The following is a 56,365-nucleotide window of genomic DNA, read 5'->3' as shown; positions in this document are numbered from 1 at the left end:
TCCTGGAGAGTACGGGCCATGGGCTTGGACTTACAAATCAAACCGGACGCGAGCTGCATCAGGCGCAGATAACGCCCCTTCAAGACACCTAGCTTTCCCGCCGCTGAAAGATCTGATCCACGGAAATGCACCACCAGTGGCACTCGGCCGCGGGGACAAGCCTCCATCACCCGCACCGCATGGAAACCGAATTCGGCCATCACCAAATCTGGCTGATGGCGCTGAATCAACCTCTGTGCAACTGTTGCGGCAGGCCATCCAGCTAAACGCAGGCAACCGAAACGGGTCAGCACCTTGCTGAGCAACACCGCTAAGCCATAGGCCAAGCGACGGGGCTCCATCAAAGGTCGTTCATCCCCGAAGTAGGCAATAACTTCACAGGGAAGTCCCTCCAGATTGGCGCGCACAAACGTTTCAGAGGCCGCCCGGCGCGTTGGTGCGAAAACCAATAATCGATTGATCATCCCGGCCCTTCCACCAAGGCGTCCCAGATCGGACCCACCACTGACCAGTCCATTTTCCTCAGGCGAGATCGAGCCGATTGACCAAGGCGAGCACGCAAATCAGCATCTCCTGCTAACCGATCCAAGGCAGTGGCCAACGCTGATGGATCCTCCTTTGTGACCACCAACCCGGTCACGTCATGCTCCACAACTTCCAAAGGCCCCGGCGAAGCATCGCTAACGACAACTGCCATCCCTGCTCCCATGGCCTCAAGTAAGGCATTAGGCATTCCCTCGAAGCGTGACGGCAAAACAAAAACCGATGACGCTTGCAGAAATGTCTCAGGGTCGGAGCGAAAACCCATGAAACTCACCCGACCAGCCAGCTCTAGTTGAGACACCTGGTGCTCTAACGCCCGACGCTCAGGCCCATCACCAACCAGGGTGAGGCTCCATGACGAGGCTGCCCCAGAAGCCAAAGCCAAGGCTTCAATCAACACATCAAGACCCTTTTGATGCACCAGCCGGGAAACAGTGACAAGCCCTGCACCCGATTGGTTCGATGGCGTTGCAACCTGCGCAGCCTCACGCACCTGTTTTGGCAGAGGCAGAGGATTGGGAAGAAGAGATAACTGCCTGTCACCAAACAGGGGCTTCAAACTTTCAAGCACGCCAACTGTGTTAGCAGTGATCACGTCTGCTCTGCGATACAACAGCCGTCGGAAACCTGGCCAAGGGAAGGGCAATCGTTGCAGGCGAAGGTCGTTGCGCTCCGAAACCACCAAACGACCACTCTGATTCCAAAGAGCGCTGCAACAGAGCATGTTGGTACGGCTCAGCATGGCCAACACCCTCCGCGGCGAATGGCGCTTCAAATACTTACCAATCACATGAGACGGAGGGCCACTGATGCCTTCAATGCACCACAGAAGCAGAGTGGATCTCCACGACGACACTCCAGGCTGCACCGGTTCCAACAACCAGGGGCTGACTGACATCACCAACTTTGCAAGTACCCGATGCAGCCGATGCTCGTAAGGCCTCTTCTTAGTCTCCGTCCATAAAGCCACCACCTCCGGACTTAAATCTGACCAGGGCAACCCCTCTGGAAGGCGATGCGCCAGGGAGGGTTCCGCCAACAAAGTGACCACGCGCACGCGCCAGCCTCTCGCCATGAAATGAGCCGCTGCCAGCAAAGCAACTTTCTGAGCCCCACCCGGCCCGAGATGGGGAAGCACAATCCACAGATCATCTTGGGAAGACACCACTTTCTCAGTGCCCCGACTTCAAAGACTGCTTCGGCGTGAGCGAAGCGAGGGCCCCCACCAGGATTCCTGCCAGGTTGCTGGAGTTGTAACGGTCGCGTACAAGCGTTGCTGCTTGCCCTAAACGGGCCCGCTCGGATGGATCCTTCAACACCCGGCTCAAGGTGTTGACCCAACCCTGATCATCGGTTGTTGATGGCATCAAGATTCCATTGACGCCAGACGCCACGAGATCAGCCGGTCCCTGTGGACAATCAGCCGCCACACAACAGCACCCTGCGGCCATCGCCTCCAACAACACATTTGGGAAACCCTCATAGCGAGACGAGAGCACAAAGACCTGACAGCGGGAATACCAATTGTGCAAATTGCCCACGCGACCAGGGAAGTGAAGGCGTGGTTGCAGATGAGACCAATTGTTGAGAAGGGAGCGCAACTCTGCCTGTTGATCACGCCCGTGATATATGCGCTCATCGAGTCCAACAATCACCAATTGCAAGCGCTGGTCTCGCTCGGCGAGAGGAATCCACCAACGCACCAGACGATCGAAACCCTTTTGATCAGATTTGGTGCCAACGGCAAGAAGGACAGGATCATTGACGGTGACCCCATTGTTCGCGAACCATAGCTCTGGCTCAACATGTGGATTGAATGCTGGCAGTGGCCATTTCACAGGATTGGGCAATAACAACTGGCGTTTAGCACCCAACTTTTGTGCAAGCCACTCGCCAACAGCCTTGGTTTGGACAAGGTGTAAATCAGCCCACGGATAACTCCAGCGGCGCAAAAGGCTCCAGATCCTGCCAATCCGTTTTAACGGGGGGTAATTCCGCTCAGATACTACGCAAGGCAAACCAAGCGATCGACACGCGAACAACAACTTGATTGCAGGCAAGGAAGTCACACCAATGGCGAGATCGATGCGCTCCTCAATTAACCAGTGGCGCAAGCGTCGAATTCGCAACGGAAAGGCCATGGGGCCGAGCCGGCGCATCCAACCTGGATCCTCTGGCTCAACCACGCGTATCACACCTTCAGGCAAGGGGTAAAAATCCCAAGATCTGGGCTGACGGGTAAGCACCAACGGCTTCCAACCTGCCTCAGACAGCCATTGGGCCCAAGACAACGTCACACGTTCTGCTCCCCCGAGCTTGAGGCTATCGATATACAGGACGACTCGCTTCGGTTCATGCCCCATGGGAAGGCTGCAACTGAGGCAGATACAGGTGGTAATGGGGAACAAGCTGGTCAACAAAACGCTGCCGGCGTTCAAGACTGCTGAGTTCCCTTTCACTTCGGGTCATCAAAACCAACAAACTTTCGAGAGACTGCTTTCCATCCTCTCGCGCTCGTTCATGCGTGAGACTGAGCTCCAGATCATTGCAGATTTTCAACATGGCATCGGCAAAACCACGATGGTTCTCCTGCGCTGACTGACCATCGAAATACTCCTGTCGGCAATGGAAGCGCAAGCTTTCCATCAGGGGAATCACTCGGCGAATCAATTCAAGATCCATACATCGCCAGCCTTCAATCACATTGATCACCAACACACGCAGACTGTTTCGTGTGAGCCGATAGGACGTATCGGGATCGAGGCAGTTGAGATTGAGAGACTCAAAGAAGACCAAGGCACGCCGTCCCAAAGCCGCGAACGCATCAAAATCCTGAAGACCAAGTTGAAGGCGTTGCAAGGTTGCATAACAGGAAATAAGCAATTTGGTTCGATTTCGCCGGTTCGCCCGTCGACAAAGCCGCGTCCCTGGATCATCTTCCAAGCGTGTGGCCATCAATTCAATCTGAGTAACACAGCGACGCATACGCAGCTGATCATTCAGGTCTGCGCAACGATGACCCAACACCACCAAGCAATAGTTGCGGGCATGCAGTGGAAGCACAGCACTATCAGCCAACTCTTCAAACAACAGCACTTGTTCGCCTCGATCTGAAGGGCGATTTCCTCGACGAAACAACAACTGTTTAAGTTCTCCCAAATGGCCGAAACGCAGCCATAGCTCTTCCATAACCTCTCGGGCTTCCCGATAAGAACCAAGACGCACAAGCGGTAAAACCTTACCGCCGAGCAACACCCGATCTGCAGCCCCAGCGGGTTCAACAGACCGCAAAAGCGCAAGACCCAAGCGCGGCTGGTCTTGCCACATCAACCAATGGCTGATGCAAACGAAAACCTGGGACTTCAAGCTGATGCATGCATGCCTGAAGCGCTCAAACCGTGTAGGACAACGGTGAAATGCGTCAGCTTGATTGCGCTGGGCCTCCGCCAGCAGACCCACGCGGTCGAGATAGGCCAGCATTGTTGCCGTGCGCACTTCATAGGTCTGCGTTGCAGCCCGCTCGAGGCGCTGCTGGAGACTCGGGCCTGCCCCTTCCAGGGCTGCCTGAATCGCACGCTCAAAGGCCTCCGTCTCCGGCGGACACAGCCACGCCACATCAGCGTGGGCCTCCAAGGCAGGAATGGCCGTGGCCACCACTGGCAATCCAGCCGAGAGGTACTCAAAGAACTTCATCGGGAACATGTGGCGGGTGTAGCCGTTCACCTGTAACGGCAGCAACGCCAGGTCGGCATGGGCGAGCCAGCCAGGCAAATCGCCATAGGCGACAGGTCCCATCAACTCCACATTCGCGCAGGCCATCAGCGCGGCAACGTCGGTGGAGGGATCACACTCACCCACTGGCCCGATCAGCACAAAGCTCCATGCGGAATTGCGCTTGGCCAACGAAAGCAACAAGCCCAGATCAAGCTTGTAAGCATCGATGGCCCCCATGAACAGCAACCTTGGCCGGGGCAGTGGCTCAAGTCGCTCAGGGCAACGCAAGGGACCCAAGTCATCCCCCAGGCGGGCACGACTGAAATGGCCGTGATCCGCCACGTTCCCGAACAACTGGGTGTGGTGGTTCCACTGGAGATGGCTGATCTGCAGTTTGGGCGAAGTGGCAAACACCACATCCACTGCCCGCGACAGCGCTTGCTCACTGGCTTCGATGCGATCCACGGGCATCCCCGGCTGATCCTGGATGCGGTCCACACAGTGATAGACACTGCCCGAGAAGCTCTCTGGGTCGAGATACAGAGTGGTGAGCGGGTTGTAGGTCCAGAGGATCGGATTGCTAAAACCCAGCCAACGACAGGCCAGCTCGAGCCCGCCCTGAAGAAGCCGGCGATTGAATTGAAGAGCCTTTCCGCTGTGGCCACCCGGCAACACAGGAGGTGACCACACCCACAGCCCTTCCCGCCGTTGACGAGGAAGCTGAAGCAACCGCCGAAAACGCCGAAGAATGCGCATGCGATCGGCTGCACCCACCCGCGGCGGACGGATTCCCAAAGACTCCACATAAAGCACCCTGTGCCCAGCCGCAGCGAGGGTCAAGGCCGTGTGCTGTTTGTTGGTCCAAAGCGGATGATCCCAGTCGGCGGTGGCGAGAACAATGAAATCGGCCATCGCACTCTCAGTCGCCCTCGATCAAGGCCATCTCACGGAACGAGGGCGAGCGTTCCTGCAACTGCTGAAAATCACCACTGGCGATAATTTCACCATTGGCCATCTCATAAATGAGGTCACACTTTTTCACCGTGGAAAGACGGTGGGCGATCACAATCGTGGTGCAGCGGCGACCAACAATGTCGAGGGCCTGCATCACATCATGCTCTGTTTTGTTATCAAGAGCACTGGTGGCTTCATCCAACACCAACACCTTGGCACCCCGGAAAAAAGCCCTCGCAAGCGACAAACGCTGCCGCTGGCCTCCAGACAGCTTAATACCATTCTCACCAATCATGGTGTAGAGGCCGTAAGTCATTCGAGCGACATAGTCATCAAATTGAGCGGCCTCAAGAGCCGCCCAAACCTGATCGTCGTCAATCGCTTCTGGATCACAACCAAAGGCAACATTGTCACGAATGCTGCCGTCGATCAAACGGATGGTCTGCGGCACGAACGCGCAGTTGGCCTGCCAAGCCGGCACTTCCTGATCACTCACTTCAATCCCATCGAGCATCAGCTCGCCTGAAGTTGGCTGGAACAGGCCAAGCAGCAAATGCGCCAGTGTTGTTTTACCGCTCCCCGTACGACCAACCAAGGCAATCCGAGAGCCAATGGGAATCGAAAGATTGACATTATTGATCACTCGTGGCCCTTCCTGCGTATAAGCAAAGCAGACATCTTTTAATTGAATGAAACGCCTGGGCATTACCCCATCCGCAGTCGGAACACCATCCGCACCGAGCAGATACCGCTCAGGCTTGAGGCTCAGCAGCTGCAGAGCATCGGCGATCTCGGGCAACCCGCCGCGCAAACGATTGATGCTGCGAAACATCGACTGCAGTGGACCAGAAATTCGCAACAAAGCAACCAATACTGCAGAAAGAGCTGGGATTGCATTTTTAACCTGGCCGGGCTCTCCGCTGAGCAAGGCAGGACCGATGCCAACGGCGAAAAGAATGGTGATGCCAGCTGGCTCAATCACCAGACGGGGCACATCTGGCAACAGCCGGCCAATGCGGTCATAGCGCTTGGCAATGACACCATCGCGAGCAAAGCGAGAAACAAAATATTGTTCAGCAGAATAAAGCTGCACTTCTCGCATAGAGCGCAACGATTCCATGAGCAATAAATTAATACGCCTGCCATATCGAATACGCTGCTTCGTCGACAGCCGAAGATACGGAGTAATAATTCGCGAAGCAAGCACATAAGCCAACAGCATCAACAAAAACACCAGAAGCGCTTTCACGCCCAACACAAGCACGACGCCTACAAGAAGCGACGCAACAGACACAACATTGCCCGCAATTAAGATGATTGGGCTAATGACTCCTGTCGAAACACTATTGAGGATACGATTAAACTTTTCAGACAAATTAGCGGTGCGCTGACGAATAAAAAAATCATATTTTTGGCGCATGAGATTGTCATACACCTTGTTCACAAGATCATTCCAAACTTCAGCACTCAGCAGGCTCTGCATCAGGGCTACCCCAAAGCGGATACCAGAGGCCAACCAGAAAGAAGCAATCAGCAGGGCCACTAACCATCCCGACTGATCGAGAAAGTCACCACCAAACACACGAATGCCTGGTAGGTAATCATCAACTTTGGCCCCAGCCAACAGCCCCACCAGGCGGGCCAACAAAGCCACCAAAAAAACGTCTAACAACCCCTGAAACAGGGATGCAATCAGCACCAAAATCAGAAGACGGACTCGCCTGCGGGGCAACTCACGAAGAAGCTGACTGAGGTTGCTCCAGGTCTGGCTTTGCAGGGGCATGAAGGCCTTCAGAGCTCAACCGTGGGATGCAAAACAAAGAGGACTAGGCATTTGTCACGCAACACAATGGCCTCCACTTCCATTCCACAGACCTTAGACCGACTGATCCCTCAGGGTTTTCCCCGAGTCGGCCAGCCAGGCAACCGATTGACCACCCGTTGAGCCGCGCGCAGCCAGCGACGACGGCGCAGTGCTCCAAGGGGAAGTGCTCGCAATGCACCGTCCGCCTGAAGTCGGGGGAGCAAATCATCCAGTTCGTTCAGCACGCGGTGCCAGCCCTCCATCAACGCCTTTTCGCTGTAGGGAGCCAGCAAGCGTTCGATCTCTTGTTCAGAAGGGCGCCAGTCCGCAGGTCGGGCAACGGCAGCAGCAATACGGGCTGCATCGTGCTGCAACGACCCACAACCGAGCTGATGCCCCATCACCCCGGGCGTGAGGATGTCGGCAAGAGCATGGTTCAAGCTGCTGAACACCACACATCCGCAGGCACTGGCCTCAAGCGGCGGCAGACCGAACCCCTCACTCACACCGGCACAACGCCAGTGATCAGCGGAGTCGTAGAGATACACGCTGGCGTGATTGAACAGATCCACGAGGTCATCGACCCAGCCGTCCTGCACCTCAACGTTCAGGCCCCTGGCCCGTAGAGCAGGCACGAGCTGCCGAAGCACGTAGTCACTGCTTTTACGCCGCTGCACCAGCACATCAATCGGCCGTGGCGCCTGTAGAGACGACGCTCGCGCCCCGCGTTCAAACCACTGGGGTTCCAAGGCATTGGGAAGCAGAAACAGGGGATTGCGTGGAGCATGATTCCCCCAGTACCCAAGGGTGTTTCGGCTGACGGCCGCCACGGGCACACCGGGAGGAAGGTCAAAGCCATAACCAGTGCTATGGGCCTGGTAGATCACAGAACGACCGCGCAACCGGCGCATCAGCATGGGCACATCAAACCCCCAGCTCACCAGCCAGAGCGCATCGGCTGGAGCCTTCTCCTGTCGCAACAGGTCGTCGAGAAACGGCTGGTCGGCCTGACGCTGGCGGTAAGTCACCACCTGCGTGGGCCGCAGCTGCGATAACAGCCGGGCGGTTTGCAGAGCAACGCTCAATCCACCACAACGAAAACGGGTCCCGGTGCCTGGCACCAGAACCCGTATGCATTGAGAGGTCGCTCCTGATGCGGTCAAGCCGCCACAGCCTCAGTACTGCCGGCGCGCTGACGGCGGGTGAGGAAGCCGAAAAGAACCTTGCCGATCGCTGCCACCAGGTTGCCCTCAAGCTCCTGGAACATCTTCATGTTGAGGTGGAAGGCATGGTTGGCCTCCTCCACCATCCGATCGGCCATGGGCTGGTCAATCGGCAACTGGTCCATCGCGGCACGGTAGGTGGTTTTGAAGGCTTTCTCGTCGGCAATCTCAGGGAACGAATAAAAGTGCAGCCCATCGTTTTCGCCAAGGTTCATCGCCTTTTGAGCAATATTCTTGAGAATCTGCCCACCGGAGAGATCACCCAGGTAGCGGGTGTAGTGATGGCCCACCAGCAGCTCGGGAGACTCCTTGGCGACCTGGCGGATTCGCTCCACATAAACCTCAGCCGCAGGGGTGGCCTTGATCTGCTGGAGCCAATCAGCTCCGTAATAGAACGCCAGATCCTGCTCGAGGGCCTCACGGCGGTTGAGTTCGCTGAATGCGATGGGTGCGATCACGGGGTGCTCGGCCAGACCTGCCATCTCTTCTTCCATGGCGGCATACACGAAGTAGAGATCAGCCACCAGCGTGCGGTAACTGCCCTTGTCCACAACTCCTTTCAGGAAGCAACTCACAAACCCGGTGTTTTCAGCCATGGTGTGCGACTTCTTCGTTCCTTCACGGAGCTGGGAAGCGAGAGCGACGGGCATGGGAAGAAGCACGTGATCAGTGGAAGTAACCTTAAAAGCGAATTCCGTGATCAAGGCCCAAAGGGTTGCGAAGGGTTACTTACGCCGCCGTGTCGGACGCCTGGGAAACCTCAAAAAGAGCAAAAAGATCACGACAGATCTCGCGCAACTGACGCACCTGCTCTCGCTGAGGCAAATGGGACCCTTCCGGCTGCCACTCACCCATCGTGGCCAAGCGCCAGCGTTCACCATCGAAGGTCATGCCGCGCATCAATATTCCGAGAAGCTCGGGCGGTGACTGGGAGTTGCCTTTGGCAACACCCTTCAGACGCAGCTGCAACAACAAACTGCGGCACTCCAGGCGTGGGCTCCAGCCAGGGAAATGAAAGGAGAGATCAAGGGTTTCCTCCTCGAGCCAATCGCGGGTCTGAGGGTCGTCCCTCCAGGGGCTGAGATTGGCGCGAGCGGCAGGGAAACGCTGCTTCACAAGCGTCACCGTCGAGGCGAGAGCCTGAACCAATGCCACGCTGTTCACGGCGTCCGCTGCGTTCACCCGCCTTCCATCACTGCTGACAGGGTGAATGTTGATGATGACTTGCGCCAGAAGCCGTTACGGTTGCGACCATGATCCTGAGGTCTTTCAGTACCCGTCTCAGCCTGTACGGACTGGTCGGTGTTGGAGCTGCAGCCGTACACGCAATAACACTCCTGGTTTTGGGATTGGGAATGCCGTTGTGGATCGCCAATCCCTTGGCTTTTCTTGCCGCGTCCTTCGCTAGCTATCTCGGCCACTCCCGCTTCACATTCCGCACCGAAACAGGCGGCCAGCATTTCGCCCGCCGTTGGTTGATTCTCCAGTACACGATCAACCTCGCCGTCTGCAGTGTGCTTCCGCTGGCATTACCCGCATGGCTCCCCACGAGCGCTGAGGTTGGTGTGCTGGTCTTCACGCCAACTGTGCTCAATGCCCTGATCTGGTCGCGAGCCGCTCGCTTCAGTCTGCGCCGGCGCCAACGCGGACGTGTTGCGCCGCTCCGACATGCCGATGATCTTGGCCTCAGCCACGCCGCGAACACTGCAATCGTGGCCCTGGCTGAGGCAGGACAGCTGGATGGCACCAGCCTATTGGTGAATGGTCCGGCCGCCTCGGAAGGCGCCGAAGCCTGGCTTTCACTGGCTGAGCACAGACCAACCCTGCAGCTCTGTCTCCATCTCTGCCTCACCGAAGGACCACCCAGCGCTGCCCCCGAGCTGATTCCCGATCTGGTGGATCGCCAAGGACATCTCCACTGTTCCTTCGGACAATGGCTGCTGCTGTCTCTGCTGCCGCGCCGACATCCCAGACGGGTGAGGGTTGTCTCCCAGCTGGAACTCGAGATCGATGCACAGATCCAACAGTTCCAGGCCTTGCGGGGGAACAGTTCCATCGCCCTGGATGGCCATCAACACATCCACCTTGTGCCTGTGGTGCTCGACGCTGTTCTCGACCGGGCAGGCACCGCTGGCATCACCTGGCTGCGCAGCACCGATGAGTCCTTGCCCACCGGACTTCCCTTGCGTTGCTGGTGGCAAGCCTGCCGTGATGCAGGGCTGCTCAAATGGCTGATTTTGCAGCTGCTCAGCTGGCGAGCTCAGAGAAAGATTCAGCGGTGCGGACTGACCACCAACGGGGGGTTTGCTGGCGTGCTCTTCACCGGGCACATGGCAGATGCAACGCTTCTGGCTGCCTGGAGGGAACTCAGCAGCCTGGAAGCCAAAGCCCAAAACACAGCACCACTATTGCTCGCCCATCCCAGTGCTCCTCTGAATCAAGATCTCGCCGATGCGGGCTTCACGGTTTCCCAAGCGTTTGCGCGATCCGCCTGGAGGCAGAAAGAGTGGCGTGCGCTTGAAGCACTCACGATCATCCCTGATCAATGGAGCGAATGAAGTAGTGGGGCCGGGCTTTCGACTCCACATAAATGCGGCCGATGTAGTCGCCGAGCACCCCAATGCCGATCAACTGAATTCCGCCGAGAAACAACACGGCGACCATCAGTGAGGCATAACCCGGCACGTCGCGGCCCACCAAAGCCGTGCGCAGGGACAGAATCAAGGCATAGAGAAGGCTGAAACCGGACACCAAAACACCAAGTCCGGTCCAGACCTTCAGGGGCAGCACTGAGAAAGAGAAGATGCCATCAAAGGCATAGCCAAACAATTTGAGCGGGCTCCAGGAGGTGGAACCTCCAACCCGGCTCACCCGTTGATAGGGCAACTCCACACTGCGATAGCCCGTCCAGGGCAATAACCCTTTGGAAAAGCGGCTTGATTCGCGCAATTGCGTGAAGGCCTCCACAACCGGGGCATCAAGCAAACGGAAATCACCAGCCCCTTCCTGCAGCTGGATGGAGTCAACAACCTTATTGAACACTCGATAAAACCAAGAGGCGCTCAGCACCTTCAAGCGCGACTCCTGGTCGCGGTCATCGCGCACCGCCGTCACCACCTCGGCCCCAGCACGCCATTCCGCCACCATGGCCTCGATCAACTCGGGCGGATGCTGAAGGTCGGAGTCAATCAACACGGCGGCGGAACAGCGCTCGCGCACGTGATCCAACCCCGCGAGCATGGCGGCTTCCTTGCCGAAATTGCGGGTGAGTTCCAGCAGGGTGACCGGGACCCCTACGCCCAGGTTGCGGCGCTGCGTTAAAAAACCGCGGATCTGATTCACGGTGGCATCCCTGGAGCCATCGTCGATCAACACCAGCTGGTCCACCCCAGGCACAGCCAGCACCCGCTCGATGAAGCGGACGATCACGGCCTCTTCGTTGAAACAGGCCGCCACCACCCACACACCATCACGGGTCGTCATTGGACGGACGGCAGAATCTGGTGAACTTTAGAGATCGCTCCTCGAGTCATAGGCTCGCCGCAACGTGATGCCGCGAGGCGGCGAATCAGCCATGGCCCAGTTTGAGAAGCTCACCGCCCCAGCCCAGGGCACACCGATTCGCTTCGAGAACGGGCAGCCGGTGGTCGCCAACGACCCGATCATTCCCTTCATCCGCGGAGATGGCACGGGTGTGGACATCTGGCCGGCCACCCAGAAGGTGCTGGATGCGGCGGTAGCCAAGGCTTACGGCGGAGCCAAAACCATCGAGTGGTTCAAGGTGTATGCGGGCGATGAAGCCTGCGACCTTTATGGCACCTATCAATACCTGCCCGAAGACACCCTCGAAGCGATCCGCACCTACGGCGTGGCCATCAAGGGTCCACTCACCACCCCAGTGGGCGGTGGCATCCGCTCGTTGAACGTGGCCCTGCGCCAGATCTTCGATCTGTACTCCTGCGTGCGTCCCTGCCGTTATTACGAGGGCACCCCCAGCCCCCACAAACGTCCCCAGGATCTGGACGTGATCGTGTACAGGGAGAACACCGAAGACATTTACATGGGGGTGGAATGGGAAGCCGACGACGCCGTCGGTCTGGAGCTGCGCAGGCACCTCAACGAAGTCGTAATCCCGGCCAACGGCAAGCTGGGCAAACGCCAGATCCCGGAAGGCTCCGGCATCGGCATCAAACCGGTGAGCAAGCACGGCAGCCAACGCCACATCCGCAAGGCGATCCAGCACGCCCTGCGCCTGGAGGGCAACAAGCGCCACGTGACCCTGGTGCACAAGGGCAACATCATGAAGTTCACCGAAGGCGCCTTCCGCGACTGGGGCTATGAACTGGCCACCACCGAATTCCGCGACGTGTGCATCACCGAGCGGGAGAGCTGGATTCTCGGCAACCTCGAAAAGGATTCAGGCCTGAGCGTGCAGGCCAATGCCCGCATGATCGAGCCGGGCTACGACAGCCTCACTCCCGAGAAGAAGGCGGACATCGACGCTGAGGTTCAGGCCGTGATCGACACGATCGGCAGCAGCCATGGCGGCGGCAAATGGAAAGAGATGGTGCTGGTGGATGACCGCATCGCCGACAGCATCTTCCAGCAGATCCAGACCCGACCTCAGGAGTATTCGATCCTGGCCACCCTCAACCTCAACGGCGACTACATCTCCGATGCCGCCGCGGCCATGGTGGGCGGCCTGGGCATGGCCCCCGGCGCCAACATCGGCGAAACCGCCGCCATCTTTGAAGCCACCCATGGCACGGCCCCGAAGCACGCCGGACTGGATCGCATCAACCCGGGTTCGGTGATCCTCAGCGGCGTGATGATGCTGGAGTTCATGGGCTGGCAAGAAGCTGCCGACTTGGTGACCAAGGGCCTGAGTGCCGCCATTGCCGACAAGCAGGTCACCTACGACCTGGCACGGCTCATGGAGCCTCAAGTGGATCCAGTGAGCTGCAGCGGCTTCGCTGAAGCGATCATCGAGAGGTTCTGAACCGCACGGCACGAAAGCCGCCAGACTGCCGGCATGAGCTCCCGGTCCAGCTCCGAATCCCCCACACCCTCACGACTCCCCGGATTGCCTGAGGGTGCCACCGACCCCTGCGTGCACTGCGGCTTCTGCCTGCCCACCTGCGCCAGTTACCGGGTGTTGGGCACAGAGATGGATTCCCCCCGTGGGCGCATCCATACCCTCAAAGCGATCGAAGCCGGTGAGCTCGTGCTCGATGCCACCGTGGCCTCCCATTTCGACAGTTGCCTGGGGTGCTTCGCCTGCGTGACCGCCTGTCCATCAGGCGTGCGCTACGACCAGCTGATCGAAGCCACCAGGCCGAAACTGAACACGGCGGAGCTGCGCAGCCCCTGGCAACAGACCTTTCGGCAGCTGCTGCTGGCGGTGCTGCCCTATCCCAATCGCCTGCGTGCTTTGCTGCAGCCCTTGCGGGCCTATGCGGGAGGTCCGCTGCAGACCCTGATCCGGCGCAGTGGCCTCGTCCGCCTGCTCGGCCCCCAACTCGAAGCGATGGAAGCGCTGCTGCCGCCGCTGGCCCCCGAAGGCTTCAAGGATCACTTCGCTGAGGTGAATCCGGCGACCGGCCAACGCCGCGGCAGGGTGGGCCTGGTGTTGGGCTGCGTGCAGCGCTGCTTTGACCCCCAGGTGAATGCAGCCACCCTGGCGGTCTTGCAGGCCAACGGCTTCGAGGTGGTGATCCCGGCCGACCAGGGCTGCTGCGGTGCGGTGAGCCATCACCAAGGACAGATGGAGCAGACGCGGGAGCTGGCCAGTGATCTGGTGCAGCGCTTCCGCGCCGCCACCGGCGAGGACGCTCTTGACGCGGTGCTGGTGGCCGCATCCGGCTGCGGTCACACGATGAAGGCCTACGACGAGCTGCTGAACGAGGAGCAAAGAGGCTTTGCCTGCCCCGTGCTCGACGTGCATGAATTTCTGGCGGCACGTGGCCTCTCGGAGGCTTTCCGCGCCGCCCTGCAGCCCCTGCCGATCACCGTGGCTTATCACGATGCATGCCACATGATCCACGGCCAGGGCATCACCACCCAGCCACGCCAGCTGCTGGGGGCGATCCCGGAGCTGAAACTGCGCGAGGCCACCGAAGCCGGTGTGTGTTGCGGTAGCGCCGGCATCTACAACCTGGTGCAGCCGCAGGAAGCAGCCGAACTGGGACAGCTCAAGGTGGAGGATCTGAGCCGCACCGGCGCCAGCGTGATCGCCAGCGCCAACATCGGCTGCAGCCTGCAATTGCGCCGTCATTTGCAGGAGGACGGACCGGAGGTGCGGCATCCGATGGAGCTGCTGGCCCGCGCCGCCGGCTTAACCATCGATTCAACGATCTGAACCGACGCCGACTCAGCCCGCCTCCATCAGCCTCCAAGCCTCCGCCAGGGTGCTTCGATCCCCCAGGTTCCCAGGGAAGGTCACGATCGGCAGCCCATCCCAAGGCAACCCTTCAGGCGCCAAAGGCCGCACCAGGGACAGGCCCGGCAGCAGCTGCCCTTCAAGCTGCACGGCCTCCAGCTCCAGACCCTCCGCCAGCAGCGTGCCCGTGGTGATGCCTCCCTTGCTGATCACGTAACCCAGCTGCGGTGCAAGTGCCGCCACCAGCCTGGCCGTGAGCTGGGCCAGGGCCAGGCCGAACTGCAGGCGCCGGCGCTGAGCCGAAGCGCCCTCGCCGAACGTGAGTTCTCCGCGACTGGTGAACAGCACCGGTGTGCGTCCCTGGGCCAGGCATGTCTGCAGGTGCTCCCCCCACTCGCGCTCGAGATCAGCCAGCAGCAGGTCAGGCGTCCCTCCCTCCAGCACCCGCGCGATCCGCGCCACCGGCAGTTCCAGACCAGCACAACGGCCATCCGCCAGCAGCTCTGCCAATTGCGCATCGGCCAGGGGCACATGGGAGCCCACCAGCACCAATCCGGGCAAGGCCACGCCCGTTAAATCCCGGCGACGCAGGCTTGCCAGAGCAGGCGCAGAAAGGGGTTGGGGTCCGAGGGGCGCCTCGCCAGCATTCACCAGCCCATTGATCAGGCTGGCGGCGGCGCGGAACAGCAAACGCTTGCGACCCTGCAACCGGCGAACGGCCGCCCCGAGGGAATCCAGCTGCTGCGGGCGCTCGGCGTCCACCACCACCGGCGCATTGCCCTGCAGCGCCTGCAACCAAGCCAGCAACTCCTCACTCCCTTCGGAGCGCTCATCTGCCGCCCGATCGAGCAGGTCTCTCCCCAGCCGCAGCACCGCGTGCGCCGGAATCGTTCCCCCACTCTTTTCTTCCAGCCAGGCATCGAGAGCACTGGTGCTGAAGCCGAAGCTTCGATCTTTGGCGAAGGCCGTGGTGTGCACCGGTTCGCCATGCAGCAGGTGCACCCCGTCCACAGTGGTGCGCCCCCCAGGCAGAAAGGCCGGCACATGCAGGGTGGCAGCCACCGGCCCGAAACGAGCGTCCAGCTCTTCAGCGATTACGGCCGGTTCGAGCACGCCGTGCCCGCGCAATGTGGAATCGCCCCGACTCACCAGCAGCAGCTGGGATTCGGGGATGCCCTCCGCCTCAAGAGCCTGTTGGAGGGCGTCGATGATCTCCCGGTTGCGCTCCGCCGCCGCATCAGCCGAGAGAGCACGGGTATTGGCCAGTACAAACAGGAGCGGCGAGGGATGGCGCAGGCCTCGGCGCAGACTGTCCACATCCCAGCGCAGCAACAACGGACAGCTGTGCACCGTCTGGGACCCGGTGGGGTCGTCGTCGATCACGACAATGGTCATGGCACGATCATCTCGCGCATTCAGTCCAACCATCACTGAGGCCTTCTCCGAGACGCTGCTGCAGCCGCACAGCGAAGCTGAGCTGAGCGCGCTGGTGCGCGACCTGCATAGCAATGGCCGTCCCTGGACGCCGGCAGGGCTGGGAAGTCGCCTGCACTGGGGGCCACTGCTTCAGCAGGCAGGTCCAGCCGTGAGCACTCGTCGATTCAACCGGATCATCGACCACGCCGTGGATGACCTCACCATCACCGTGGAGGCCGGGCTACCCCTGGCCGATCTACAACACGCCCTGGCCGAACGGCATCAGTGGCTACCGGTGGACTGGCCCTGGGGCACCGCGACGGATCTCGGAACCAGCGCCGGCACAGTGGGAGGGCTGGTGGCCCGAGGGCTCTCCGGCAGCCTGCGCCAGCGGCATCTGGGGGTGCGTGATCAACTGATCGGCATCGGCCTGATGCGCAGTGATGGCGTTGCCGCCAAGGCCGGCGGTCGGGTCGTGAAAAACGTAGCCGGCTACGACCTGATGCGGCTGCTCTGCGGCAGCTGGGGCAGCCTGGCCCTGATTACCGAAGTCACCCTGCGAGTGCAGCCCATCCGCAAGGCCCGTCGCCTGCTGCTGGTGCACGGAGAGCCCTCCGGCCTGGAGCCCCTGCGCCAGGCGGTGATCCGCGGCGGTTTCACCCCAGAGTGGATCAACTGGGAAACGACACCCGACCGGGGCTGCAGCCTCAGGCTGGGGGTGGCCAGCATCAGCGATGCCGCCGTTGACGCACAGCTGAGTCAAATCCAAGCCCTGGCCGATGACCTGCGACTGAAGACGGAACGGCAAGCATGGAGCCATCCCCTCCCAGCCCCGATCCCTCAAGCGTCAGACCCGGCCTGGTTGCTGCGCTTAAACCTGCCGCCGGCGCGGTGTATCGACCTGCTGAAGGATGAAACCTTCCAGCGGTTGCAAGGCTGGAGCTGGCAACTGGCCGCGGGAGCAGGCAGCGGCGATGCCTGGCAGGTGCAGGGTCCAGCCACTCCCGCCTACGCGATCGCAGCGTTGCGCAGGCGGGTAGCGGATCTGGGAGGTGAGCTCACGGTGCTGATCCAACCGTCAGCGCCGGAGAGCCAGGAGGCACTGGACGCCTGGTTGGATGCTCCCTCCAGACCCCTGATCGAAGCGGTGAAGCGGCAGTTTGACCCCAGGCTGCAACTGGCCCGGGGACGACTGCCAGGCGTGGCCGCACCCTTCAGCTGAGACGTGCTCAGCTCACCGAATAGCGACAGGTGAGGGTGGTGCTCTGGCCGGCGCTCAGTTCCAGCTTGCGATCGCCACTGATCAGCGATTGCCGTGGTCCCGTCCAGGGTTCGAGGCACACCATCGGGCGGGGAGGTTCGGTCCAGACCACCGTGAGATCCATCGGGTCGTGATGCTGCAACTGCAGACGCGTACCAGCCGCCTTGTCCACAAGCGTCACAGGCCCAGCGGGACGGGTGAGGAAGTCGACGCCGTCTGGCAGACGACTGAGCTGGGAGGCCGTTTCAGCATCAGCCATCTCCAGGTGATTGAGGCAGCGGGGGGCGAGTCCCTCGAGCTCGGTGCGGGCCAGATCGGTCACATTGAAATACGGGTGCAGACCGAAGCTGAAAGGCATGGCCTCCCCGCCTTCCTTCGAGGTGTTGGTGACCGTCGTCACGATCTCCAGTGCTGAGGCCACAGGGCGCATGTCCATCTGCACCCGGAACGCGAAGGGATAGGCCGCCTGGGTGTCAGCCGTATCGACCAGGCAGAGCCGCACACCGCCCTGATCCTCGAGCAGTTCGATCGTCCAGGGAAGATTGCGGGCAAAGCCGTGCTGCTTCAGGGTGTAGGTGCCACTGGCCAGGGGCAGGCTGTCGCCAGGCAGGTTGCCGCAAATCGGAAACAACACGGGAATGCCACCGCGGATGCTCTTGGCAGGGTCGGCATAGCGTTCCTGGTCGAAGTAGAGCACTTCACGGCCGTTACAGAGCCATTCGCTCACCAAACCACCGCGCTCCGGAACAATCCTCAAACGGTCACCACTGCTGGGATGCACGTATTCCCAGTGGGCGTAGGGAGCTGACTGCTGGCGGAAGGTCATAGCCACAGGACTGGGACACCCAAGAGTGGCCGGAAATTACCGGGATGGCTGCGGATCCAAGGTGTTCTGGCCAACACGCCCTTCCAGCCAGTCCTGCAAGGCCCGGTTCACCTGATCGGGAACCTCATCGTGGGGGCAGTGGCCAGCGTCGAGGACCACTTCGGTGGTGTTCTCCGGAGCATGGCGCTGAAAGCTGGATCGCCGTCCGGCGGCATTGATCCAGGGATCGCGGATCCCCCAGAGCAGCAGCAACGGCGCCTGCAGGTGGGCAAACAGCTCATCAAGGGGTTGGCCGCGGGGGATATCGAACACGGTGCGGAACACCCCGAAGGCTCCAGGGTCCAGCGACGGGCGTCGAATCGACTCCACAAGCCAGTCATCGACATTCGTCTTGTCGATGTACACCTGCCGCAGGGTGCGGCGAATGGTGGCGGGCCTGCGCAGGTTTTCAAACAGCAACCGCTGCAGCACCGGGCTCTTCAGCAAAGCGGAACCGATGGAGCGCCGGGCGATTGCCCCCCATCCCCCCGGGCTGGCGGTCTGTTCATCGCTGAAGGGACCCGCAGCATTGAGCAGCACCACCCCAGCCGCCCGGTCCCCCAGTTCGGCACCTGCTGCCAAGGCGGCGAAACCGCCAAGAGAGTTGCCGGCGATCACCGTGGGGCGGCCGATGCGCTCCTGCACGTAAGCCACCAGCTGATCGCGCCAGAGCGCACCGCCGTAGCTGAGTCCTGCGGGTTTGGCGCTGCGTCCGAAACCGAGAAGATCCACAGCGTGCACCTCGTGGGTTTGGGCCAGCACAGGGATGTTGTGCCGCCAGTGATCCGTGGACGCACCAAATCCATGCACCAGCAGGAGGGCAGGGCGCTCCAGCGACTGGGGGTTCTGGGCCGGTTCTGGCGCTGCGCACAGACCGTGCACGGCATGGCCACGGAACTGCCACCACGCTGCCTGGTCGTTGCTCACCACACCTACCGCTTGGGCCCGCGATGCTAGGCATCCCGTTCCTCCGGTGGTCCACCGGGCCGCCAACACCGCGATGTTCGACGACAGCGTCAGCCCATTGCTTCAGGGAGCCACCCTCAGCGGAGGATTGTTCTGGGCGTTAGCCCTCTACCTGCCGCTCAGCGGGCCATTGAGCCGGTTCGAAGCGAGCCTGGAAGGCGGCCCACTGAATGAGTCGTGGCGTCAGGCCGCCCTGGTGATCAGCAGCTTGCTGCTGGCCTTGGCCGTGGGTGTGGTGGTGCAGCTGATCCTGGCGTGGGCCCTCGGACCAGGCTGGGCCTCCAGCCTGGCGCTGATCAGCATCGGATGGGGTTTATTCATCAGCCTGGCCCGGCGTTAAAGCAGCCCCACCGGTTCGGCTGCCACGTCGTCGCTGACGCTGTCGCCGTCGTCCGGCTTGTTGCCCCCGAGCACGAGGCGCAGCAGCACCGGCGCCAGGAAGGTGGTGCCGATCACCATTAAGAGAATCGCGGCTTCAAGCGAGGGGGACAGCAGCTTGGCGCTTGTACCGAGGCCCAGGAAGATCAGTCCCACTTCGCCGCGGGGCATCATTCCCAGACCCACCACCAACCGGCGGGTGGGCTGCTTGCTGATGAAGGCCCAGCCGGCGGCAATTTTGCCGATCACGGCAACCACGAACAGGAAGCCAGCGACCACCAGCGCCGTGCGGCTGGAGGGGTCAGACGGATTGATCACTGAGAGATCCATCCCGGCGCCCACCAGCACGAAGAAGATGGTGGCGAACAGGGTCACGATCGGCAGCACCGCCTGCTGAATGGCGTGGTTGTGCTTGGAGCTGCTGAGAATCAGACCAGCCGCGAACGCTCCAAGAGCAGCTTCAAGACCGATGGCCGTGGCGGTGAAGCAGCTCAGGGCCAGGATCACAAAGGACGCCACCAACACTTCACCGGGTGCCTTGAGCTTGTCGATCATCCAGTCGAAGGCCGGAGCAGCGGTGCGGCTGAGGCCAATGGCAGCCACCACGAACACTGCAGCAGCAGCCACCAGCTTCACGATCGGGCCGATTTCCAGGTTGCCGCCTGAGGCCAGAGCCACCACCACCGCCAGGATCACGATGCCGAGGATGTCGTCGAGTACGGCGGCGCCGATCACGATCTGCCCCTCACGGGTCTTGAGAAAGCCCAATTCACTGAACACGCTGGCGGTGATGCCGATGCTCGTGGCTGTCATTGAGGCACCGGCAAAGATCGCCGGGATGGCATCCACATGGAAGATGGCCATGAGTCCCCAGGTGCCAAGAGCAAAGGGGAGCACCACACCGGCCACAGCCACGGTGAACGCCTGGGCGCCGACGGCGATCAGTTCTTCCAGCTCACTCTCCAGGCCGGTGAGAAACAGCAGGGCGTAGAGCCCGAGCTCCGCCACCGCTTCCAGCGAGGGGAAACTCTCGTTGTAAATCTCCGGCACGGCATCCGGGGGGACATTCACCAGGCCGCTCACCAGGCTGATCACCCCATTGCTGAGCTCCACTTGCGTTTCCGGCGGAACCAATAGGTGCAAGCCGGAGGCACCGATCAGCACCCCAGCGAGCAGTTCCCCAAGGATCGTGGGCAGCTGGAGGCGCACCAGCACCTCCGCCAGCAGGCGCGCAGCCACGAAGATCAGGGCGAAACGGGCCACCCCAATCAGGGTTTCGGCCATTTCAAGGTCGTGGGAGGAGATTTCGGCCAGCAGGGGCATGAGCAGGGGCGGCATCGCAGCAGCGAGCATCGGAATCGTGAAAGCCTCTCCCGCGGACCTTATCTGTAAATGAGTTTTTGCACCGCAGGCATCCATGCAGAAACGCTGTGGATCGGGCCACGATGCGGATGTGCGGTTCTTAACGAACGCACCCGTTTGAGCTGGCTACCTTCCGCGTAGCCAGCTGATCTTCGGGTTTCGCATGACGGTCACTCCCTTCCTGCATCTCTCAGGCTCTGAACACCTTCAGGCACCGGCGGACGACGACCTTCAGCGCCTCGATGCCTACTGGCGGGCCGCCAACTATCTGGCGGTGGGAATGATTTATCTGCAGGACAATCCGCTGCTGCGGGAGCCTCTGCAGCCCGAGCACATCAAGAACCGTCTTCTGGGCCACTGGGGCTCCAGCCCAGGCCAGGCCTTCATCTGGACCCACGCCAATCGGCTGATCAACACCTACGACCTGGACATGATCTACATGTCCGGTCCTGGCCATGGGGCCCCTGGCGCCCGCGGGCCGGTGTACATCGACGGCAGCTACACCGAGCGCTATCCCGACAAGTCGCTGGATGAAGCCGGCCTGAAGAAGTTCTTCAAGATGTTCTCCTTCCCAGGACACATCGGCAGCCACTGCACTGCGGAGATGCCCGGATCGATCCATGAGGGTGGTGAACTCGGCTACGTGCTCTCCCACGCCGCGGGATCGGTGTTCGACAACCCCGAACTGATCACGGTCGCCTGCGTGGGTGATGGCGAGGCGGAGACCGGGCCTCTGGCCACCAGCTGGCACATCAACAAATTCATCAACCCGATCAAAGACGGTGCCGTGCTGCCGGTGCTGCACCTCAACGGCTACAAGATCGCCAACCCCACGATCCTCAGCCGCATCGATCACGAGGAGCTGGAAAGCCTGTTCCGCGGACTGGGCTGGACGCCGATCTTCGTGGAGGGCTCCGATCCGATGGAGATGCACCGCAAGATGGCTGTGGCCATGGAGCAGGCCGTGCTCGAAATCCGGGCGATCCAGGAGCAGGCCCGCGGCAGTGGTGAAGCCTTCCGCCCCCGCTGGCCGATGGTCGTGCTGCGCTCCCCCAAGGGCTGGACCGGTCCGCAGGAACTTGATGGCAAGAAGATCGAAAACTTCTGGCGCGCTCACCAGGTGCCGATCGGTGATGTGAAAGCCAACCCAGATCACCTGCAGCTGCTGGAGGACTGGATGAAGAGCTATCGCCCCTGGGAGCTCTTCGATAACAACGGCGCCGTGCGCGAGGAGATCCGGGCGCTGTCTCCCAAGGGTGATCGCCGCATGGGCTCCAACCCCCACACCAACGGTGGGGTGCTGCGCAAAGATCTGCGCTTCCCGGAGCTGCGCAACTACGAAGTCCCGGTGGAGACCCCCGGTACCACCGAAAAGGAGAACACCTACCCCCTGGGTGAACTGATCCGCGATCTGATCAGTCACAACCCCGGTGCCTATCGCCTCTTCGGCCCGGACGAAACGGCCTCTAACCGCCTCCAGGCTGTGTACGAGACGACCAAGAAGGCCTGGATGGCGAATTTCCTGCCCGAAGACCTCAACGGCAGCGAGCTGGCCCGCGACGGCGCCGTGGTGGAGATGCTCTCCGAGCACACCCTGGTGGGGATGATGGATGGCTACCTGCTCACAGGCCGGTATGGCTTCTTCCACACCTACGAGGCCTTCGCCCACGTGGTGGCCTCGATGTACAACCAGCACTGCAAGTGGCTGGAGCACTGCGAGGAGATTCCCTGGCGAGCTCCGATCGCCCCCTGGAATTGCTTGATCTCCTCCACCGTGTGGCGTCAAGACCACAACGGCTTCACCCACCAGGATCCTGGCTTCATGGATCTGGCGGGCAACAAGAAGGGCAGCATCACCCGCGTGTATTTGCCGGCCGATGCCAACAGCCTGCTGGCAGTGGCCGAAAAGGCCCTCACCGAAACCGATGTGGCCAACATCATCGTGTCGGACAAGCAGAAGCACCTGCAGTACCTCACCCTTGATGAGGCCCGCCGCCATGTCGCCAAAGGCGCCGGCATCTGGGAGTGGGCCTGCAACGACAACTGCGGCGTTGATCCTGATGAACCCGATGTGGTGCTGGCCTCCGCTGGCGACATCCCCACCAAGGAATGCCTGGCAGCGATCGAAATCCTGCGTTCACAAACTCCCCATCTCAAGATCCGCTACGTGAATGTGGTGAAGCTGTTCTCCCTGGGTAACCCCAAAGACCATCCCCATGGCCTCAGCGACCGGGACTTCGAAAGCCTGTTCACTCCAGACAAACCGGTGATTTTCAACTTCCACGGCTATCCCTGGCTGATTCACCGCCTTACCTACAACCGTCCGAACCACAGCAACTTCCACGTGCGTGGTTACAAAGAACAGGGCAACATCAATACGCCTCTGGAACTGGCCATCTGCAACCAGATCGACCGCTTCAACCTGGTGATCGATGTGATCGACCGCGTGGACTCTCTCGGCTCACGGGCCGCCCACGTGAAAGAGCAAATGAAGGACGAAATCCACAAGCACCGCGCTTACGCCCATGAGCACGGCACCGATGCACCTGAGATCAACAACTGGCGCTGGAGCCTGGGCCGCAGCTCCTGTGCTGTCTGAACCACAGCGCTGATCCAGACCTCAATTCCACGTTTTCACCCCCTTTCCCGACCTCCCATGAGCTCCTCCCAGCCCCTCGATCTGCGTCTGCCCACCCCCGGCTGTTATGCCGACCCCGAACGTGCCGGCCTGGATGCCGAGTCCGTGTTCGACGGCATGACCGAGCACCTGTTCTTCACCCTGGGAAAACTCGCTCCTTCCGCCAGCCGCCATGACCTCTACATGGCCCTGAGCTACGCAGTGCGCGACCGTTTGATGACCCGCTTCCTCGCCAGCAAGGAAGCGATCCGCGCCAGGCCTCAGCGCACGGTGGCCTATCTCTCAGCTGAATTCCTGATCGGTCCACAGCTGGCCAACAACCTGCTGAATCTGGGTATTCAGAAGGAAGCCGAAGAAGCGCTCAAACGCTTTGGCATTGAATCCCTGCAGCAGATCCTCGAGGTCGAGGAAGAGCCCGGACTGGGCAATGGCGGCCTGGGCCGTCTGGCGGCTTGCTACATGGAGTCGCTGGCCAGCCTGGAAATCCCAGCCACCGGCTATGGCATCCGCTACGAATTCGGCATCTTCGACCAGCTCATCCGTGACGGCTGGCAAGTTGAGGTCACAGACAAGTGGCTTAAGGGCGGCTGGCCCTGGGAGCTGCCCCAACCCGATCAGGCCTGCTTCGTGGGCTTCGGCGGCCGCACCGAGAGCTACATCGATGACAAGGGCAACTACCGCTCCCGCTGGATCCCCTCCGAACACGCCATCGGCGTCCCCCACGACGTGCCTGTGCTGGGCTACCGCGTGAACACCTGCGACCGCCTGCGCCTCTGGCGGGCGGATGCCACGGAGAGCTTTGATTTCTACGCCTTCAATATCGGCGACTACTACGGCGCTGTGGAACAGAAGGTGGGCAGCGAAACCCTCTCCAAGGTGCTCTACCCCAACGACGGCACCGATGAGGGACGCCGCCTGCGCCTCAAGCAGCAGCACTTCTTCGTGAGCTGCTCCCTGCAGGACATGCTGCGCAGCCTCGACAGCCGCGGCCTGTCCGTGGAGAACTTCCCTGAGCACTGGACCGTCCAGCTGAACGACACCCACCCCGCCATCGCCGTGGCAGAGCTGATGCGCCTGCTGATCGACGACCGCCACCTGGAGTGGGAGAAGGCCTGGGACATCACCACCCGCTCAGTGGCGTACACCAACCACACCCTGCTGCCGGAAGCCCTGGAGAAGTGGGACCTGAACCTGTTCAGCAGCCTGCTTCCTCGGCACCTGGAGCTGATCTACGAGATCAACCGCCGCTTCCTGCAGCAGGTGCGTCTGCGCTATCCGGGCAATGATGCCATCCAGCGCAAGCTTTCGATCATTGATGAAGACGGCGGCAAGGCCGTGCGCATGGCGCATCTGGCCACCATCGGCGCTCACCACGTGAACGGGGTGGCAGCGCTGCACTCCGATCTGGTGCGTGAACAGCTGATGCCCGAGTTCGCGGCGCTTTGGCCAGAGAAGTTCACCAACGTGACCAATGGCGTCACCCCGCGCCGCTGGGTGGCCTTGTCCAACCCTGAGCTGGCCACCCTGCTTGATGAGCATGTGGGACCGGGCTGGATCACCGACATGGAGCAGCTGCGCCGCATCGAGGAGCGTCAGCATGACCACGGCTTCCTTGAGCACTGGGGTAACACCAAGCTCTCGGTGAAGCGCAAACTCTCCGGCTACATCCACCGCAACACCGGCGTGCTGGTGGATCCCTCCAGCCTGTTCGACGTGCAGGTGAAGCGCATTCACGAATACAAGCGCCAGCACCTCAATGCCCTGCAGGTGATCACCCAGTACCTGCGCATCAAGAACGGCCGCGCGGATGGCATGGCCCCGCGCACGGTGATCTTTGGCGGCAAGGCCGCTCCTGGCTACTACATGGCCAAATTGATCATCCGCTTCATTAACGGCATCGCCGAAACGATCAATGCCGATCCCGACATGGACGGCCGCCTGCGGGTGGTGTTCCTGCCGGATTACAACGTGAAGCTGGGCGAGCAGGTGTATCCCGCTTCTGACCTCTCTGAGCAGATCTCCACCGCCGGCAAGGAAGCGTCGGGCACCGGCAACATGAAGTTCGCCATGAACGGAGCCCTCACCATCGGCACACTCGATGGCGCCAATGTGGAGATCCGCGAACAGGTTGGCGGTGAGAACTTCTTCCTGTTCGGCAAGACCGTGGAGGAGATCGCGGCGCTTAAGCAGGGCGGCTACCGCCCCTGGGAGGTGATTCAGTCGATCCCAGAGTTGGCGGAAGCCATCCACCTGGTGGAGATCGGCCACTTCAGCAACGGCGACAGCGAGCTGTTCCGGCCGCTGCTCGACAACCTCACAGGCAGCGATCCCTTCTTCGTGATGGCCGACTTCGCCGATTACCTGCGGGCGCAGGATGCGGTGAGCCTGGCTTGGACCGATCGCATGCACTGGAACCGCATGAGCCTGCTGAACTCAGCCCGCAGCGGCTTCTTCTCCTCCGACCGCTCCATCCACGACTACTGCCGCGACATTTGGAAGGTGGAGGCGATGCCGGTGGAGATCACCTGCGACGTGCGTTGAGGCTCCAGGGATGCAGGACCTGGCGCTGACCATCAACCTCGGCAGCTCCAGCCTGAAGGCAGCCCTGGTGGACTCCACCGGGGCCATTCCATGGCATGGCGGACGCAGTCTGCAACCTGACGAAAGCCTCGAAGAGGTGCTGGAGAGATGGCTGGCGCCAGCGCTTGAGCCTTATCGCAAGAGCATCATCCTGGTGGGCCACCGGGTGGTGCATGGCGGCGAACACTTCACCGCCCCCACACGCATTGATGACCAGGTAGAAACCACTCTGCAGGAGCTGGTGCCCCTCGCTCCGCTGCACAATCCTCCTGCCCTGAAGGGTCTGGCCTGGGCCCGTGACTGGGCACCGGACCTGCCCCAATGGGCCTGCTTTGATACCGCCTTCCACAGCACCCTGCCGGCGGCGGCCAGCACCTATGCCTTGCCAGCGGAGTTGCGCCAGCGGGGATTCCGGCGCTTCGGCTTCCATGGCATCAACCACCAGCATGTGGCCGAAACCGTGGCAGGCCAGTGGCAGCAACAGGGCCGAGATCCCAAAAAGCTGCGTCTGATCAGCGCCCACCTGGGGGCAGGGGCATCCTTGGCAGCGATCCAGGGCGGCCGCTGCATCGACACCACCATGGGCTACACACCGCTGGAGGGGCTGGTGATGGCCAGCCGCTGCGGCAGCGTGGATCCAGGCCTGCTGCTGGAACTGATGCGTGAAGGCATAGGCGCAGCCCAGCTGGCGGATCTGCTGCAACAACAAGCAGGCCTGAAGGGGTTATCCGGTCTGAGCGGGGACATGCGTGACATCCGCGAGCAGGCGGCTGCAGGCCACCAGGGGGCTCAGCTGGCGCTGGATGTGTTTCGGCAGCGATTGCTGCAGCTGATCGGCGCCATGGCCGCCAGCCTGCAGGGCGTTGATGTGCTGGCGCTCACTGGAGGAATCGGTGAACACGACCAAGCATTGAGGTCGGAACTTGAAGAAGCCTTGGCGTGGCTGCCCAATCTGGAGATGGTGATCGTGCAAGCCGATGAGGAGGGCATGATCGCCCGACTCTGCCGGCGCTCAGCCGCGGTCGGGTAGATCCGGGGTTTGGTGCAGCAGCCGGTTCAGGCGCAGCCGATCGGCATTCAAAGGATCAGGGGCCAGCTCGCCAGCCAATTCACGGAATTTCTGCTCGATGTCTTCCGGTACGCGCACATCAAAAATGCGCTCCATCAAGGCCTCAATCGAGAACAGGTGGGCGTTGATGTTCTCCAGATCAGCCATGGCTTGCTGGAGTGCATCAGTGGGTTCATCGACACCACCCACCGGGGTGGCATGCACCTGACCGTCGCTGTTACGCGGCCCATGTTGCTTCTGGAGATCCTCAAGAACCCGACCCGACAGGGTGCGGAACGACTGGAGAGCAGCCCAGCTCAATTCCTGTTGTTGACGCAGGGTTGGATTCTCCCGGATCAGCCGGTCATGCTCCCGGTAGAAGCGTTGACAATCCGGGCATTGACAGGGCTCTTCTGGCACCGACGACCCACAGCTCAGATCTCATCATGACACTTGATCAGGCGGCGAGTGGTGGTTCGGAGGAAAACCCGCTGTCATCACCATCCACAACTCCTGGCAAAGGAATCTCAATGGAGGTCACCACCTGGATCACATCACGCAAGCGCATGGAGTCGGCAAACCAGCCCATGGCCTGCTCCGTGTCACCCCGGCGCTCAGCGTCGCTGGCCTGATCCTCATGGGCCTCAGCGAGCAGGGCCAGCCAGCAGAGGCAACGGGCCTGAACCACCGAGAGATCAAGGTCAGCAGGTTGGGAGTCGGCGATGCGCTCGCTCTCCTGCTGAACAAGAAGCCTTAACCGCAGATCGTGAAGCTGGGTCATGGATCCGGATTCGTTGCAGCAACGCTAGCGGGAGCGTGCCGTCTGGCCACCCCACTAAATGTAGTAGTGACTACCGGCACCAGTGTTCACACTCACGGGGCTGGCGGGACTCGAACCCACGACCTACGGTTTAGGAAACCGTCGCTCTATCCGGCTGAGCTACAGCCCCATCACGCTTCATTATGGGGTTTGAAAGCAGGCGAGGTGATCGCGACCAACCCTGAGCTTCGTGCGCAGGCGAGGTTGAGGAAAGTCCGGGCTCCCCGATGGCCAGGCTTGCTGGGTAACGCCCAGTGCGGGTGACCGTGAGGAGAGTGCCACAGAAACACACCGCCGATGGCCCCATGGGAGCAATCCCTTTGGCACAGGCAAGGGTGCAAAGGTGCGGTAAGAGCGCACCAGCAGCATCGAGAGGTGCTGGCTCGGTAAACCCCGGCCGGGAGCAAGGCCCAGGAACGACGGGTGGCCATCTTCCCCGTTCCGCCTTTGTGAGCCGCTCGAGGTCGTCGGCAACGGCGATCCCAGATAGATGATCACCCCCCTTTTGCGGAAGGGAGAACAGAACCCGGCTTATGTCCTGCTTTCACCCCTTTCAAGGCGCAGGAACATCACTGTGATGCAGGAAGCAAACCGCGATCAACAACTGAATTCGCTCTGGAGCGAACTGGGAAACCACCCTGAACGGCTACAGCGCGAAGAGCTCGACTGCCTGAATGAAGCCCTCACCCACACCTCCTGCGGTCTGCATCCCCATCACGAGCAGCTGGAGTTTCTCGGTGATGCGGTGTTGCGCCTGGCAGCGAGTGAATTCATCGCTGCGGCCTATCCCCAGATGCCGGTGGGGGAACGCTCCAGCCTGCGGGCCCAACTGGTGAGTGATCGCTGGCTGGCGCAGCTGGGAGAGACGATCACAATCGCGCAGTGGTGGCGGATCGGCCCAAAGGCCAGCGCTGATCCCACCGCGGCCGCCACGATCCGCGCCGAGCTCAGTGAAGCGCTGATCGGTGCGGTGTACCGGATTGCCGGGCTGCAAACAGTGCAAGCCTGGCTGAAGCCCCATTGGCAGACGAGTGCTGAGGCGGTGCTCGCCGATCCCTATCGCGGCAACAGCAAGTCAGCCCTGCAGGAATGGAGCCAAGGCCAGGGTCTGGGTCTGCCCCAGTACACCTGCAGCGAAGTGAGCCAGCGCCATGGCGACCCCAAACGCTTTCAGGCCTCGGTGACGCTGCCGCCCAATTTAATGTCCTCAGGCTGGGGCGGGTCGCGGCGCGAGGCCGAACAGCAGGCAGCGGAGGCCCTGATGGCGCAGCTCAAAGCATCCAGCGCAGATCGTGCTTAGGACTGTCCACCCGCAACGGGCAACGGCGCCCCGCAGCGATCGCAATGGGACGCCTCGCGGCGGTGATCAGGATGGCTGCAGTGGGTGCAGACGCGCTGGTCCTGGCGCACCTGCTGCATCGTTTCAACGGTGACGATGCCGGTGGGGATGGCAATGATCCCGAAACCGAGCAGCATCACCACGGCCGCCAGCACCTGACCGAGCACGGTCTGGGGCACGAAATCGCCGTAGCCCACGGTGGTCATGGTCACGATCGCCCAATACACCCCCTGGCCCACTGTCTGGAACTGGGTGTTGGGGTGACCGCTTTCAAACACCACCATCAGATAGCCCAGCACCACCTGGGCCATCACCACAAAAAACAAGAACACGCCGATGCGGCGGGCACTGGCCTTGAGCGCCCGGCCCAGCAGCTGGGCCTCATCCATGAAGCGCAGCAGCTTGAACACCCGCAGCACCCGGCCGAATTTGAAAATCCAGAGAATCAGGCCACTGCTGATTTGCGGCACAAAGAAAAACAGAACCGCCGAAAGGTCGATCAGCCCAAAAAAGCTGCGGGCATAGACCAGCGGCTTCGGGGAGACCCAGAGGTGCAGCAGGTAATCGGCCATGAACACCAGCAGGCAGCCCCGCTCCAGTTCGGCCACCCAGGCCGGAATCTCCCCCGGTGTGGCCACCCGCATCGGATGGGGCTCCACCAGCAAGCCAGCCACGCTGAGCAGGATCGTGCCGAAGATCATCAGGTTGTAGATCCGGCCCGCACGGGTGTCGGAATCGAGCACAACCCGCCGTAGCCGCTGGCGCAGGGCGAGCTCCATAGCTGTCAGTCGGCGCTGAGATCACGCAGACGCATCGTCACCAACTTGTCCCAGTTGCCTCCTTCAAAGAGCACGGCAGCCCGGTCACCACTGATGCGCTGCACAAAGCCGGTGTAGCCGTTGTAAATCGAACGCTGATCTACCACCGTCACCGTGGCGCCGGGAAGGATCGGAGCAGCGGAAGCCATGGCGTGAGAACGGTCAGGCATTCAGTATTGCGCGGAAGGATGATGACGTGTCGACTGCTTCTGCTCCCATGACTGCTGACGACTGGCTGCCCGTGGGCAAGGTGGTGGCCGTGCAGGGGCTGAAAGGCGAACTGCGGGTGAACCCGGCAAGCGACTTCCCGGAGCGATTCACCGAGCCCGGCACCCGCTGGCTCAAAGCGCGGGGCCAAGCACCGAGAGAAATCGAGCTGAAAAGTGGCCGGCAACTGCCCGGCAAGAGCGTGTTTGTGGTGCGCTTTGCAGGAATTGAAAGCAGAGACGCCGCAGAGGCGTTGGTGGGCCAGACCCTGCTGGTGCCGGCTGATGACCGGCCGGCGCTGGCAGAAGGGGAATTCCACCTGCTGGATCTGGTGGGCCTGGAAGCCCGGTTGAGCACCGATGGGGAGGCCATCGGCACCGTGAAGGATCTGATCAGCGGCGGCAACGACCTGCTGGTGCTGGAGCGACCTGACGGACGCACGCTGATGGTGCCGTTCGTGGAAGCGATCGTGCCCGAAGTGCATCTGGAGCAGGGCTGGCTACTGCTTACCCCACCGCCAGGTCTGCTCGAGCTCTGAATCCCGCCCAGGTGACAGCAACGGAGCACCTGCGCGACAATCACCGCCACTTCGTCACGCGCCCCCAGTGACCACCCCCCTGATTCCGGTGATCCTCTGCGGCGGCACCGGCACGCGCCTCTGGCCCCTCTCCCGCGCCAGCTATCCCAAGCAGTACTGGCCCCTGGGGGGCAGCGGCGACGAAACCCTGCTGCAGCAGACCCAGCAGCGCCTGGAGGGGATCGAAGCCCTCGGCGCGCCGCTGTTGATCTGCAACGACGACCACCGCTTCATCGTGGCCGAGCAGATGCGCCAGATCGGCGTGGAGCCTGGCGCAATCCTGCTGGAGCCCATGGGCCGCAACACGGCCCCCGCCGTGGCGGTGGCCGCTCTGCAAGCCACGACCCACGGTGAGGATCCATTGCTGCTGGTGCTGGCCGCCGACCACGTGATCCGTGATGCCGCCCACTTCCGCACCGCCATCCAAGCAGGCCGCAGCGCTGCCGAAGCGGGGCGCCTGGTGACCTTCGGCATCGTGCCCACCGCACCGGAAACGGGCTACGGCTACATCGAAGCGGCCGAACCGCTGCAGCCCGGAGCCCTCACCCCCGTGCCGATCGCACGCTTCGTCGAGAAGCCCGACCGCACAACGGCAGAGCAGTTCCTTGCCAGCGGCCGCTTCACCTGGAACAGCGGCATGTTTCTGTTCAAGGCCAGCGCCATGCTGGCGGAACTGGAGCGTCTGGTACCGGAGGTGGTGAGCTGCTGCCGAGCCGCCCTGGAGCAGGACGTGGCCGATCTTGATTTCCTCCGCCTCGAGCGGGAAGCCTTCGCCAAGTGCCCCAGTGTGGCCATCGATGTTGCCGTGATGGAACAAACAGCGCTGGGTACCGTGCTTCCCCTGGCCGCCGGCTGGAGTGATGTGGGCAGCTGGAGTGCTCTGTGGGACACCGCCGATCGCGATGACGACGGCAACGTGCTGCGCGGACGCGTGATCAGCGAGGGCAGCCGCAACTGTTATCTACGCAGCGAACACCGCCTGGTGGTGGGCCTGGGCGTGGAGAACCTGGTGGTGGTCGAAACCGACGACGCCGTGTTGATCGCCGATCGCAGCCAAGCTCAGAAAGTGAAGACGATCGTGAAGCAGCTGGAGGCGGACGGCAGCCCGGAGGGCAAGGCCCACCGCAAGATCTATCGACCCTGGGGCCATTACACCGGCGTGGTGGAAGACAGCCGCTGGCAGGTGAAGCGCATCTCCGTGAAGCCCGGCGCCAGCCTCTCGCTACAGATGCATCACCACAGAGCAGAACACTGGGTCGTCGTCCGCGGCACTGCCCTCGTGGAGCGTGACGGAGAGAAGCAACTCGTTGGCGAAAACCAGAGCACTTACATCCCCATGGGGTGCCGCCACCGCCTGAGCAACCCTGGGCGAATTGCCGTGGAGCTCATCGAAGTCCAAAGCGGTGAATATCTGGGCGAAGACGACATCGTGCGCTTCGATGACGTATATGGCCGCAGCGACGCGTCGGCCAGGGTCGCCCTCACTCCACAGTGACGCTCTTGGCCAGGTTGCGAGGCTGATCCACATCCAGGCCCCGATGGGCTGCAATGTGATAGCTGAGCAGTTGCATCGGCACGACCGTGAGCAAGGGGCTGATCCACTCGCTCGCGGCTGGCACCGGCAACAGCTCATCAAAAAGATCCGTGTCCGGACCATCGGGAGCCACACCAATCAGCTGCGCATCGCGGGCCTTGGCTTCCTGGGCATTGCTGAGCACTTTCTCGAACACCACCCCCGGCACAGCAATCGACACCACCGGCACCCGGGCATCAAGCAAGGCGATCGGCCCGTGCTTCATCTCCCCAGCCGGATAGCCCTCGGCATGGATGTAGCTGATCTCCTTGAGTTTGAGTGCCCCTTCCAGGGCGATCGGGTAGTTGATGCCGCGTCCAAGGAAAATCACATCCTGTGTCTCAGCAAAGTGATGGGCCATCGCTTCGGCGCGCTGGTCGTGCTGCTCCACCAAGGCGCTGAGCTGCTCCGGCAGGCCGCGGAGTTCGGTGATCAACCCGGCGATTTCCCCTTCGCCACGACTTTTGCGGCGAGCGGCGAAGGCCAGAGCCAGGGCGTAAAAGGCCAGCAGCTGGCCCAGGAAGGTTTTGGTAGCCGCCACACCCACCTCGATGCCGGCACCGATGTCGAGAATGTGCGGCACCTGCCGGGCCAAGGAGCTTTCAGGCCGATTGGTCACCCCCAACTGCCGGGGCGCGAAGGTTGGATCGCTTTGACCCTGCCGGCGCTCCACATCCATGGCCAGGGCCGCGAGAGTGTCAGCGGTTTCACCCGATTGAGTGACACCGATGGTGAGGGTGTTCGGCGCCAGCGGCGGTGGCGCATAACGGAATTCACTGGCGTAATCCACGCTGGTGGGAACACCGGCGAACTGCTCCAGCAGGTAAGCCCCCACCAGAGCGGCATGGCGGCTGGTGCCGCAGGCCAGGATCTGAATTCGCTCGATGCCGCTGTAAAAGGCATCGTCGAAGGGCAGCGCCACGGGATGACCTGCCGGCAAGCCCTCCGGCAGATGCCGCTCCACCCAGAGCCGCGCCGTCTCGGGCTGCTCGTGGATCTCCTTGAGCATGAAGTGGCGGAAATGGCGCTTGTCTGCCACATGCTCCTGACCACTCAGCAGGGTTGGAGTGCGCTGCTGCCGCACCCCACTGGCGTCATAGAGCTCGATCCCTAAAGGACCGAGCAAGGCCACTTCGCCATCCTCCATCGGCAGGATCGTGCGGGTGAAGCCGACCAGAGCCGGGGTGTCGCTGGCGCAGAGAAACTCCCCTTCTCCCAAACCGATCAGCAGGGGAGCCGCCTTGCGGGCCACCACCAGCGCCCCGGGCACTTCGGCCCAGAGCACGGCTAGGGCATAGGCCCCCTGCAGGCGGGGAAGCACCATTTGCACGGCCTCCAGCAGCAACGCTCCATCAGCACCGCGACCAGCAGCTTGCAAGCGCGCCAGTTCAGCAGCCACAAGGTGGGGAATCACCTCGGTATCCGTGTCCGAGCGGAAGCTCACACCGTTGGCGGTGAGCTCCTCCCGCAACGCCCGGTGGTTTTCGATGATGCCGTTCTGCACCACCGCCACGGCACCGCTGCCATCGCAGTGGGGGTGGGCGTTGTGCTCCTCAGGCTTGCCGTGGGTGGCCCAGCGGGTGTGGCCGATGCCCACCAACCCCGGGGCACCCTCACGCTCCACCCGCGCCGATAGGTTCACCAACTTGCCCTTAGCGCGGATGCAATGCAGCTGCTCCGACTCCACCGTGGCCACGCCGGCGGAGTCGTAGCCGCGATATTCCAATTGGCGAAGACCCTCGAGCAGCAGGGGGGCTGCGTCCCGGGAGCCGATCACCGCAACGATTCCGCACATACAAAAAAGCCCGGCACTGCCGGGCCGAGCTTATGGGGTCAGGAGAGGAAAGACCGCTGAATGCCTCAGTACGACAGTCCCATGCTGCGGCTGGTTTCATCGCCGAGATACACGCGGATGCTGAGAAAGTCGGTGGGGCAAGCGGTTTCACAGCGCTTGCAGCCAACGCAATCCTCGGTGCGGGGAGAAGAGGCAATCTGGCCAGCCTTGCAGCCATCCCAGGGCACCATCTCGAGCACATCGAGAGGACAGGCACGCACGCACTGGGTGCAGCCGATGCAGGTGTCGTAGATCTTGACGGCGTGGGACATGAGCCCGTCTCAGTGCAATTGACTTGGCGTCAACGTACCTGCCACGGCCGCCTCTGAGATCGTGCTCGCGCTTCGCCGTCACTGTTGTTAACGCCCGTGGCTGGTGCTGCCGGCGCCAGCCCGTAAGATGCGGCGTCCCGTCTTCACGGCCATGTCTCAGGAAGCGATCCTCGAAAAAGTCCGTTCGATCGTGGCGGAGCAGCTCAGCGTCGACGCCGGCGAAGTCAAGCCGGAGTCCAATTTCCAGAACGATCTGGGCGCCGATTCTCTCGACACCGTCGAGCTGGTGATGGCCCTGGAAGAAGCGTTCGACATCGAGATTCCCGACGAGGCCGCCGAAGGTATTGCCACCGTCGGCGACGCCGTCAAGTACATCGAAGACAAGCAGGCCTGAGGTTCCGCAGCATGGTGGAGGGTCTCCAACGCGTCGTGGTCACCGGCCTTGGCGCGGTGACACCGATCGGCAACAGCGTTGCCGACTACTGGGACGCACTCACGTCCGGCCGCAACGGCGTCGCAGGCATCACCCTGTTCGACGCCTCCGAGCACGCCTGTCGCTTTGCCGCGGAGGTGAAGGCTTTCGATCCCTCAGGGTTCATCGAGCCCAAGGACGCCAAGCGCTGGGATCGCTTCAGCAAATTCGGGGTGGTGGCGACGAAACAAGCCCTAGCCGATGCCGGCCTGGAGATCACTCCAGACAATGCCGATCGCATCGGCATCATCATTGGCTCTGGTGTGGGTGGTCTGCTCACCATGGAGACCCAGGCCCATGTCTTGGAAGGCAAGGGGCCCGGCCGCGTGAGTCCCTTCACCGTGCCGATGATGATCCCGAACATGGCCACAGGCCTGGCGGCGATCGCCGTGGGCGCCAAGGGTCCCAGTTCAGCGGTGGCCACCGCCTGTGCTGCCGGATCCAATGCCATCGGTGATGCCTTCCGCTTGCTTCAGTTGGGCAAGGCTGACGCCATGCTCTGCGGCGGAGCGGAATCGGCGATCACCCCCCTGGGGGTGGCCGGATTTGCCAGCGCCAAGGCCCTGTCTTTCCGCAACGATGACCCGGCCACGGCCAGCCGCCCCTTCGACCGCGAACGGGACGGCTTTGTGATCGGCGAAGGGTCCGGCATGCTGGTGCTCGAAACCCTGAGCCATGCCGAAGCTCGCGGCGCCACCATCCTGGCTGAGGTGGTCGGTTACGGCACCACCTGCGATGCCCATCACATCACCTCGCCTACGCCCGGAGGTGTCGGCGGCGCTGCCGCCATGCGCCTCGCCCTGGAAGACGGTGGTCTTTCAGCGGCCGGTGTGGATTATGTGAACGCCCACGGCACCAGCACACCCGCCAACGACAGCAACGAAACCGCTGCCATCAAGAGCGCTCTGGGTGACCGTGCCCTGCAGATCCCGGTGAGCTCCACCAAGTCGATGACCGGTCATCTGCTAGGTGGTTCAGGGGGGATCGAAGCCGTGGCCTGCGTGCTGGCACTGCGGCACAACGTGGTCCCTCCCACGATCAACTACGCCAATCCCGATCCCGACTGTGATCTGGATGTCGTTCCCAACACAGCTCGAGACCACAAACTGGAGACGGTGCTTTCCAACTCCTTTGGCTTCGGCGGTCATAACGTCTGCCTGGCTTTCCGCTCGATGGGGTGAGCGGCGACACCGCACCCCTCCTTCAAACTGTCCGCAACGCACTTTTCACCATGGTCGCAGCGCCCGCCTCTCTCGACACGCTCTGCATCAACAGCATTCGCTTTCTCGCTGTTGACGCCGTCAACAAATCCAAGAGCGGCCACCCTGGCCTGCCCATGGGTTGCGCCCCGATGGGTTACACCCTCTGGGACAAGTTCCTGCGCCACAACCCCAAGAACCCCAAGTGGTTCAACCGCGACCGCTTTGTGCTCTCCGCCGGTCACGGCTGCATGCTGGTGTATTCCCTGCTGCACCTCACCGGCTACGACTCGGTGTCGATCGACGACATCAAGCAGTTCCGCCAGTGGGGATCCAAGACGCCCGGTCACCCCGAAACCTTCGAGACCCCCGGCGTGGAAGTGACCACCGGCCCCCTCGGCGCCGGCATCTCCAACGCGGTGGGTCTGGCCATTGCTGAGTCCCACCTGGCGGCCAAGTTCAACAAGGCCGACGCCAAGGTCGTGGATCACTACACCTACGTGATCATGGGCGACGGCTGCAATCAGGAAGGTGTGGCCTCTGAGGCCTGCTCCCTGGCCGGTCACCTGAAGCTGGGCAAGCTGATCGCGCTGTACGACGACAACCACATCACCATCGACGGCCGCACGGACGTGTCCTTCACCGAGGACGTGCTCAAGCGCTACGAGGCCTACGGCTGGCATGTGCAGCATGTGGCCGATGGCAACACCGATGTGGACGCCATCGCCAAAGCAATCGAAGCGGCCAAGGCCGTTACCGACAAGCCGTCGATCATCAAGGTGACCACCACCATCGGCTACGGCTCCCCCAACAAGGGCGACACCGCTGGTGTACACGGTGCTCCCCTGGGTGAGGAAGAAGCCGAACTCACCCGCAAACAGCTGGGTTGGAGCTATGGCCCCTTCGAGGTTCCCCAGGAGGCCTACGACCAGTACCGCCAGGCGATCGAGCGGGGCGCCAGCCAGGAAGCCGAGTGGAATCAAACCCTCGCCGCGTACCGCAGCCAATACCCCACCGAGGCGGCTGAGTTCGAGCGCATGCTGCGCGGTGAACTCCCCCAGGGCTGGGACAAAGACCTCCCCACCTACACACCCGACGACAAGGGCCTGGCCACCCGCAAGCATTCCCAGATCTGTCTGGGTGCCCTGGGCCCCAACCTGCCGGAGCTGATTGGGGGATCCGCCGACCTCACCCACTCCAACTACACCGACATCAAGGGTGAAACAGGTTCTTATCAGCCGGAAACCCCTGAGAAGCGCTACCTGCACTTCGGTGTGCGCGAGCACGCCATGGCTGCCGTGCTCAACGGCATCGCATATCACAACAGTGGGTTAATCCCCTATGGCGGCACCTTCCTGGTGTTCGCCGACTACATGCGCGGCTCCATGCGCCTGTCGGCACTGAGTGAACTGGGTGTGATCTACGTGCTCACCCACGACTCCATCGGCGTCGGCGAAGACGGTCCCACCCACCAGCCGATCGAAACGATCCCCTCCCTGCGGGCGATGCCCAACCTGATGGTGTTCCGTCCTGGCGACGGCAACGAAACCAGTGGTGCCTACAAGCTGGCGATCGAGAACCGCCACCGCCCCAGCGCCCTCTGCCTCAGCCGTCAAGGCATGGCCAACCAGGCCAACTCCTCAATCGAGAAGGTGGCTCAGGGCGGTTACATCCTCGAGGACTGCGCCGGCACCCCCGATCTGATCCTGATCGGCACCGGCACCGAACTCGACCTCTGCGTGCAGGCGGCCAAACAGCTCACAACTGAAGGTAAGAACGTGCGCGTGGTGTCCATGCCCTGCGTCGAACTGTTCGACGAGCAAAGCGACGCCTACAAGGAGCAGGTCCTCCCCGCTGCAGTGCGCAAGCGCATCGTGGTGGAAGCGGCTGAAAGCTTCGGCTGGCACCGCTTCATCGGCCTCGACGGCGACAGCGTCACGATGGATCGCTTCGGCGCCTCTGCCCCCGGCGGCACCTGCATGGAGAAGTTCGGCTTCACCGTGGACAACGTGGTGGCCAAAGCCAAGGCTTTGCTTGGCTGATCCAACATTCAAGTTGAATCAATCGCACTGGCGGGAGAGCTGATCTCCCGCTTTTTTATTGAGCAGTCATCGCTTGCTTACGCGATCATGGCCTTATGCGCAATCTGATCACCGGCGGTGCCGGCTTTCTTGGTTCTCATTTGGTCGACCGCCTCATGCAGGCCGGAGAGGACGTGATCTGTCTTGACAATTATTTCACCGGAAGGAAAAGCAATATCGCCCATTGGATTGGCCACCCTAATTTCGAACTGATCCGTCACGATGTCACTGAACCGATCAAGCTTGAAGTTGACCGGATCTGGCACCTAGCCTGCCCTGCATCACCCATCCACTATCAGTTCAACCCAATCAAAACCGCCAAGACGAGTTTTTTGGGCACTTACAACATGCTGGGCTTGGCAAGACGGGTCGGAGCCAGGCTTTTATTAGCCAGCACCAGCGAAGTGTATGGCGATCCAGAGGTGCACCCTCAACCCGAAAGCTACCGGGGTTCCGTGAATCCCATTGGAATTCGCAGCTGTTATGACGAAGGCAAGCGTATTGCCGAAACACTCTGTTTTGACTACAAACGCATGCACAACACGGAAGTGCGGGTGATGCGCATTTTCAACACCTATGGGCCTCGCATGCTTCCCGATGATGGTCGCGTCGTGAGCAACTTCATCGTTCAGGCCCTCAAAGGCATGCCGCTAACACTCTTTGGTGACGGATCACAGACTCGTTCATTCTGCTATGTCGATGACCTCATCGAAGGAATGATCCGCTTAATGAACAGCGAGCACACTGGACCAATGAACATTGGCAATCCAGACGAATTCACCATTGAAGAGCTCGCCAGGATGATTCGCGATCGCATCAACCCAGAACTAGAAATCGTCAAAAAGCCTTTGCCAGAAGACGACCCTCTGCAGCGTCAACCTGTTATCAGTCTGGCCAAGCAAACGCTTCAATGGAAACCAACGGTTTCTCTCTCAGTTGGCCTTAAGCGGACCATCGCCGATTTTCAATCGCGAATCAAAGGAGACAACAAAAAAGAAGCGTCTCATTTGAAGAACTGAGCAGACGATCAATCAGCCTTCTCCATCTTCACTCCCGCCAGATCACCGGCCCCGCTCTTGGCCTCCAGAGCCTTCTCGAGGCCCTCGATGTCCTCATCGGTGATCTTGGTCTGCATCGGGCAATGCTTGGGACCACACATCGAGCAGAACTCTGCCTGCTTGTAGATGTCTGCCGGCAGGGTTTCGTCGTGATACTCCTTGGCGCGCTCAGGGTCGAGTGACAACTCAAACTGCTTGTTCCAGTCGAAGTTGTAACGCGCGCGGCTGAGTTCATCGTCGCGGTCGCGGGCACCGGGACGGTGACGGGCGATATCTGCAGCGTGGGCTGCGATCTTGTAAGCGATCAGGCCTTCACGCACGTCTTCCGCGTTGGGCAGACCGAGGTGTTCCTTGGGGGTGACGTAGCAGAGCATCGCCGTGCCATGCCAGCCAGCCATGGCCGCGCCGATCGCTGAGGTGATGTGGTCGTAACCAGGGGCGATATCGGTGACCAGGGGGCCGAGCACATAGAAGGGTGCCTCGTTGCACTCCTCCATCTGCTTTTTCACGTTGAACTCGATTTGGTCGAGGGGCACATGACCTGGACCCTCCACCATCACCTGCACGTCGTGGGCCCAGGCCCGGCGCGTGAGTTCACCCAGGGTTTTCAACTCAGCCAGCTGCGCCGCATCCGAGGCATCGTGCTGGCAGCCAGGGCGCAGGGAATCCCCGAGAGAGAAGGTGCAGTCGTAACGCTTGAAGATCTCGCAGATGTCGTCAAAGCGCGTGAACAAAGGGTTCTGGCGGTGGTGATACAGCATCCATTGGGCCAGGATCCCGCCGCCCCGGCTCACGATGCCGGTGAGACGTCCCTTCACCTTGGGCAGGTGTTCGATCAGCAAACCCGCGTGGATGGTCTGGTAGTCCACCCCCTGCTGACAGTGCTTCTCGATGATGTGCAGGAAATCGTCCTCATCGAGCTTCTCGATCGAGCCGTGCACGCTCTCCAGAGCCTGATACACAGGCACCGTGCCGATCGGAACCGGTGAGGCCTCGATGATCGCCGTGCGCACCTCATCAAGGTTCACACCACCGGTGGAGAGATCCATCACGGTGTCGGCGCCGTACTTCACCGCCAACTTCAGCTTGTTCACCTCCTCGGCCGCATCCGAGGCATTGGGGGAAGCGCCGATGTTGGCGTTCACCTTGCACTTGCTGGCGATGCCGATCGCCATCGGCTCCAAACCGGTGTGATTGATATTGGCCGGGATGATCATGCGGCCCCGCGCCACCTCCTCCATCACCAGCGACTCGGGCAGATTCTCACGCTTGGCCACATAGGCCATCTCTTCCGTCACCACGCCCTGGCGGGCGAAGTGCATCTGAGACACATTGCCCTGTCCGCGGCGGGACTCAACCCAGGAAGCGCGCATGATTCGTTCAGCAAGAGAACTGCCAGGAGCCGACCCAAAAGCCGCAGATCACGCGTATTCACTTCCCTTGCGCCGGCATGACCCGGATCAGGTTCGGAGGGTGTGATCTCAGCCCAGGCCTCCAATGAAGAAGACCACAGGCACCCCTAGTGGTTCTCAAAAGGTAGCAATCGTTAGGGAAAGCTGGGGGTCATCCCCCTTGAAGACCATTAAGCGCCGCAGCTACCACCCTGTGGTCCTGGTCCTGCTGCAAGGGCTGGAGCAGAGCGCGGGCCTGCTCGCCGATGGGGATGCCCTGGGACTCCCGCACGATCCGCCCCAGAATTTCAGCCCCGCTCACCCGCACGGTGCCGTCGCCATCGGCGATAGCGATCTCGGCCAGCTCCAACAGCCAGGCCAGGTTGATCTCCGGTTGTTCCGCAAGGCCGGACAGAATGCTGCAGCGCACCAGCCAGGCGCCGTCGGCTGCAAACGCAGCGCGCAGCAACGGCCAGGAACGAACCACGCCGTAGCTCACCAGGGCATTGGCGGCCTCGGCTCTCACATTGGCGTCCTCATCACTGCCGAGCAGCTGCTCCAGCACGGTCCAGCCCTGGTCAGTGCGTTTGTAGCCCAAGCCACTGCAACTCAGAGAGCGCACCAGAAACGCTTGCTGCTGCGTTCCAAGCACCAGCAGGGGCACGGCCTCCTCATCGCTGCAGAAGCGCAGCTGGGTGAGAGCGGGCATCGCCCGGGTTGGATCCCCGGAGGCAATGGCCTCCCTGAGGGCGTCGAGATCCGGGGCGTCCCCCGGGGGGGTCTGGGGGCTGGATGCCATTGGGTCAGGACTCCTCGAAACGATTGCTGCGCAGGGCCACCAACAGCCGATGACGCCGCCGCCGCCGGCCCACCACGGCATGGATCACCAGGCCTGCGCCCACCAGAATGGCAGGGAGAGACTGCAATTTGTCGGCACCCTCCCGTTGCAGCAGGGCCACCACACCCAGCAACACCAACAGCGGAGCTGCCAGCGACAGCAGCACATGCAGGCGGGTGCGGGGTGGCCGGTTCATGCCGGAGGCTCCCAGGCCAGAAGCGTCGAAGTCAGCACCCGGATTCCCACAGCCAGACAGGCTTCATCCGGCAGAAAATGACCGTTGTGCAGCGGTGCACAGCCCTCAGGCCCGGCCACCCCCAAGCGGAACATCGTGCCAGGCACACCCTTGAGCAACTCGGCAAAATCCTCGGCTCCCAGGGAGGGCTGCTCCAGCCGCAACACCTGCGACGCCCCCAGCTGCTCGATGGCGCAGCGCTCCAACAGAGCCGTGAGGGCCACGTCGTTGTGCACCGGAGGCGAGATGCAGCGGTAATGCACCCGAGCCGTGGCGCCGAAGCCCGCGCACAGAGCCTGCACGGTGTCTTCGATCCAGGCGGGCAACCGGTCGTGCACATCGGTGCAGAGACAGCGCACCGTGCCGAGCAGACGCACCCGATCCGCGATCACGTTGAAGGCCTTCCCCCCTTCAATGAGGCCGAAACTCACCACCACCGGATGCAGGGCATCGAGCCTGCGGCTGATCGCTTCCTGCAACCCGGTCACCACCCGCGAAGCGATCCAGATCGCATCCACCGATTGATGCGGACGGGCGCCATGCCCCCCCTCCCCGATCACTTCGATCTCCAGCTCGCCCGCAGCGGCCGTCAAGCTGCCGCTGCGCACACCGATGCTCCCCGCCGGCAGGGATGGGAACACGTGCACACCAAAGAGCCCTTGCAGGCCATCCGTGGCTCCGGCCTCGCGCATCCAGCGCGCCCCCTGGGCCAGTTCCTCCGCAGGCTGGAACAGCAAGCGCAGACCCACGGGCGGCTCCGGCTCTTCGGCCAGCAACCGGGCCACCCCCAGACCGATGGTGCTGTGCAGATCATGGCCGCAGGCGTGCATCACCCCCTGACGACGCGAGGCGTAGGGCAGGTCCGTGCGCTCCTCCACCGGCAGGGCGTCCATGTCCACCCGCAACCCCAGCTTGGGGCCCTGCTCCGGCCCGAGATCCGCCACCACACCGGTGCGGCCCACGCCCTCGCGCACCCGCCAGCCGGCCTCCCGCAGAGCACCGGCGAGCAGGGCCGCGGTCTGGTGCTCCTCGCCGCTGAGCTCGGGATGGGCATGCAGATGGCGGCGGAAGTCGATCAACTCCGGCAGCATCGCCTCGAGGCGCTCAGGCCAAGGCAACGAAGAGCTCATGACACCTCCAGGGCGAGAAAACGCTCGAGATCAGCGATCGGTGTCGGCGGCCAGCGCCGCACCTGGGCCAGCCAGGCCGAATCCCGGTAACTGGGATCCAGTCCGGCAGCCGCCGCCCAATGGCTTTCGGCTTCGCCGCGGGAGCCCTCCCGCCAGAGCAGAGCGCTGAGGGCGGCACGGGCATCAGCAAACAACGGATAGCGGCGAATGAGATTGCGCAGCTGACGCTCGGCTTCCGCAAGATCCTCAAGCTGGTAGAGGGCCAGGGCATCACTGGAGCGGGCCATGGCAAAACCGGGGCGGGCATCGGCGGCCTGGCGATACAAACGCTGGGCTTGGGCCCAGTCGCCCTCCGAGCCACGCACATTGCCGAGGTTGTAAAGCGCCGAAGCATCGAGAGGATCACGCTGGAGGATCCAGTCGTAATCCGCCGCGGCCTCAGGCCAACGCTGGAGGGCTTCCTCAGCAGTGCCCCGATTGAGATGGGGATCGGCATCCTCTGGTGCCAAGGCAATCGAGCGGGTCTGATCGGCGATCGCCCCCTCAGGATCCCCCAGCATCAAGCGGATGTTGCCGCGGTTGCTCCAGGCGGCGGCATCCCGCGGCGCCAGCTCCAGCACCTGATCCCAGAGGGGCAGCGCCGCCTCCGGATCGCCCTGGCGGCTCAGGCTCAAGGCCCGCTCGAACAGGCGCGGCAGGTCCCCTGCCTCAGGATCGCCTGCCGCCATCACAGGCCCTGGCAGAAGCAGAAGGGCCAGCAGCACCAGCAAGGTCAACCAATTGCGCAATCGCGTCATGCCACCTGCTCCTCAAGGTTTGGCCAGCCCAGGTGGCCCCTGCCGGCGGCAGTCACCACCCGGCCCCGGGGGGTGCGCTGCAGAAAACCGAGCTGCAGCAAATAGGGCTCAACCACCGATTCCAGGGTGGCCGGGTCCTCACCAAGGGCGGCCGCCAGGGTATCGAGGCCGGCGGGACCACCGCCATGGGACTGCAGCAGCAGTTCCATCAGGCGGCGATCACTGGCATCCAACCCCCGACCATCCACGCGATGCAGGGTGAGAGCTTCATCCACCAGTGCTTGATCAATGCAACCCTCACAGGCCCGCACGCAGGCAACGTCGCGCACCCGGCGCAATAAACGGTTGGCGATGCGGGGGGTGCCCCTGCAGCGGCGGGCAATCTCCGTACAGGCCGCTGCACTGAGTTCAAGATTGAGCAAGCCGGCAGCTCGTTCCACGATGGCCTGCAGATCCTCCAGGCCGTAAAACTCGAGCCGTTGAATCAGCCCGAAGCGATCCCGCAACGGCGAGCTCAGAGCCCCGGCCCGGGTGGTGGCTCCCACCAGCGTGAAGGGAGGCAGGTCGAGGGCACGGGTGCGCGCCGTGCTGCCCTTGCCCACGGTGAGATCCAGGCGGCGGTCCTCCATGGCCGGATAGAGCAGCTCCTCCGCCACCCGGCTCAGCCTGTGAATCTCATCGATGAACAGCAGATCCTTGGGCTGCAAAGTCACCAGCAATCCCACGATGTCGCGGGGGCGTTCCAACGCCGGTGCACTGGTAATCCGGCAGGTCACCCCCAGCTCTTCGGCGAGCACCATGGCCATGGTGGTTTTGCCCAGGCCGGGGGGGCCATAGAGCAACACGTGATCCAGGGCCTCGCCGCGGCCGACGGCCGCTTGAACGGCAATGCCTAACACCTGCTTCAGCTCCCGCTGACCGATGTAATCCGCAAGCCGCTTGGGCCGCAGGCTGTCCTCCTTGGCTCCAGCCCGTCCTGGATCGAGGTCATCCCCCGCCTGCCGAGACCCGTCCACCACCCGATCCGGGACGCGATCCGGCTGCGAACGCTGGGATGCGGCGTTGGAGGAAACGATCGCCATGATGGAAGGGTACCGACCCCTGGATAGGGTCGGGGAATCAAGCGGCTGAGAGGCCTGAAGGTGGATGGCCAAAGGAGGAGGCAAGAAGAGTGCTGCTGCTGCGCGCGCCGCAGCCAACCGGCTGCTGGCTGATAACCGCCTGGCCCGGCATCAGTACGACATCCTTGAAACGCTGGAAACCGGCATCGAACTGGTGGGCACCGAGGTGAAATCGATCCGGGCCGGGCAGGCCAACCTGCGGGATGGGTTCTGCCTGATCCGCAATGGAGAGCTGCAGCTGCACAACGTGCACATCTCTCCCCACACCCATGCCAGCGGGTACTTCAACCATGACCCGCTGCGGGTGCGTCGCCTGCTGGCGCACCGGCGCGAGATCGACAAACTGCGCGGCCAGCTTGACCAGAAAGGACTGGCGCTGATTCCCCTGAACCTGCATCTGCAGGGCTCCTGGATCAAGCTCACCCTGGGCCTGGGAAAGGGGCGCAAACTCCACGACAAGCGCGCTGCAGAAAAAGACAAGCAGATCAAGAAAGAAACCCGAGCAGCACTGTCTCGTTACTGAATCGACACGAGAAAGGAACTAGTCCGTGTCAGGGGCCGGGGCCTGGTCTTCGGTCGGCTCATCAAACCCTTCAATTGTCGGGGTGACGTCCATGACCGGCGGCATGTCCACCCCTGCCGGCTTCGGCCCGGGCGGTTCAGGCAAAGTTTCCACGGGCCCCTCGGCCCCGGTGGCCGGGTCGGGGATGGGATTGAGATCCACATCGGGCAGGGGCTTGGGCTCCGGGAGATCCGCCCGGCAGGACAGGGTGAGCAACCCCGAGGACACACCGTCATTGGTGACCAGCACCTGCACCGGCGATCCAGCGTCTTCGCTGAGAGTCACCACCCGCAGCGGCCCGCGATCCGCCGCCACCTCCCCGTCGGCGCCGTACACCGTCATCTGCATCAACGGTGTGCCGTTGATGCCCAGCACCAACCGTCGGCCAGCCGGGACGGTGATCGAAATCAAGCGGGCCCCACCGGCGGACACCCGGCTCGAGAGCACGGTGGGCGCGCCTGCACGGGCTTTCACCGCTTCGATGCGCACATCCTCCAGGCTGCGCAGTGCGGCTGCAAACCACAGCTGCCGGAACGGTTCCGGCGGCTTCACCCCCGTGGCCACACCGGGCAGAAGCGTCTGCGCCGACGCACTCACCAACTGCTCCACCACCCGGGCGTTCACCCCCTGCTGCACGAGCGCCTGGCGCTGCTTCTGCCAGTCGGCATCCTTGAGCCGGCCCAGTCGGGCGCGCAGCATCGGCGGAAGCTGCTCCACCCGGGCCAGCCATTCCTCAGCCAGCTCATTCCAAACCTGCCTGAGCGGGGCATCCTCGAGGGAGTCCGTGGGCAAGCGGCCATTGCGCTCCGGGAAGCGGGCCAGCAGGCTGGCATCCACCAGCTGCAGAAACCAACTGCGATCCACTTGCAACGCCCTCAAGCGGCTCAGAAGTTGCTGGCGTTGATCCACCTCCGCCGGGGGAAGGCTGGCGGTGGGAGAGCGACCGATCACGTCCCGCTCGGTTGATGGTGCGGATCCAGGGGGATTGCCGCGACTGAGAAGAAACCATCCGATCGCCGTCCCGACCAGCGCGGACACCAACAGGGCAGCCACAACTGGCCAGAGCCTTCCCTCCGCGGCCTGCTGACGCTGTTCAGCGCGGGGACGGGGCCGCTCAGCGGCGGCGGCGGCCGAGCCCAGGGGCGGCAGGTCTGGAGACGCTGGCTGCGATGGTGGCGGCGCCTGGGGTGCTGCCTCCACCACAACCGGTGCCAGCACCAGGGTGCGGTCCGCCCGAGGCTGGGGACCGGTGGACTCGGGCATGGTGACCCGCTGCAACGCTTTCAGCGCCTCGCTGGCGGTGGCAAAACGCCGATCCCCCTGCTCCGACAGCAGGCGTTCCAGCACCGTGCGATACGGCGACTCGAGATCCAGATCCGCCGGCAACATCCAGTCGTCGGCTTCAGACGCCAGGAGCTGTTCGGGTGGGCGGCCGCTCAGCAGGGTGAGAGCGGTAACCCCCAGGGCATGCAGATCCATCCAGGCCGCAGCGGGCTCCTGCCGCCCCTGGGCTCTGGGGGCATAGGCCGCTGAAGCCCCGGGAATCGGCTGCTCACCGCTGCGCTGAAGCAAACCGAAATCGATCAACACCGGCAGACCGTCCTGGTCACGCCGGAGCAGATTGCGGGGGTTGAGATCCCCATGCACCAGCTGCTGGCCATGCAGCACGGCCAGAGGCGGCAGCAGCTGCCGCAGCAGCAGCAGCATTTCCCCAGGCCCGAACACCAGCTGGCGCTCCAGACGCTGCGCCTGAATCTGCAGCAGGCTGGATCCCTCCTGCCACTCGCGCACCAGCCACAGGCTGCCCTGCTCTTCAAGCAGCCCACCGAAGCGGGGGATCTGGGGATGCAGCACCGACTGCATCGCTGGCCACAACGCACGGATGCGCTCTGAAGCCTGCACATCCCGGAGCTGACGCACCGCCACCGGCGCTCCGGCGGCCATCTGATCCGCTGCACACCAGAGCGCCCCCTGGGGGTGATCTGGATCCGCAGACAGGCAGCGATCCAGGCGGTACCGGTCAGCCAGCAGGGTGCCGATCACAACGTGGAGACAGTGGTGGGCTGATGGTAAGGGCAGTGTCCTGCTGACACCGGGGTGGGGAGCCCCTAAGGTCACCGCCAATGCGCCCACCTGCCATGGCTTCCGGCACGCTTCTGAACCGGCTGATGGCCGTGCGGCATGCCAGCGAAGTCCTGATCGAGCCGCTGGACACCGAAGACCTCAACCTTCAGGGCATGGCCGATGCCAGCCCCCCCAAGTGGCATCTGGCCCACACCACCTGGTTCTTCGAAACGTTTGTGCTGCGGCCCCACCAGCCGAGTTATGAACCGGCCGACGCCCGCTGGAGTTACCTGTTCAACTCCTATTACGAAGCCGTCGGTCCTCGCCAACCCCGTCCCCAGCGGGGCCTATTGAGCCGTCCGCCGATGCGGGAGGTGAGCCAGTGGCGAACCCGGGTGAACGAGGCCCTCGAGCGCCTGCTGGAGAGCAGCGACGACGCGCCCTGGCTCCACCTGGTGGAACTGGGACTGCAGCACGAGCAGCAGCATCAGGAGCTGATGCTGATGGATCTACTCGACGGCTTCAGCCGCCAACCGCTCGAACCGGCCTACCGAGCGGACTGGCAGGAGCCCGCATCCAACGTCAGCGATGGCGAGCACCCCAGCTGGCTGGCCTGCGCAGGCGGCCTGGTGGAGGTGGGGCATGGGGGATCCAGCTTTCACTTCGACAACGAAACCCCCCGGCACCGGGTGTGGCTGGAACCGTTCGAGATCGCCGATCGCCTTGTGACCAATGGCGACTATCTGCAGTTCATCCACGCGGGTGGCTATGAGCGCCCCGAGCTCTGGATGAGCGAAGGCTGGGCGGAATGCTGCCAACGTGGCTGGCGGGCACCCCGCTACTGGCGTGGGGATGCCGCCGGCGAAGGATCCTGGCGCTGGGAGTTCACCCTTGGAGGACGCTGCCCCCTGGCGGAGTACAGGCCGGTGCGCCACCTCAGTTGGTTTGAAGCGGATGCCTACGCCCGCTGGGCCGGGGCTCGTCTGCCCAGCGAGGCGGAATGGGAACTGGCCAGCCGCACCCTGGGCGAGCAGCTCAAGCAAAGCCACGGCGAGCTCTGGCAGTGGACATCGAGCCCTTACCGCCCTTACCCGGGATTCCAGGCGGCCAGCGGTGCCGTGGGCGAATACAACGGCAAGTTCATGACCTCCCAATTCGTGCTGCGGGGCAGCAGTCAGCTCACACCCAGGGGCCATTCCCGCGACACTTATCGCAACTTCTTTCCCCCGGCCAGTCGCTGGATGGCGGCAGGCCTGCGCCTGGCCCGATGACCACGCTCACGCCTTCGAAACCGGAGCTGATCGATCTGCATCCGCCGGCAGCGGACATGCTCCGGCTTGTGCGTCAGGGCCTGCAGCAGGATCCACGCCAGCTCCCCGCCTGGTTCCTCTACGACGCGGAGGGGTCACGGCTATTTGATCAGATCTGCGACCAGCCCGAGTACAGCCTCACGCGCACGGAGATTGGGCTGCTGGAGCGTTCGGCTGCAGAAATCGCCACGGCCCTGGGAGACGGGGTGATCGTGGAGTTCGGCGCTGGCAGTGCCCGCAAGGTCGGCCCCCTGCTCAACGCCCTCCAACCCTCCGCCTACGTCGCCCTCGACATCAGCGCCGACCATCTCCGCCAGGCCACAGCCGCACTGCAAACGCGCTACCCGGGCGTGCCCATGCTGGGCATCTGTTGCGATCACAGCGAACTGAAAGCCCTTCCGAAGCATCCTCTGCTGCAGGGCCAGCGCCGAATCGGCTTTTTCCCGGGAAGCTCCCTGGGAAACTTCACACGCTTGGAGGCTGTTGCGCTGCTGCGGCGCTTCCGCCAGCTGCTCGATGGCGGGCCCCTGCTCCTGGGCCTCGATCAACCCAAGACACCCGAACGGCTCGAGGCGGCCTACGACGATGCCGCCGGCGTGTCCGCCGCCTTCGCTCGCAACCTGCTGCATCGGTTGAACACGGAGCTAGGGGGCACATTCGACCCCGAGCGTTTCCGCTATGAGGCGCTTTGGCAGGCCGCCGAGCACAGAGTGCGTATGGCCCTGGTGAGCCGGAAGCCTCAGTCGGTGTCGATCGCCGGTGAGTGCTGGCGTTTCGCTGCCGAGCAACCGCTGGTGACTGAATACAGCGTGAAATACACACCGGCCATGGCCCGCGCCCTGGCCGCGGAAGCGGGCTGGTGTTGGAGGCAGCGCTGGCACGACCCGGCGGACGATCTCTCCCTGCACTGGCTGGACGCGGCAGACTGAGACCAGCAGTGGAGCGAGGCACCGCCATGGGTCGAGAAGAGCAACGGCGCACGGTGCGACTGCAGCGGGAATCGCTGATTGAGGAGCTGGAGACGGTGTACCGGCAAGCCTTCGAGAAGCTCAGCGAGCTGGAGCTCGGGGACGGGTCGGTGGCCCGACTCACCCAGCTGCTGCTGCGCTCGCGGGATGGGGCGATCACCCCCCTGCAGGAAGAGATTGAAGCGCCCCTGATCACCCGGGCTCCGGATGCGATCGTCCAAGAAGCTGTGGACTAATGGCTCCGACCTGGCTGGATCAACTGGAACGCAACCTGGAGGATCGGCTCAATGCCTTTCTCAAGGCCAACCCGGATCAGGATCGCTTGCTGCGCGAACAGCATCTGCAGGACCGCCAGCGTGACCTGAACCGTCGCCGGGATCAGATGCAGAGTCAGGCCAAGGACCTGCGCCGGCAGCTCTTATCCCTGGCGGAACAGGTTCAAGCCTGGGGTGAGCGCAGCCGCAAGGCTCGTGCTGCTGGGGCGCAGAAACTAGCGATACGCGCTGAAGGCCACGTGCAGACGTTGATGGAGCAGGGCCGGGATCTCTGGAGTGAACTGGAGACGCTCGGCCGCGAGTTTCAAGGCCTGGATCGGCAGATCAGCGATCTACGCCGACAGGCCTCAAACCCATCGAAAGGGCGAAGCCTGGATGAAGACTGGGCCCTCTTCGAAGCAAGACAGGAACTGGAAGAGCTCCGGCGCCGCCAAGGACTCGACTGATCGCCACCTTGATCAGGCTGCCAACTTGATCAAGCCTTGGGCGCGGGGGGCTCCAGGCTCACGTTCTCCGGCGGAGGCGTGGGATCGGGATCGGCGATCAGCATGTGCTGCAGCACGATCTCTGGGCGCTCACTGTCGCGCCAGCGAATCCGGTAGGCGGGCATCTTGGTGCCCCGGCTGGTGGTCTGTTCCACAGGCTCCATTACCCAGCCGCGGCGGGAACGGCCCTGGGGATTGCGCTTGACCACCGCATCGGCGTGCTTGAAGCGGAAACCTACGCGCTCACCACTCATGGGAAAGGGACCATGCCACTGTGGACCATTATCCACCCCGAGGGTGCCCAAGCGCCGACCGGGTGGTCCAGCTTGTCACTCACCCCTCCGGACGCAGCAGCGGGAAGGCGATCACATCACGGATGGAAGGACTGTCGGTGAGCAGCATCACCAGGCGGTCGATGCCGATGCCCAGGCCTCCTGTGGGGGGCATGCCCACTTCAAGCGCCTGCAGAAAGTCCTCATCCACCCCCTGCGCTTCATCATCGCCGGCGGCCCGGCGGGCCTGCTGAGCCTCCAGGCGCCCGCGCTGGTCGACCGGATCAATCAACTCGCTGAAGGCATTGGCCGTCTCCCGTCCAACGATGAACAGCTCGAAGCGCTCCACCAGGCCGGGCTTGCTGCGGTGTTTGCGAGCGAGAGGTGAGATCTCCTCGGGATAGTCGAGCACGAAGGTGGGCTGAATCAGGTTGGCTTCCACGGCATGCTCAAAGGCTTCATTGAGCAGACGGCCCACTGAATCGGCATTGTCTGGAACCGGGAGCCCCTTGGCCGCCATGGCCTCAGCCGCCGCCGCCCGATCCTTGAAGGCCGAGAAGTCCAGGCCGGTGGCCTCCTCCACCAGCTCATGCATCGTCGCCCGGCGCCAGGGCGGGGTGAGATCGATCTCTGAGCCTTGATATGTGAGCCGCGTACCACCACACACCTGCTGACAAACCGACGCGATCATCGACTCGGTGAGTTCGATCATCCCCAGATAATCGGTATAAGCCTGATACACCTCTACCGACGTGAACTCGGGGTTATGGCGGGTGCTCACCCCTTCATTGCGGAAGATGCGACCCAGCTCGTACACCCGCTCAAAACCGCCCACCACCAAGCGTTTGAGATGCAACTCGGTGGCGATGCGCAGGTAAAGCGGCAGATCCAGGGTGTTGTGGTGGGTGATGAACGGGCGCGCATCGGCTCCACCCGCCTCCGACTGCAGCACAGGCGTTTCAATCTCCAGGAACTCGCGCTCGTCGAGCCAGCGCCGGATCGCGCTCACGGTCAGCGCCCGGCGGCGGAAGGTCTCGCGCGACTGGGGCGTCACGATCAGATCGAGATAGCGCTGGCGGTAACGCTTCTCCACGTCCGCCAAACCATGCCACTTGTCCGGCAGAGGCTGCAGCGACTTGGTGAGCATGGTCCACTCCGCCACTTTCACCGACAGCTCCCCCCGGTCGGTGCGGCGCAACGTGCCACGCACGCCGATCAGATCGCCGGCGTCGACAAGAGACGTGATCTGAGCGAACGCATCGCCGAGCGCCGCCTTCTCCAGAAACAGCTGGATCGTGCCGGTTTCGTCGGCCAGGGTGAAGAAAGCAAGCTTGCCCATCACCCGCCGGGTCATCACCCGGCCGGCAACGGCCACCGCACAATCCCGCTCCTCTCCCTTGGGCAGATCGGCATGGTCGCTCTGCAGCCGAGCCATCCGGTCGGTGGGGTCAAAGGTGAGGGCGTAGGGCTCCCGGCCCTGGTCGCGCAGGGCAGACACCTTCTCGAGGCGGGTCTCACGCAGATCAGACACAGGGCGGATTGCAATCGGCGCCATCCTGCCGGTCGACGGACCCGTTGGGACAGATCAGCCCGCCGCGGCCACCGGTGCGTTGTCACCCATTCGCTGAGAGGAATAACCGATCCCGCGCACGGTGAGAATCAATTCGGGGTTGCGGGGATCGGGCTCAAGCTTGCCGCGCAGACGAGCGACATACACATCAACCACGCGCAAATCAGCCGCGCGACGGGGTGGATACCCCCAGAGTTGCTCAAGAATCTCGGCGCGGGGAACCACGCGTCCAGGTTCACGGAAGAGCAATTCCAGAAGGCTGAATTCGGTGTAGGTGAGGGCGATGCGCTCGCTGCCGCGCGTCACCTGCCGGCGATTGGTGTCCACCACCAGTTCACCGACCCTCACCACGCCTTGACCCGTAGGCAGTTCCCGCGGCTCGGCATTGGCCGAGCCGCGCCCCACCCGACGCAGGATGGTGGAGATGCGCGCTTCCAGCTCCTTAGGGCTGAAGGGCTTGGGCAAATAGTCATCAGCGCCGAGATCCAAACCCGCCACCCGTTCGGAGATGGCTTCCAAAGCCGAAAGGAAGATGATCGGCACACAGGATTCGGCCCGCAGACGCCGGCACACCGCAAATCCATCCAGTTTCGGCAGCATCACATCGAGCACCACCAAATCCGGAGACTCTCTGTTGAACACCTCGAGTGCTTCCTCGCCGTCTTCAGCGCACACCACCCGATAGCCGGCGAGCTGCAGACGCATCACCAACACGCGTCGCACTGCTGGCTCGTCGTCCACCACCAACAAAGTCGCTTTCGCTGATCCGCTGTCGAAGGGACCCTGCCCATTTTCAAGCTGGGATGGCCCGCCGGACATCAACCAAATAATGAAGAGTTGCAACCCTACCGTTCAACCTGAACGGAATGAGGCCGAACCACTTTTCTAAATAGAGCCTTTGGCTTCTTTTAAGAATCTCGCGATAACTGCTTAAGGCCAGCGGGAGCTGGCGTATCGATTCCATTGCTGCTCCGCTTCCAGCAGAGCCTGATCGCTGCTGATCTGACCGAGCATTGAGCGCTGCAGCTGGGTGTAAACAATGCTCTGCAGCCGTTTCACGCCAGGCGTGGCCGGCACCAGCACCCGCGCGCGCTTGAGGGTGTCGGCCGACAGCAGACGGGCCTCACGGATCTGAGCCTCCTCTTCGCTGGCCGGTTGCTCGGCTTCCAGCTCAGCCCGCACCTGCGCGAGGGCCTGGCGTGATGAGGGCAACACCCGTGCCTCGCGAGCGAAACGGGCCTGGTTGGGGCCATTGGTGAGAAACAGGGCCAGCTCCACAGCCTCCTGGGCCTGGTCGCTCTGGCGCGGTACCGCCAGGGTCATCAGCGCCACATTGGCCGTTCCGTCGGCACCGGTCAGCGGCGGTTGGGGCAGGGTGACCGCCGCCACCCCGGGGGCATTGGTCTGGATGCTGCGCAGGAACTCAGCACCACTGGCCAGCAGCGCCAGCTCCCCGCTTTGATACAGCTCGATCGCCCGTCGCTGCCCTTGGCTCACGACCTCTCTCGGGAGCAGCCCCTCCCGGTAGAGATCCGTCCAGAAGGCAAAAGCCTTGCGGCCAGCCGGGGTGTTGAAGGCCGCCCGCTGGCGGTCATCGAGCAGGGTCACACCCATCTGCACCATCGACTCCAACAGCTCAGCGGAGTCATCCGGCACCACGGTCACGAACAACCCGTAGCGCCCGGTACGTTCCCGGATCGCTCGGGCATAGGCGGGAACGTCCTCCCAACGCTGAGGAGCTTGCTCCAGACCGGCCTCACGCAGCAGGTCGCGGTTCACCAGGCTCAGACGCACTGTGAGATACCAGGGGATCGCGATTTGCCCGGCCTCTGGATCCCGTGCCGCAGTCCAGACGGACGGCAGGTAGCGATCCGCCGCACCCTCGGGTAAAAGCGGCATGAGATCCGTGAGCCCTCCCTTGCTGGCCAGGTTGGCGGCAAAGGGGGGATTCAGATTCACCACATCCGGTGCCGTGCGCGCGAACACCGCGGCCAGCAGCTTGCGTTCCACCGATCCCCAGGGCAGATCGGTCCAACGCACCGGTACTTCGGGGTGGCGCTTCTCCCAGGCCTTGATCACGGAGGCCATGTACGGATTGAATTTGGGCGCCAGCTGCAGGGTCCAGAGCTGCAACGTTCCCTCCGGCACCGGCGGCCGGCCGCATCCCCAGCCGAGCGTCGCCACCCCTGCGAGAGCCAGCCCCACCAGCCATTGCCGCGTCCGCCGTTGTTGCTTGAAGGTCATGCAGGTGCGCGGCGTCGCCAAAGGAGCAGTTGCCAGGATCCGACCATCGGCGCCAACAGTCCAGTGATCAGGGCTTGGGCCAGGGTGGTGTGCAGGGCCCAGGCCTGAAGCAAGGCGTCAGACGATCCCAGCACGAGCAGCTGCAACCAGAGGCTCAGCCCCTGCACCACGGTGCCGATCAAAGCCAACAAACCGATGTTGAAACTGCGCTGGATCGGGGGCCCACGACGGCCGATTCGGCCCCACCACCATCCCATCAGCACAAGCGCAGGCACCTGGCTGACATCACCCAGGCTGAGGCCATCGAGCACCAGGCCGAGCGCCGCGCCGGCAATCCCCCCGGACACCGGGCCATCCACAAGTGCCCAGGGCAGCAACCAGAGCATCGCCCAGCTGGGCCCCACCCCATCCAGCGCCAACCAGGAGGGAGCCACCAGCTGGAGCAATGGGACTAGGAGAGCGGACGCCACGCAAATCGGTTGACGGTGCAAGCGAGCCATGGGTCAGCGAACCTGCACCTGCACCTGCACCTGCACCCAGTCGATGGCATCGGGCGGCGCAATCAACTGCACAAGGGCGGTGGGCGCGGGAACGCCGCGGAGATTGACGGACTGCACCACCGCCACCGGCAGGTTGGGGGGAAGCAGGGTGCTGGCCGGGGAAGTGCTCACCAGATCACCGGGCCGCACCTGCACGTCTTTGTCCAGAAACTGAAGCTGGGGCCGAGCAGTGCCCAGACCTGCCAGCAGGCCGTGCTGACGGGTTCTTGGCAGCCAGACGCCGATACGGCTCCCCGGTGCCGTCAGCAAACGCACCCGGCTGGTGGCCGGCGTCACACTCTGAACACGGCCGATCAACCCACCAGGGCCAATCACCGCATCATCCTTAGCAATGCCATCAAAGGATCCCTTGCCGAGCTCCAACTGCTGCCACCAGCCCGATGGCGTGCGCGAAATCACGGCCGCCTGCACCCGATCGCCTGTGGATAACTGATCGAGCTCCAGCAGGCCGCGCAGCCGCGCGTTGTCCTGCTCCAGCAACTCCAGCCGGGACGCGTCGTTCTGGCGAGCGGCAGACTGAATCCACTCCCGCTGCGCGGACCCCGGCCAGAAGGGCCGACTGAGAAGGGCAAAGGCATCCACGAACCCGGCACCCTTGCTCAGCCGCACCAACCCGAGAACCACCAGGAGGATGAACCAGGGCCACAGCCGCTGAAAGGAGCGCAGTCGGGACCCCTGGGGCCACTGGGACAACCCCATGACGATCAGACGGGAGCAGCGGCGCGCACGAATTCAGGGGTATCCAGCACGCGCTGCAGACGCTTGTAATCCTCAAGCACCTGCCCGCACCCCTTCACCACGCAGAGCAGGGGTTCTTCGGCGATGTGGGTGAAGATGCCGGTTTCATGGCTGATCAGGTCACTGATGCCGCGCACCAGTGCCCCACCCCCGGCCAGCATGATGCCGCGATCCACGATGTCGGCGGCGAGCTCAGGAGGAGTGCGCTCAAGCGTGCGTTTGACCGCTTCCACGATCACATTCAGAGGCTCGGCAATGGCTTCGCGCAGATCACCAGCTTGCAACTGAATGGTGCGCGGAAGACCGGAGAGCAGGTGCAGGCCGCGCACATCCATCACGGTCTGATCGAACTCGTTGTCGGGGAAGGCCGAACCGATCCGAATCTTGATGTCTTCAGCGGTGCGTTCACCCACCACCAGGTTGT

Annotated in this window: 53 protein-coding genes, 1 tRNA gene, 1 other RNA gene and 1 riboswitch (2 of these 56 running past the window's edge); of the genes, 21 read left to right on the top strand and 34 right to left on the bottom strand. The window is 62.7% G+C overall.

What is annotated here, in order from left to right; translation table 11 throughout:
- The 8 genes from SynMEDNS5_RS00820 to SynMEDNS5_RS00785 form a co-directional block, all read right to left on the bottom strand.
- Positions 1–464: the start of a glycosyltransferase gene (locus tag SynMEDNS5_RS00820; RefSeq protein WP_186583881.1), read on the bottom strand. It extends 646 nt beyond the left edge of the window; only the first 464 of its 1,110 coding nucleotides appear in the window; its start codon is at positions 462–464; its stop codon lies beyond the left edge, outside the window.
- A complete protein-coding gene (locus SynMEDNS5_RS00815; RefSeq protein ID WP_255440214.1) occupies positions 461–1,708 on the bottom strand; it encodes a glycosyltransferase in 1,248 nt (415 codons plus the stop codon). Before SynMEDNS5_RS00815 ends, SynMEDNS5_RS00820 begins: the two co-directional genes overlap by 4 nt.
- Before the next feature lie 7 nt (positions 1,709–1,715).
- Complete coding sequence (locus SynMEDNS5_RS00810; protein ID WP_186583880.1) at positions 1,716–2,906, bottom strand: glycosyltransferase; 1,191 nt, start codon at positions 2,904–2,906, stop codon at positions 1,716–1,718.
- Complete coding sequence (locus SynMEDNS5_RS00805) at positions 2,896–5,169, bottom strand: glycosyltransferase (RefSeq protein WP_186583879.1); 2,274 nt, start codon at positions 5,167–5,169, stop codon at positions 2,896–2,898. The genes SynMEDNS5_RS00810 and SynMEDNS5_RS00805 overlap by 11 nt, the downstream gene beginning before the upstream one ends.
- Positions 5,170–5,176: 7 nt before the next feature.
- Positions 5,177–6,994, bottom strand: a complete 1,818-nt coding sequence (locus SynMEDNS5_RS00800; RefSeq protein WP_186583878.1) for an ABC transporter ATP-binding protein — start codon at positions 6,992–6,994, stop codon at positions 5,177–5,179.
- A gap of 110 nt (positions 6,995–7,104) precedes the next feature.
- Positions 7,105–8,178 carry a glycosyltransferase gene (locus SynMEDNS5_RS00795; RefSeq protein WP_255440213.1) on the bottom strand — a complete coding sequence of 358 codons (1,074 nt, stop codon included), beginning with the start codon at positions 8,176–8,178 and terminating at the stop codon, positions 7,105–7,107.
- The gene (locus tag SynMEDNS5_RS00790; RefSeq protein ID WP_186583877.1) at positions 8,175–8,888 is read right to left on the bottom strand and encodes a heme oxygenase (biliverdin-producing); all 714 of its coding nucleotides are present in this window, start codon (positions 8,886–8,888) and stop codon (positions 8,175–8,177) included. Before SynMEDNS5_RS00790 ends, SynMEDNS5_RS00795 begins: the two co-directional genes overlap by 4 nt.
- 79 nt (positions 8,889–8,967) lie before the next feature.
- Positions 8,968–9,420, bottom strand: coding sequence for a hypothetical protein (locus SynMEDNS5_RS00785; RefSeq protein WP_186583876.1), 453 nt, complete (start codon positions 9,418–9,420; stop codon positions 8,968–8,970).
- Between the two features lie 71 nt (positions 9,421–9,491).
- Here SynMEDNS5_RS00785 and SynMEDNS5_RS00780 point away from each other — a divergent pair, with 71 nt between their 5' ends.
- Entirely contained in the window at positions 9,492–10,796 is a 1,305-nt protein-coding gene (locus tag SynMEDNS5_RS00780) for a ChbG/HpnK family deacetylase (RefSeq protein WP_186583875.1), read from the top strand.
- Here SynMEDNS5_RS00780 and SynMEDNS5_RS00775 read toward each other — a convergent pair.
- Positions 10,771–11,721, bottom strand: coding sequence for a glycosyltransferase family 2 protein (locus SynMEDNS5_RS00775; protein ID WP_186583874.1), 951 nt, complete (start codon positions 11,719–11,721; stop codon positions 10,771–10,773). The genes SynMEDNS5_RS00780 and SynMEDNS5_RS00775 overlap by 26 nt on opposite strands.
- Positions 11,722–11,812: 91 nt before the next feature.
- Between SynMEDNS5_RS00775 and SynMEDNS5_RS00770 the strand changes: the two genes are divergently transcribed.
- Both SynMEDNS5_RS00770 and SynMEDNS5_RS00765 read left to right on the top strand, forming a co-directional pair.
- Positions 11,813–13,237: an NADP-dependent isocitrate dehydrogenase gene (locus SynMEDNS5_RS00770; protein WP_186585763.1), complete on the top strand. Its 1,425-nt coding sequence runs from the start codon at positions 11,813–11,815 to the stop codon at positions 13,235–13,237.
- Between the two features lie 33 nt (positions 13,238–13,270).
- Positions 13,271–14,596 carry a (Fe-S)-binding protein gene (locus SynMEDNS5_RS00765; protein ID WP_186583873.1) on the top strand — a complete coding sequence of 442 codons (1,326 nt, stop codon included), beginning with the start codon at positions 13,271–13,273 and terminating at the stop codon, positions 14,594–14,596.
- A 12-nt stretch (positions 14,597–14,608) separates the two neighbouring features.
- Here SynMEDNS5_RS00765 and SynMEDNS5_RS00760 read toward each other — a convergent pair whose 3' ends face one another.
- Positions 14,609–16,012 carry a four-carbon acid sugar kinase family protein gene (locus SynMEDNS5_RS00760; protein WP_186583872.1) on the bottom strand — a complete coding sequence of 468 codons (1,404 nt, stop codon included), beginning with the start codon at positions 16,010–16,012 and terminating at the stop codon, positions 14,609–14,611.
- Between SynMEDNS5_RS00760 and SynMEDNS5_RS00755 the strand changes: the two genes are divergently transcribed.
- Positions 16,011–17,255 carry an FAD-binding oxidoreductase gene (locus tag SynMEDNS5_RS00755; RefSeq protein ID WP_186583871.1) on the top strand — a complete coding sequence of 415 codons (1,245 nt, stop codon included), beginning with the start codon at positions 16,011–16,013 and terminating at the stop codon, positions 17,253–17,255. The genes SynMEDNS5_RS00760 and SynMEDNS5_RS00755 overlap by 2 nt on opposite strands.
- A 7-nt stretch (positions 17,256–17,262) precedes the next feature.
- Here SynMEDNS5_RS00755 and SynMEDNS5_RS00750 read toward each other — a convergent pair whose 3' ends face one another.
- On the bottom strand, positions 17,263–18,120 hold the full coding sequence (locus SynMEDNS5_RS00750) for a galactose mutarotase (RefSeq protein WP_186583870.1): 858 nt from the start codon (positions 18,118–18,120) through the stop codon (positions 17,263–17,265).
- Positions 18,121–18,156: 36 nt separating this feature from the next.
- Positions 18,157–19,089 (bottom strand): alpha/beta fold hydrolase, encoded by a 933-nt coding sequence (locus tag SynMEDNS5_RS00745; protein WP_186585762.1) that lies wholly within the window; start codon positions 19,087–19,089, stop codon positions 18,157–18,159.
- A gap of 70 nt (positions 19,090–19,159) precedes the next feature.
- Between SynMEDNS5_RS00745 and SynMEDNS5_RS00740 the strand changes: the two genes are divergently transcribed.
- A complete protein-coding gene (locus tag SynMEDNS5_RS00740) occupies positions 19,160–19,465 on the top strand; it encodes a hypothetical protein (RefSeq protein WP_186583869.1) in 306 nt (101 codons plus the stop codon).
- Here the strand turns inward: SynMEDNS5_RS00740 and SynMEDNS5_RS00735 are convergent.
- Positions 19,462–20,856: a cation:proton antiporter gene (locus SynMEDNS5_RS00735; RefSeq protein WP_186583868.1), complete on the bottom strand. Its 1,395-nt coding sequence runs from the start codon at positions 20,854–20,856 to the stop codon at positions 19,462–19,464. The two genes, SynMEDNS5_RS00740 and SynMEDNS5_RS00735, sit on opposite strands and share 4 nt — an antisense overlap.
- 172 nt (positions 20,857–21,028) lie before the next feature.
- On the opposite strand from SynMEDNS5_RS00735, the gene SynMEDNS5_RS00730 reads away from it, so the two are divergent.
- Genes SynMEDNS5_RS00730 through SynMEDNS5_RS00720 form a run of 3 tightly spaced genes read left to right on the top strand, consistent with a single transcriptional unit; the run spans position 21,029 to position 27,113 of the window.
- Positions 21,029–23,464, top strand: coding sequence for a phosphoketolase (locus SynMEDNS5_RS00730; protein WP_186583867.1), 2,436 nt, complete (start codon positions 21,029–21,031; stop codon positions 23,462–23,464).
- A 57-nt stretch (positions 23,465–23,521) separates the two neighbouring features.
- The gene (locus tag SynMEDNS5_RS00725; protein WP_186583866.1) at positions 23,522–26,044 is read left to right on the top strand and encodes a glycogen/starch/alpha-glucan phosphorylase; all 2,523 of its coding nucleotides are present in this window, start codon (positions 23,522–23,524) and stop codon (positions 26,042–26,044) included.
- Positions 26,045–26,054: 10 nt separating this feature from the next.
- On the top strand, positions 26,055–27,113 hold the full coding sequence (locus SynMEDNS5_RS00720; RefSeq protein ID WP_186583865.1) for an acetate/propionate family kinase: 1,059 nt from the start codon (positions 26,055–26,057) through the stop codon (positions 27,111–27,113).
- On the opposite strand, the gene SynMEDNS5_RS00715 is transcribed toward SynMEDNS5_RS00720, so the two are convergent.
- The 3 genes from SynMEDNS5_RS00715 to SynMEDNS5_RS00705 form a co-directional block, all read right to left on the bottom strand.
- Positions 27,096–27,551, bottom strand: a complete 456-nt coding sequence (locus tag SynMEDNS5_RS00715) for a hypothetical protein (protein ID WP_186583864.1) — start codon at positions 27,549–27,551, stop codon at positions 27,096–27,098. The two genes, SynMEDNS5_RS00720 and SynMEDNS5_RS00715, sit on opposite strands and share 18 nt — an antisense overlap.
- Before the next feature lie 37 nt (positions 27,552–27,588).
- Positions 27,589–27,912, bottom strand: coding sequence for a hypothetical protein (locus SynMEDNS5_RS00710; protein WP_186583863.1), 324 nt, complete (start codon positions 27,910–27,912; stop codon positions 27,589–27,591).
- 95 nt (positions 27,913–28,007) lie between these two features.
- A tRNA-Arg gene (locus SynMEDNS5_RS00705) sits at positions 28,008–28,081 on the bottom strand.
- A 22-nt stretch (positions 28,082–28,103) separates the two neighbouring features.
- On the opposite strand from SynMEDNS5_RS00705, the gene rnpB reads away from it, so the two are divergent.
- An RNA gene (gene rnpB / locus SynMEDNS5_RS00700) (RNase P RNA component class A) lies at positions 28,104–28,501 on the top strand.
- 27 nt (positions 28,502–28,528) lie between these two features.
- Positions 28,529–29,251, top strand: coding sequence for a ribonuclease III (gene rnc, locus SynMEDNS5_RS00695; RefSeq protein WP_186583862.1), 723 nt, complete (start codon positions 28,529–28,531; stop codon positions 29,249–29,251).
- On the opposite strand, the gene SynMEDNS5_RS00690 is transcribed toward rnc, so the two are convergent.
- Positions 29,248–30,069: an ion transporter gene (locus tag SynMEDNS5_RS00690; RefSeq protein WP_186583861.1), complete on the bottom strand. Its 822-nt coding sequence runs from the start codon at positions 30,067–30,069 to the stop codon at positions 29,248–29,250. The genes rnc and SynMEDNS5_RS00690 overlap by 4 nt on opposite strands.
- Before the next feature lie 5 nt (positions 30,070–30,074).
- Complete coding sequence (locus SynMEDNS5_RS00685) at positions 30,075–30,257, bottom strand: NAD(P)H dehydrogenase subunit NdhS (protein WP_186583860.1); 183 nt, start codon at positions 30,255–30,257, stop codon at positions 30,075–30,077.
- Between the two features lie 68 nt (positions 30,258–30,325).
- On the opposite strand from SynMEDNS5_RS00685, the gene rimM reads away from it, so the two are divergent.
- On the top strand, positions 30,326–30,853 hold the full coding sequence (gene rimM, locus SynMEDNS5_RS00680) for a ribosome maturation factor RimM (protein ID WP_186583859.1): 528 nt from the start codon (positions 30,326–30,328) through the stop codon (positions 30,851–30,853).
- 67 nt (positions 30,854–30,920) lie between these two features.
- Positions 30,921–32,387 carry a mannose-1-phosphate guanylyltransferase/mannose-6-phosphate isomerase gene (locus SynMEDNS5_RS00675; RefSeq protein ID WP_186583858.1) on the top strand — a complete coding sequence of 489 codons (1,467 nt, stop codon included), beginning with the start codon at positions 30,921–30,923 and terminating at the stop codon, positions 32,385–32,387.
- On the opposite strand, the gene glmS is transcribed toward SynMEDNS5_RS00675, so the two are convergent.
- Positions 32,374–34,260, bottom strand: a complete 1,887-nt coding sequence (gene glmS / locus SynMEDNS5_RS00670; protein WP_186583857.1) for a glutamine--fructose-6-phosphate transaminase (isomerizing) — start codon at positions 34,258–34,260, stop codon at positions 32,374–32,376. The two genes, SynMEDNS5_RS00675 and glmS, sit on opposite strands and share 14 nt — an antisense overlap.
- 65 nt (positions 34,261–34,325) lie before the next feature.
- Positions 34,326–34,571, bottom strand: a complete 246-nt coding sequence (psaC, locus tag SynMEDNS5_RS00665) for a photosystem I iron-sulfur center protein PsaC (protein ID WP_006042515.1) — start codon at positions 34,569–34,571, stop codon at positions 34,326–34,328.
- 151 nt (positions 34,572–34,722) lie between these two features.
- On the opposite strand from psaC, the gene acpP reads away from it, so the two are divergent.
- The 4 genes from acpP (at position 34,723) to SynMEDNS5_RS00645 (ending at position 39,342) form a co-directional block, all read left to right on the top strand.
- Positions 34,723–34,965, top strand: coding sequence for an acyl carrier protein (gene acpP / locus SynMEDNS5_RS00660; protein WP_066910276.1), 243 nt, complete (start codon positions 34,723–34,725; stop codon positions 34,963–34,965).
- 11 nt (positions 34,966–34,976) lie between these two features.
- Positions 34,977–36,224: a beta-ketoacyl-ACP synthase II gene (fabF, locus tag SynMEDNS5_RS00655; RefSeq protein ID WP_186583856.1), complete on the top strand. Its 1,248-nt coding sequence runs from the start codon at positions 34,977–34,979 to the stop codon at positions 36,222–36,224.
- 50 nt (positions 36,225–36,274) lie between these two features.
- Positions 36,275–38,284, top strand: coding sequence for a transketolase (gene tkt, locus SynMEDNS5_RS00650; protein WP_186583855.1), 2,010 nt, complete (start codon positions 36,275–36,277; stop codon positions 38,282–38,284).
- Between the two features lie 95 nt (positions 38,285–38,379).
- A complete protein-coding gene (locus tag SynMEDNS5_RS00645; RefSeq protein WP_186583854.1) occupies positions 38,380–39,342 on the top strand; it encodes a UDP-glucuronic acid decarboxylase family protein in 963 nt (320 codons plus the stop codon).
- An 8-nt stretch (positions 39,343–39,350) separates the two neighbouring features.
- Here SynMEDNS5_RS00645 and thiC read toward each other — a convergent pair whose 3' ends face one another.
- From thiC to ruvB, 6 genes are all read right to left on the bottom strand, one after another.
- Positions 39,351–40,754 (bottom strand): phosphomethylpyrimidine synthase ThiC, encoded by a 1,404-nt coding sequence (gene thiC, locus SynMEDNS5_RS00640; RefSeq protein WP_186583853.1) that lies wholly within the window; start codon positions 40,752–40,754, stop codon positions 39,351–39,353.
- Positions 40,755–40,800: 46 nt separating this feature from the next.
- Positions 40,801–40,912: riboswitch (TPP riboswitch) on the bottom strand.
- Positions 40,913–40,944: 32 nt separating this feature from the next.
- Positions 40,945–41,571: a HEAT repeat domain-containing protein gene (locus tag SynMEDNS5_RS00635; protein ID WP_186583852.1), complete on the bottom strand. Its 627-nt coding sequence runs from the start codon at positions 41,569–41,571 to the stop codon at positions 40,945–40,947.
- 4 nt (positions 41,572–41,575) lie between these two features.
- Complete coding sequence (locus tag SynMEDNS5_RS00630) at positions 41,576–41,806, bottom strand: DUF3188 domain-containing protein (RefSeq protein WP_186583851.1); 231 nt, start codon at positions 41,804–41,806, stop codon at positions 41,576–41,578.
- Entirely contained in the window at positions 41,803–42,975 is a 1,173-nt protein-coding gene (locus SynMEDNS5_RS00625) for an amidohydrolase (RefSeq protein ID WP_186583850.1), read from the bottom strand. Before SynMEDNS5_RS00625 ends, SynMEDNS5_RS00630 begins: the two co-directional genes overlap by 4 nt.
- Entirely contained in the window at positions 42,972–43,772 is an 801-nt protein-coding gene (locus SynMEDNS5_RS00620) for a tetratricopeptide repeat protein (RefSeq protein ID WP_186583849.1), read from the bottom strand. Before SynMEDNS5_RS00620 ends, SynMEDNS5_RS00625 begins: the two co-directional genes overlap by 4 nt.
- The gene (gene ruvB, locus SynMEDNS5_RS00615; protein ID WP_186583848.1) at positions 43,769–44,854 is read right to left on the bottom strand and encodes a Holliday junction branch migration DNA helicase RuvB; all 1,086 of its coding nucleotides are present in this window, start codon (positions 44,852–44,854) and stop codon (positions 43,769–43,771) included. The genes SynMEDNS5_RS00620 and ruvB overlap by 4 nt, the downstream gene beginning before the upstream one ends.
- A 64-nt stretch (positions 44,855–44,918) precedes the next feature.
- Here ruvB and smpB point away from each other — a divergent pair, with 64 nt between their 5' ends.
- Entirely contained in the window at positions 44,919–45,416 is a 498-nt protein-coding gene (smpB, locus tag SynMEDNS5_RS00610) for an SsrA-binding protein SmpB (protein ID WP_186583847.1), read from the top strand.
- Positions 45,417–45,434: 18 nt separating this feature from the next.
- Here smpB and SynMEDNS5_RS00605 read toward each other — a convergent pair whose 3' ends face one another.
- Positions 45,435–47,498 carry a protein kinase gene (locus SynMEDNS5_RS00605; protein WP_186585761.1) on the bottom strand — a complete coding sequence of 688 codons (2,064 nt, stop codon included), beginning with the start codon at positions 47,496–47,498 and terminating at the stop codon, positions 45,435–45,437.
- A 95-nt stretch (positions 47,499–47,593) separates the two neighbouring features.
- On the opposite strand from SynMEDNS5_RS00605, the gene egtB reads away from it, so the two are divergent.
- From egtB to SynMEDNS5_RS00585, 4 genes are read left to right on the top strand one after another with little or no spacing between them, the layout of a single operon-like run.
- A complete protein-coding gene (egtB, locus tag SynMEDNS5_RS00600; protein WP_186583846.1) occupies positions 47,594–48,790 on the top strand; it encodes an ergothioneine biosynthesis protein EgtB in 1,197 nt (398 codons plus the stop codon).
- Positions 48,787–49,758, top strand: a complete 972-nt coding sequence (gene egtD / locus SynMEDNS5_RS00595) for an L-histidine N(alpha)-methyltransferase (RefSeq protein WP_186583845.1) — start codon at positions 48,787–48,789, stop codon at positions 49,756–49,758. Before egtB ends, egtD begins: the two co-directional genes overlap by 4 nt.
- A 26-nt stretch (positions 49,759–49,784) precedes the next feature.
- The gene (locus SynMEDNS5_RS00590; protein ID WP_186585760.1) at positions 49,785–50,033 is read left to right on the top strand and encodes a hercynine metabolism small protein; all 249 of its coding nucleotides are present in this window, start codon (positions 49,785–49,787) and stop codon (positions 50,031–50,033) included.
- Positions 50,033–50,518 (top strand): hercynine metabolism protein, encoded by a 486-nt coding sequence (locus tag SynMEDNS5_RS00585; RefSeq protein WP_186583844.1) that lies wholly within the window; start codon positions 50,033–50,035, stop codon positions 50,516–50,518. The genes SynMEDNS5_RS00590 and SynMEDNS5_RS00585 overlap by 1 nt, the downstream gene beginning before the upstream one ends.
- A 29-nt stretch (positions 50,519–50,547) precedes the next feature.
- On the opposite strand, the gene SynMEDNS5_RS00580 is transcribed toward SynMEDNS5_RS00585, so the two are convergent.
- From SynMEDNS5_RS00580 to SynMEDNS5_RS00550, 7 genes are all read right to left on the bottom strand, one after another.
- Positions 50,548–50,811, bottom strand: coding sequence for a hypothetical protein (locus tag SynMEDNS5_RS00580; protein ID WP_006042532.1), 264 nt, complete (start codon positions 50,809–50,811; stop codon positions 50,548–50,550).
- Between the two features lie 79 nt (positions 50,812–50,890).
- A complete protein-coding gene (lysS, locus tag SynMEDNS5_RS00575; RefSeq protein ID WP_370593605.1) occupies positions 50,891–52,360 on the bottom strand; it encodes a lysine--tRNA ligase in 1,470 nt (489 codons plus the stop codon).
- Between the two features lie 54 nt (positions 52,361–52,414).
- Complete coding sequence (rpaB, locus tag SynMEDNS5_RS00570; RefSeq protein WP_186585759.1) at positions 52,415–53,218, bottom strand: response regulator transcription factor RpaB; 804 nt, start codon at positions 53,216–53,218, stop codon at positions 52,415–52,417.
- A 111-nt stretch (positions 53,219–53,329) separates the two neighbouring features.
- On the bottom strand, positions 53,330–54,643 hold the full coding sequence (locus SynMEDNS5_RS00565; RefSeq protein ID WP_186583842.1) for a sugar ABC transporter substrate-binding protein: 1,314 nt from the start codon (positions 54,641–54,643) through the stop codon (positions 53,330–53,332).
- Positions 54,640–55,143, bottom strand: coding sequence for a rod shape-determining protein MreD (locus SynMEDNS5_RS00560; protein ID WP_186583841.1), 504 nt, complete (start codon positions 55,141–55,143; stop codon positions 54,640–54,642). Before SynMEDNS5_RS00560 ends, SynMEDNS5_RS00565 begins: the two co-directional genes overlap by 4 nt.
- A 3-nt stretch (positions 55,144–55,146) precedes the next feature.
- On the bottom strand, positions 55,147–55,902 hold the full coding sequence (gene mreC / locus SynMEDNS5_RS00555) for a rod shape-determining protein MreC (RefSeq protein WP_186583840.1): 756 nt from the start codon (positions 55,900–55,902) through the stop codon (positions 55,147–55,149).
- A 5-nt stretch (positions 55,903–55,907) separates the two neighbouring features.
- Positions 55,908–56,365 carry the 3' end of a rod shape-determining protein gene (locus SynMEDNS5_RS00550; protein WP_304623115.1) on the bottom strand. 595 nt of this gene lie beyond the right edge of the window, so 458 of the gene's 1,053 nt are visible here — the last part of the coding sequence; the start codon falls outside the window, past its right edge; its stop codon occupies positions 55,908–55,910.

It is taken from the genome of Synechococcus sp. MEDNS5 (genome assembly GCF_014279875.1).
Classification (GTDB): Bacteria; Cyanobacteriota; Cyanobacteriia; order PCC-6307; family Cyanobiaceae; genus Synechococcus_C.
This window is presented reverse-complemented; position numbering and strand designations above follow the sequence as displayed.

Bases quoted from the DNA above. Each gene is read 5' to 3' on its own strand.
- SynMEDNS5_RS00740 (WP_186583869.1), top strand. From the start codon at position 19,160: ATGTTCGACGACAGCGTCAGCCCATTGCTTCAGGGAGCCACCCTCAGC.
- SynMEDNS5_RS00720 (WP_186583865.1), top strand. From the start codon at position 26,055: ATGCAGGACCTGGCGCTGACCATCAACCTCGGCAGCTCCAGCCTGAAG.
- rpaB (WP_186585759.1), bottom strand. From the start codon at position 53,218: ATGTCCGGCGGGCCATCCCAGCTTGAAAATGGGCAGGGTCCCTTCGAC.
- SynMEDNS5_RS00780 (WP_186583875.1), top strand. From the start codon at position 9,492: ATGATCCTGAGGTCTTTCAGTACCCGTCTCAGCCTGTACGGACTGGTC.
- SynMEDNS5_RS00750 (WP_186583870.1), bottom strand. From the start codon at position 18,120: ATGACCTTCCGCCAGCAGTCAGCTCCCTACGCCCACTGGGAATACGTG.
- SynMEDNS5_RS00690 (WP_186583861.1), bottom strand. From the start codon at position 30,069: ATGGAGCTCGCCCTGCGCCAGCGGCTACGGCGGGTTGTGCTCGATTCC.
- SynMEDNS5_RS00770 (WP_186585763.1), top strand. From the start codon at position 11,813: ATGGCCCAGTTTGAGAAGCTCACCGCCCCAGCCCAGGGCACACCGATT.
- SynMEDNS5_RS00585 (WP_186583844.1), top strand. From the start codon at position 50,033: ATGGCTCCGACCTGGCTGGATCAACTGGAACGCAACCTGGAGGATCGG.
- SynMEDNS5_RS00755 (WP_186583871.1), top strand. From the start codon at position 16,011: ATGGCACGATCATCTCGCGCATTCAGTCCAACCATCACTGAGGCCTTC.
- SynMEDNS5_RS00725 (WP_186583866.1), top strand. From the start codon at position 23,522: ATGAGCTCCTCCCAGCCCCTCGATCTGCGTCTGCCCACCCCCGGCTGT.
- smpB (WP_186583847.1), top strand. From the start codon at position 44,919: ATGGCCAAAGGAGGAGGCAAGAAGAGTGCTGCTGCTGCGCGCGCCGCA.
- SynMEDNS5_RS00580 (WP_006042532.1), bottom strand. From the start codon at position 50,811: ATGAGTGGTGAGCGCGTAGGTTTCCGCTTCAAGCACGCCGATGCGGTG.
- rnc (WP_186583862.1), top strand. From the start codon at position 28,529: ATGCAGGAAGCAAACCGCGATCAACAACTGAATTCGCTCTGGAGCGAA.
- SynMEDNS5_RS00735 (WP_186583868.1), bottom strand. From the start codon at position 20,856: ATGCTCGCTGCTGCGATGCCGCCCCTGCTCATGCCCCTGCTGGCCGAA.
- SynMEDNS5_RS00685 (WP_186583860.1), bottom strand. From the start codon at position 30,257: ATGGCTTCCGCTGCTCCGATCCTTCCCGGCGCCACGGTGACGGTGGTA.
- SynMEDNS5_RS00590 (WP_186585760.1), top strand. From the start codon at position 49,785: ATGGGTCGAGAAGAGCAACGGCGCACGGTGCGACTGCAGCGGGAATCG.
- SynMEDNS5_RS00775 (WP_186583874.1), bottom strand. From the start codon at position 11,721: ATGACGACCCGTGATGGTGTGTGGGTGGTGGCGGCCTGTTTCAACGAA.
- SynMEDNS5_RS00710 (WP_186583863.1), bottom strand. From the start codon at position 27,912: ATGACCCAGCTTCACGATCTGCGGTTAAGGCTTCTTGTTCAGCAGGAG.
- SynMEDNS5_RS00760 (WP_186583872.1), bottom strand. From the start codon at position 16,012: ATGACCATTGTCGTGATCGACGACGACCCCACCGGGTCCCAGACGGTG.
- SynMEDNS5_RS00565 (WP_186583842.1), bottom strand. From the start codon at position 54,643: ATGACCTTCAAGCAACAACGGCGGACGCGGCAATGGCTGGTGGGGCTG.
- SynMEDNS5_RS00800 (WP_186583878.1), bottom strand. From the start codon at position 6,994: ATGCCCCTGCAAAGCCAGACCTGGAGCAACCTCAGTCAGCTTCTTCGT.
- thiC (WP_186583853.1), bottom strand. From the start codon at position 40,754: ATGCGCGCTTCCTGGGTTGAGTCCCGCCGCGGACAGGGCAATGTGTCT.
- tkt (WP_186583855.1), top strand. From the start codon at position 36,275: ATGGTCGCAGCGCCCGCCTCTCTCGACACGCTCTGCATCAACAGCATT.
- mreC (WP_186583840.1), bottom strand. From the start codon at position 55,902: ATGGGGTTGTCCCAGTGGCCCCAGGGGTCCCGACTGCGCTCCTTTCAG.
- egtB (WP_186583846.1), top strand. From the start codon at position 47,594: ATGGCTTCCGGCACGCTTCTGAACCGGCTGATGGCCGTGCGGCATGCC.
- glmS (WP_186583857.1), bottom strand. From the start codon at position 34,260: ATGTGCGGAATCGTTGCGGTGATCGGCTCCCGGGACGCAGCCCCCCTG.
- SynMEDNS5_RS00620 (WP_186583849.1), bottom strand. From the start codon at position 43,772: ATGACGCGATTGCGCAATTGGTTGACCTTGCTGGTGCTGCTGGCCCTT.
- acpP (WP_066910276.1), top strand. From the start codon at position 34,723: ATGTCTCAGGAAGCGATCCTCGAAAAAGTCCGTTCGATCGTGGCGGAG.
- SynMEDNS5_RS00560 (WP_186583841.1), bottom strand. From the start codon at position 55,143: ATGGCTCGCTTGCACCGTCAACCGATTTGCGTGGCGTCCGCTCTCCTA.
- psaC (WP_006042515.1), bottom strand. From the start codon at position 34,571: ATGTCCCACGCCGTCAAGATCTACGACACCTGCATCGGCTGCACCCAG.
- egtD (WP_186583845.1), top strand. From the start codon at position 48,787: ATGACCACGCTCACGCCTTCGAAACCGGAGCTGATCGATCTGCATCCG.
- SynMEDNS5_RS00805 (WP_186583879.1), bottom strand. From the start codon at position 5,169: ATGGCCGATTTCATTGTTCTCGCCACCGCCGACTGGGATCATCCGCTT.
- SynMEDNS5_RS00765 (WP_186583873.1), top strand. From the start codon at position 13,271: ATGAGCTCCCGGTCCAGCTCCGAATCCCCCACACCCTCACGACTCCCC.
- SynMEDNS5_RS00645 (WP_186583854.1), top strand. From the start codon at position 38,380: ATGCGCAATCTGATCACCGGCGGTGCCGGCTTTCTTGGTTCTCATTTG.
- SynMEDNS5_RS00730 (WP_186583867.1), top strand. From the start codon at position 21,029: ATGACGGTCACTCCCTTCCTGCATCTCTCAGGCTCTGAACACCTTCAG.
- SynMEDNS5_RS00810 (WP_186583880.1), bottom strand. From the start codon at position 2,906: ATGGGGCATGAACCGAAGCGAGTCGTCCTGTATATCGATAGCCTCAAG.
- SynMEDNS5_RS00635 (WP_186583852.1), bottom strand. From the start codon at position 41,571: ATGGCATCCAGCCCCCAGACCCCCCCGGGGGACGCCCCGGATCTCGAC.
- SynMEDNS5_RS00790 (WP_186583877.1), bottom strand. From the start codon at position 8,888: ATGCCCGTCGCTCTCGCTTCCCAGCTCCGTGAAGGAACGAAGAAGTCG.
- SynMEDNS5_RS00625 (WP_186583850.1), bottom strand. From the start codon at position 42,975: ATGAGCTCTTCGTTGCCTTGGCCTGAGCGCCTCGAGGCGATGCTGCCG.
- rimM (WP_186583859.1), top strand. From the start codon at position 30,326: ATGACTGCTGACGACTGGCTGCCCGTGGGCAAGGTGGTGGCCGTGCAG.
- SynMEDNS5_RS00630 (WP_186583851.1), bottom strand. From the start codon at position 41,806: ATGAACCGGCCACCCCGCACCCGCCTGCATGTGCTGCTGTCGCTGGCA.
- ruvB (WP_186583848.1), bottom strand. From the start codon at position 44,854: ATGGCGATCGTTTCCTCCAACGCCGCATCCCAGCGTTCGCAGCCGGAT.
- fabF (WP_186583856.1), top strand. From the start codon at position 34,977: ATGGTGGAGGGTCTCCAACGCGTCGTGGTCACCGGCCTTGGCGCGGTG.